This is a genomic window from Pseudomonas sp. RSB 5.4 (genome assembly GCF_037126175.1).
Taxonomy (GTDB): Bacteria; Pseudomonadota; Gammaproteobacteria; order Pseudomonadales; family Pseudomonadaceae; genus Aquipseudomonas; species Aquipseudomonas fluorescens_H.
This window is the reverse complement of the sequence record NZ_CP146986.1, coordinates 2,847,446-2,903,411: the sequence shown is the minus strand read 5'-3', so window position 1 is coordinate 2,903,411 and position 55,966 is coordinate 2,847,446. Positions and strand designations below refer to the sequence as shown.

Annotated in this window: 55 protein-coding genes, 6 tRNA genes and 1 pseudogene (1 of these 62 only partly in view); 47 read left to right on the top strand and 15 right to left on the bottom strand. The window is 60.5% G+C overall.

Annotated features, from left to right (window positions below):
- Positions 1-544 precede the first annotated feature (544 nt).
- The 4 genes and pseudogenes from V9L13_RS13035 to V9L13_RS13020 form a co-directional block, all read right to left on the bottom strand.
- On the bottom strand, positions 545-1,387 hold the full coding sequence (locus V9L13_RS13035; RefSeq protein WP_338802708.1) for an EF-hand domain-containing protein: 843 nt from the start codon (positions 1,385-1,387) through the stop codon (positions 545-547).
- 120 nt (positions 1,388-1,507) lie between these two features.
- Positions 1,508-1,603 (bottom strand): annotated as a pseudogene (locus V9L13_RS13030) (DUF4381 domain-containing protein); the annotation flags it as partial.
- A gap of 19 nt (positions 1,604-1,622) precedes the next feature.
- Positions 1,623-2,672 (bottom strand): ATP-binding protein, encoded by a 1,050-nt coding sequence (locus V9L13_RS13025; protein WP_338802707.1) that lies wholly within the window; start codon positions 2,670-2,672, stop codon positions 1,623-1,625.
- A complete protein-coding gene (locus V9L13_RS13020) occupies positions 2,672-3,421 on the bottom strand; it encodes a response regulator (protein WP_003227123.1) in 750 nt (249 codons plus the stop codon). The genes V9L13_RS13025 and V9L13_RS13020 overlap by 1 nt, the downstream gene beginning before the upstream one ends.
- A 294-nt stretch (positions 3,422-3,715) precedes the next feature.
- Here V9L13_RS13020 and pyrF point away from each other — a divergent pair, with 294 nt between their 5' ends.
- Positions 3,716-4,414: an orotidine-5'-phosphate decarboxylase gene (gene pyrF / locus V9L13_RS13015; protein ID WP_003227121.1), complete on the top strand. Its 699-nt coding sequence runs from the start codon at positions 3,716-3,718 to the stop codon at positions 4,412-4,414.
- A gap of 141 nt (positions 4,415-4,555) precedes the next feature.
- On the opposite strand, the gene V9L13_RS13010 is transcribed toward pyrF, so the two are convergent.
- Complete coding sequence (locus V9L13_RS13010) at positions 4,556-5,560, bottom strand: NADP-dependent oxidoreductase (protein ID WP_003227119.1); 1,005 nt, start codon at positions 5,558-5,560, stop codon at positions 4,556-4,558.
- A 239-nt stretch (positions 5,561-5,799) separates the two neighbouring features.
- On the opposite strand from V9L13_RS13010, the gene V9L13_RS13005 reads away from it, so the two are divergent.
- The 3 genes from V9L13_RS13005 to V9L13_RS12995 all read left to right on the top strand — a co-directional run bounded on the left by V9L13_RS13005 (position 5,800) and on the right by V9L13_RS12995 (position 10,183).
- On the top strand, positions 5,800-6,561 hold the full coding sequence (locus tag V9L13_RS13005; protein WP_027612323.1) for an SDR family oxidoreductase: 762 nt from the start codon (positions 5,800-5,802) through the stop codon (positions 6,559-6,561).
- 193 nt (positions 6,562-6,754) lie between these two features.
- Positions 6,755-8,107: a PLP-dependent aminotransferase family protein gene (locus tag V9L13_RS13000; RefSeq protein ID WP_045122589.1), complete on the top strand. Its 1,353-nt coding sequence runs from the start codon at positions 6,755-6,757 to the stop codon at positions 8,105-8,107.
- A 108-nt stretch (positions 8,108-8,215) separates the two neighbouring features.
- Positions 8,216-10,183, top strand: a complete 1,968-nt coding sequence (locus V9L13_RS12995) for a methyl-accepting chemotaxis protein (RefSeq protein ID WP_338802706.1) — start codon at positions 8,216-8,218, stop codon at positions 10,181-10,183.
- A 749-nt stretch (positions 10,184-10,932) separates the two neighbouring features.
- Here V9L13_RS12995 and V9L13_RS12990 read toward each other — a convergent pair.
- The gene (locus tag V9L13_RS12990; RefSeq protein WP_177434685.1) at positions 10,933-11,691 is read right to left on the bottom strand and encodes a hypothetical protein; all 759 of its coding nucleotides are present in this window, start codon (positions 11,689-11,691) and stop codon (positions 10,933-10,935) included.
- Positions 11,692-12,075: 384 nt separating this feature from the next.
- On the opposite strand from V9L13_RS12990, the gene V9L13_RS12985 reads away from it, so the two are divergent.
- The 6 genes from V9L13_RS12985 (at position 12,076) to V9L13_RS12960 (ending at position 12,697) form a co-directional block, all read left to right on the top strand.
- Positions 12,076-12,151, top strand: a tRNA-Glu gene (locus V9L13_RS12985).
- Positions 12,152-12,153: 2 nt separating this feature from the next.
- Positions 12,154-12,229, top strand: a tRNA-Gly gene (locus tag V9L13_RS12980).
- A gap of 104 nt (positions 12,230-12,333) precedes the next feature.
- A tRNA-Glu gene (locus V9L13_RS12975) sits at positions 12,334-12,409 on the top strand.
- Between the two features lie 3 nt (positions 12,410-12,412).
- Positions 12,413-12,488, top strand: a tRNA-Gly gene (locus tag V9L13_RS12970).
- A gap of 55 nt (positions 12,489-12,543) precedes the next feature.
- Positions 12,544-12,619: transfer RNA gene (locus tag V9L13_RS12965), tRNA-Glu, on the top strand.
- Positions 12,620-12,621: 2 nt separating this feature from the next.
- A tRNA-Gly gene (locus V9L13_RS12960) sits at positions 12,622-12,697 on the top strand.
- Positions 12,698-12,828: 131 nt separating this feature from the next.
- Here the strand turns inward: V9L13_RS12960 and V9L13_RS12955 are convergent.
- The 4 genes from V9L13_RS12955 to V9L13_RS12940 form a co-directional block, all read right to left on the bottom strand.
- Complete coding sequence (locus tag V9L13_RS12955; protein ID WP_338802705.1) at positions 12,829-14,568, bottom strand: dipeptidase; 1,740 nt, start codon at positions 14,566-14,568, stop codon at positions 12,829-12,831.
- 200 nt (positions 14,569-14,768) lie between these two features.
- Complete coding sequence (locus tag V9L13_RS12950) at positions 14,769-15,407, bottom strand: LysE family translocator (RefSeq protein ID WP_338802704.1); 639 nt, start codon at positions 15,405-15,407, stop codon at positions 14,769-14,771.
- Between the two features lies 1 nt (position 15,408).
- A complete protein-coding gene (locus V9L13_RS12945) occupies positions 15,409-16,179 on the bottom strand; it encodes a 2OG-Fe(II) oxygenase (protein ID WP_201136864.1) in 771 nt (256 codons plus the stop codon).
- A gap of 90 nt (positions 16,180-16,269) precedes the next feature.
- Positions 16,270-16,896 (bottom strand): alanyl-tRNA editing protein, encoded by a 627-nt coding sequence (locus V9L13_RS12940; RefSeq protein ID WP_338802703.1) that lies wholly within the window; start codon positions 16,894-16,896, stop codon positions 16,270-16,272.
- Positions 16,897-16,986: 90 nt separating this feature from the next.
- On the opposite strand from V9L13_RS12940, the gene V9L13_RS12935 reads away from it, so the two are divergent.
- On the top strand, positions 16,987-17,985 hold the full coding sequence (locus V9L13_RS12935; RefSeq protein WP_045122588.1) for a LysR family transcriptional regulator: 999 nt from the start codon (positions 16,987-16,989) through the stop codon (positions 17,983-17,985).
- Between the two features lie 84 nt (positions 17,986-18,069).
- On the opposite strand, the gene V9L13_RS12930 is transcribed toward V9L13_RS12935, so the two are convergent.
- Together V9L13_RS12930 and V9L13_RS12925 are read right to left on the bottom strand one after the other, a co-directional pair.
- Positions 18,070-18,477, bottom strand: coding sequence for a PA2817 family protein (locus tag V9L13_RS12930; RefSeq protein ID WP_003227100.1), 408 nt, complete (start codon positions 18,475-18,477; stop codon positions 18,070-18,072).
- Positions 18,478-18,566: 89 nt separating this feature from the next.
- Complete coding sequence (locus tag V9L13_RS12925; RefSeq protein ID WP_338802702.1) at positions 18,567-21,014, bottom strand: acyl-CoA dehydrogenase; 2,448 nt, start codon at positions 21,012-21,014, stop codon at positions 18,567-18,569.
- A 248-nt stretch (positions 21,015-21,262) separates the two neighbouring features.
- Here V9L13_RS12925 and V9L13_RS12920 point away from each other — a divergent pair, with 248 nt between their 5' ends.
- From V9L13_RS12920 to V9L13_RS12905, 4 genes are all read left to right on the top strand, one after another.
- Entirely contained in the window at positions 21,263-21,922 is a 660-nt protein-coding gene (locus tag V9L13_RS12920) for a transglutaminase family protein (protein WP_338802701.1), read from the top strand.
- Between the two features lie 43 nt (positions 21,923-21,965).
- Positions 21,966-22,589, top strand: a complete 624-nt coding sequence (locus V9L13_RS12915) for a glutathione S-transferase (RefSeq protein WP_338802700.1) — start codon at positions 21,966-21,968, stop codon at positions 22,587-22,589.
- Positions 22,590-22,722: 133 nt separating this feature from the next.
- A complete protein-coding gene (locus tag V9L13_RS12910; protein WP_007967569.1) occupies positions 22,723-23,655 on the top strand; it encodes an ABC transporter ATP-binding protein in 933 nt (310 codons plus the stop codon).
- A complete protein-coding gene (locus V9L13_RS12905; RefSeq protein WP_003227090.1) occupies positions 23,652-24,431 on the top strand; it encodes an ABC transporter permease in 780 nt (259 codons plus the stop codon). The genes V9L13_RS12910 and V9L13_RS12905 overlap by 4 nt, the downstream gene beginning before the upstream one ends.
- Before the next feature lie 140 nt (positions 24,432-24,571).
- Here the strand turns inward: V9L13_RS12905 and V9L13_RS12900 are convergent, their stop codons facing one another.
- Complete coding sequence (locus V9L13_RS12900; protein ID WP_003227088.1) at positions 24,572-25,090, bottom strand: DUF2062 domain-containing protein; 519 nt, start codon at positions 25,088-25,090, stop codon at positions 24,572-24,574.
- 136 nt (positions 25,091-25,226) lie between these two features.
- Between V9L13_RS12900 and V9L13_RS12895 the strand changes: the two genes are divergently transcribed.
- The 10 genes from V9L13_RS12895 to V9L13_RS12850 all read left to right on the top strand — a co-directional run bounded on the left by V9L13_RS12895 (position 25,227) and on the right by V9L13_RS12850 (position 33,810).
- Positions 25,227-27,440 (top strand): DNA internalization-related competence protein ComEC/Rec2, encoded by a 2,214-nt coding sequence (locus tag V9L13_RS12895; protein ID WP_338802699.1) that lies wholly within the window; start codon positions 25,227-25,229, stop codon positions 27,438-27,440.
- Positions 27,441-27,551: 111 nt separating this feature from the next.
- Complete coding sequence (locus tag V9L13_RS12890; RefSeq protein WP_003227083.1) at positions 27,552-28,187, top strand: MotA/TolQ/ExbB proton channel family protein; 636 nt, start codon at positions 27,552-27,554, stop codon at positions 28,185-28,187.
- A complete protein-coding gene (locus V9L13_RS12885) occupies positions 28,184-28,612 on the top strand; it encodes a biopolymer transporter ExbD (protein WP_025112998.1) in 429 nt (142 codons plus the stop codon). The genes V9L13_RS12890 and V9L13_RS12885 overlap by 4 nt, the downstream gene beginning before the upstream one ends.
- Positions 28,612-29,622 (top strand): tetraacyldisaccharide 4'-kinase, encoded by a 1,011-nt coding sequence (lpxK, locus tag V9L13_RS12880; protein WP_338802698.1) that lies wholly within the window; start codon positions 28,612-28,614, stop codon positions 29,620-29,622. The genes V9L13_RS12885 and lpxK overlap by 1 nt, the downstream gene beginning before the upstream one ends.
- 21 nt (positions 29,623-29,643) lie before the next feature.
- Positions 29,644-29,829, top strand: coding sequence for a Trm112 family protein (locus tag V9L13_RS12875; protein ID WP_003179363.1), 186 nt, complete (start codon positions 29,644-29,646; stop codon positions 29,827-29,829).
- Complete coding sequence (gene kdsB, locus V9L13_RS12870; RefSeq protein WP_103522244.1) at positions 29,826-30,590, top strand: 3-deoxy-manno-octulosonate cytidylyltransferase; 765 nt, start codon at positions 29,826-29,828, stop codon at positions 30,588-30,590. Before V9L13_RS12875 ends, kdsB begins: the two co-directional genes overlap by 4 nt.
- Positions 30,590-31,054 (top strand): low molecular weight protein-tyrosine-phosphatase, encoded by a 465-nt coding sequence (locus V9L13_RS12865; protein WP_338802696.1) that lies wholly within the window; start codon positions 30,590-30,592, stop codon positions 31,052-31,054. Before kdsB ends, V9L13_RS12865 begins: the two co-directional genes overlap by 1 nt.
- Positions 31,051-32,070 (top strand): UDP-N-acetylmuramate dehydrogenase, encoded by a 1,020-nt coding sequence (gene murB / locus V9L13_RS12860; RefSeq protein WP_338802695.1) that lies wholly within the window; start codon positions 31,051-31,053, stop codon positions 32,068-32,070. The genes V9L13_RS12865 and murB overlap by 4 nt, the downstream gene beginning before the upstream one ends.
- A 172-nt stretch (positions 32,071-32,242) precedes the next feature.
- The gene (locus tag V9L13_RS12855) at positions 32,243-33,223 is read left to right on the top strand and encodes an XdhC family protein (protein ID WP_338802694.1); all 981 of its coding nucleotides are present in this window, start codon (positions 32,243-32,245) and stop codon (positions 33,221-33,223) included.
- Positions 33,220-33,810 (top strand): nucleotidyltransferase family protein, encoded by a 591-nt coding sequence (locus tag V9L13_RS12850; protein ID WP_338802693.1) that lies wholly within the window; start codon positions 33,220-33,222, stop codon positions 33,808-33,810. Before V9L13_RS12855 ends, V9L13_RS12850 begins: the two co-directional genes overlap by 4 nt.
- Positions 33,811-33,965: 155 nt before the next feature.
- Here V9L13_RS12850 and rne read toward each other — a convergent pair whose 3' ends face one another.
- Entirely contained in the window at positions 33,966-37,187 is a 3,222-nt protein-coding gene (gene rne, locus V9L13_RS12845; RefSeq protein ID WP_338802692.1) for a ribonuclease E, read from the bottom strand.
- Between the two features lie 699 nt (positions 37,188-37,886).
- Here rne and rluC point away from each other — a divergent pair.
- Genes rluC through sppA form a run of 3 tightly spaced genes read left to right on the top strand, consistent with a single transcriptional unit; the run spans position 37,887 to position 40,512 of the window.
- A complete protein-coding gene (gene rluC / locus V9L13_RS12840; protein ID WP_007950779.1) occupies positions 37,887-38,849 on the top strand; it encodes a 23S rRNA pseudouridine(955/2504/2580) synthase RluC in 963 nt (320 codons plus the stop codon).
- Positions 38,836-39,501, top strand: coding sequence for an HAD-IA family hydrolase (locus V9L13_RS12835; RefSeq protein WP_103520748.1), 666 nt, complete (start codon positions 38,836-38,838; stop codon positions 39,499-39,501). The genes rluC and V9L13_RS12835 overlap by 14 nt, the downstream gene beginning before the upstream one ends.
- Before the next feature lie 21 nt (positions 39,502-39,522).
- Positions 39,523-40,512: a signal peptide peptidase SppA gene (sppA, locus tag V9L13_RS12830; RefSeq protein WP_338802691.1), complete on the top strand. Its 990-nt coding sequence runs from the start codon at positions 39,523-39,525 to the stop codon at positions 40,510-40,512.
- Between the two features lie 48 nt (positions 40,513-40,560).
- On the opposite strand, the gene V9L13_RS12825 is transcribed toward sppA, so the two are convergent.
- Positions 40,561-41,139, bottom strand: a complete 579-nt coding sequence (locus tag V9L13_RS12825) for a nucleoside triphosphate pyrophosphatase (protein ID WP_338802690.1) — start codon at positions 41,137-41,139, stop codon at positions 40,561-40,563.
- Positions 41,140-41,244: 105 nt separating this feature from the next.
- Here V9L13_RS12825 and V9L13_RS12820 point away from each other — a divergent pair, with 105 nt between their 5' ends.
- The 19 genes from V9L13_RS12820 to V9L13_RS12730 form a co-directional block, all read left to right on the top strand.
- Positions 41,245-41,772 (top strand): YceD family protein, encoded by a 528-nt coding sequence (locus V9L13_RS12820; protein ID WP_003227058.1) that lies wholly within the window; start codon positions 41,245-41,247, stop codon positions 41,770-41,772.
- A gap of 13 nt (positions 41,773-41,785) precedes the next feature.
- Positions 41,786-41,968: a 50S ribosomal protein L32 gene (gene rpmF, locus V9L13_RS12815; RefSeq protein ID WP_003179396.1), complete on the top strand. Its 183-nt coding sequence runs from the start codon at positions 41,786-41,788 to the stop codon at positions 41,966-41,968.
- A 4-nt stretch (positions 41,969-41,972) separates the two neighbouring features.
- A complete protein-coding gene (gene plsX / locus V9L13_RS12810) occupies positions 41,973-42,983 on the top strand; it encodes a phosphate acyltransferase PlsX (RefSeq protein WP_080593259.1) in 1,011 nt (336 codons plus the stop codon).
- 123 nt (positions 42,984-43,106) lie between these two features.
- Positions 43,107-44,045 (top strand): ACP S-malonyltransferase, encoded by a 939-nt coding sequence (gene fabD / locus V9L13_RS12805; RefSeq protein ID WP_003227054.1) that lies wholly within the window; start codon positions 43,107-43,109, stop codon positions 44,043-44,045.
- Positions 44,046-44,061: 16 nt separating this feature from the next.
- Positions 44,062-44,802 (top strand): 3-oxoacyl-ACP reductase FabG, encoded by a 741-nt coding sequence (gene fabG / locus V9L13_RS12800; RefSeq protein ID WP_003227053.1) that lies wholly within the window; start codon positions 44,062-44,064, stop codon positions 44,800-44,802.
- A gap of 196 nt (positions 44,803-44,998) precedes the next feature.
- Entirely contained in the window at positions 44,999-45,235 is a 237-nt protein-coding gene (gene acpP, locus V9L13_RS12795) for an acyl carrier protein (protein WP_003227051.1), read from the top strand.
- Positions 45,236-45,343: 108 nt separating this feature from the next.
- Positions 45,344-46,588: a beta-ketoacyl-ACP synthase II gene (gene fabF, locus V9L13_RS12790; RefSeq protein WP_003227039.1), complete on the top strand. Its 1,245-nt coding sequence runs from the start codon at positions 45,344-45,346 to the stop codon at positions 46,586-46,588.
- Positions 46,588-47,403: an aminodeoxychorismate lyase gene (gene pabC, locus V9L13_RS12785; protein ID WP_338802689.1), complete on the top strand. Its 816-nt coding sequence runs from the start codon at positions 46,588-46,590 to the stop codon at positions 47,401-47,403. The genes fabF and pabC overlap by 1 nt, the downstream gene beginning before the upstream one ends.
- Before the next feature lie 3 nt (positions 47,404-47,406).
- On the top strand, positions 47,407-48,579 hold the full coding sequence (mltG, locus tag V9L13_RS12780) for an endolytic transglycosylase MltG (protein WP_226499657.1): 1,173 nt from the start codon (positions 47,407-47,409) through the stop codon (positions 48,577-48,579).
- 19 nt (positions 48,580-48,598) lie between these two features.
- Positions 48,599-49,231, top strand: coding sequence for a dTMP kinase (tmk, locus tag V9L13_RS12775; RefSeq protein WP_338802688.1), 633 nt, complete (start codon positions 48,599-48,601; stop codon positions 49,229-49,231).
- Positions 49,224-50,207, top strand: coding sequence for a DNA polymerase III subunit delta' (locus tag V9L13_RS12770; protein WP_003227032.1), 984 nt, complete (start codon positions 49,224-49,226; stop codon positions 50,205-50,207). Before tmk ends, V9L13_RS12770 begins: the two co-directional genes overlap by 8 nt.
- A 42-nt stretch (positions 50,208-50,249) precedes the next feature.
- On the top strand, positions 50,250-50,606 hold the full coding sequence (locus V9L13_RS12765; protein ID WP_003227030.1) for a PilZ domain-containing protein: 357 nt from the start codon (positions 50,250-50,252) through the stop codon (positions 50,604-50,606).
- Between the two features lie 15 nt (positions 50,607-50,621).
- Entirely contained in the window at positions 50,622-51,407 is a 786-nt protein-coding gene (locus V9L13_RS12760; RefSeq protein WP_262141590.1) for a TatD family hydrolase, read from the top strand.
- A 341-nt stretch (positions 51,408-51,748) separates the two neighbouring features.
- Complete coding sequence (locus tag V9L13_RS12755) at positions 51,749-52,387, top strand: TetR/AcrR family transcriptional regulator (RefSeq protein WP_045122584.1); 639 nt, start codon at positions 51,749-51,751, stop codon at positions 52,385-52,387.
- A 137-nt stretch (positions 52,388-52,524) separates the two neighbouring features.
- On the top strand, positions 52,525-53,493 hold the full coding sequence (locus V9L13_RS12750; protein WP_103484729.1) for a radical SAM protein: 969 nt from the start codon (positions 52,525-52,527) through the stop codon (positions 53,491-53,493).
- Positions 53,494-53,663: 170 nt separating this feature from the next.
- The gene (locus V9L13_RS12745; RefSeq protein WP_103520737.1) at positions 53,664-54,269 is read left to right on the top strand and encodes a DUF4823 domain-containing protein; all 606 of its coding nucleotides are present in this window, start codon (positions 53,664-53,666) and stop codon (positions 54,267-54,269) included.
- Positions 54,270-54,284: 15 nt separating this feature from the next.
- Entirely contained in the window at positions 54,285-54,845 is a 561-nt protein-coding gene (locus V9L13_RS12740) for a DUF1285 domain-containing protein (RefSeq protein WP_003227023.1), read from the top strand.
- A 191-nt stretch (positions 54,846-55,036) separates the two neighbouring features.
- Positions 55,037-55,753 (top strand): FadR/GntR family transcriptional regulator, encoded by a 717-nt coding sequence (locus tag V9L13_RS12735; protein WP_338802687.1) that lies wholly within the window; start codon positions 55,037-55,039, stop codon positions 55,751-55,753.
- Positions 55,754-55,885: 132 nt separating this feature from the next.
- Positions 55,886-55,966, top strand: partial view of an SMP-30/gluconolactonase/LRE family protein gene (locus V9L13_RS12730; RefSeq protein ID WP_338802686.1) — the start only. 795 nt of this gene lie beyond the right edge of the window; only the first 81 of its 876 coding nucleotides appear in the window; it begins with the start codon at positions 55,886-55,888; its stop codon lies beyond the right edge, outside the window.

Below are 55,966 nucleotides of genomic sequence, written 5' to 3'. Positions count from 1 at the left end.
CAAACGCCTAAAAAGTAACCCAAAACGCTTGCCCCGACGTTCGGCCCTCGCTGTGGCTCGGGTTCCTTCGCTACGTGATTCATCCGGGGGCATCGCCTCCGGTTTGCTTCGCTGCACCTCCTCTCGATGTGTTCGACTTCGTCGAACGGTCGCTGCGCTCCCACCCCCGGATGAATCCGTCCACTCAGCCTGCCGACGGGGCCTGTGGATCAAGATCAAGAGCTGCAGCCGAGCTTGCGCTCATCCTGTTGAGTGGTGAAAAGCATGTGGTCGGCTTTTGCTTTTTTGTAGGAGCCAGCCTGCTGGCGATGGCGGCCTGACAGCCGACCAATCTGCAACTGAATGGCCTCAATCCTTGTGGGAGTTGGCTTGCCAGCGATGGCGGCCTTACAGCCAACCAACCTCTAACTGCCTGGACTCGATCCAATTGTAGGAGTGAGCCTGCTCGCGAAGAGGCATATCAGGTAACCAGCCTCTCACGGCCACACCCAAATGACCGTTCCCACACCGCTGCATGGAAACGATCACCCATCACGACATCATCTCAGGTCGCCACATTCAGGTATTTGCCCACCGGCGCGGCATTGTCGAGCGAGTATTGTTTGCTCAAGTTGGCAATCATCCGGTTCAGCGCTTCGCTGGTGGTCTGGGTGCTGGCGGTCTGCTCTTCGGGCGGGCGTTCCCGACCTGCTTGTAGCGCGGCTTTCAGTTCGTCGCTGCTCACGCCACCGCTGCTGTCGCTATCCAACACCTTGAGCAGCACGGCGCTGGTGTCGGTGCTGGTTGTCGAGGTGTTGTCGCTGGTCTGCAGGGCACTGCTCAGTTCGGTAGCGCTGATGTTGCCATCACCATCGGCATCCAGTTGGCTGAACAGTTCGTCGCTGGAGACTTGTTGCGGGGGCGGAGGTGGTGGGGTCAGGCTGGCGGAGAGTTCGTCCTGGCTGACGGTGCCGTCCTTGTTCTTGTCCAGGGCCGAGAATATTTGGTTGCTGTCGGCGCTGCTGCCTGCGCTGGTCAGGCCGGTGCTCAGTTCGTCGCTGCTGATGGCGCCGTCGCCATCGGTATCGAGGGCGCTGATCAGCGCGTCGGCGAGGTCGGTGTTGGGGGCTTGATCCTGCGGAGGCGGCGGGGGCGCCATCGCGGTCATTTCTTCGGCGCTGCCGCTGTCGTCGCTGTCCAGATCGCCGAATTGCTTGCTCAGGTTGACCAGCAGGCCATCGTCGGATTTCTGCGACAGGGCACTTTTCAGTTCGTCCTGATCCACCGCGCCGTCGCCGTTGCTGTCGAGTTTGGCGAACAGTTCCTTTTGCAATTGCTGGCTGCGGGCGTTCTGGGCGCTGCTGCTGGTGCTGGTATAGCTCGTGTAGTTGCTGACGCTACCGATCATGGGCTCACTCCTTGGACTGTCAAACCGGTCCGCATACCGGCTTGTGCAGACTCAAGGGGCAAGTTGTCCTGGGTATTTGGGATTTGTACCGATGGGTATACACGATGGAGTGAACACCACTGAAACCTGTGGGAGCGGGCTTGCTCGCGAAGGCGGCCGATCATTCAACACAGAAGTCGACTGACACACGGCTTTCGCGAGCAAGCCCGCTCCCACAGGGGGATAGGTGTGTTTCTTAAGTGCGCGGCAGGCGGATGATTGCGGTCAGGCCGCCACCCGGGGTCTCTTCCAGATTCAACTGGCCACCCAAACGCTGCGCTGCCTCGCGGGCGATGGTCATGCCCAGGCCGACGCCGCCGGAGTTGCGGTTGCGCGAGCCTTCCAGGCGATAGAACGGTTCGAACACCGCCTCGCGCTTGTCCTCGGCAATGCCCGGGCCGTGGTCGATCACGCGGATCAGCAGTTGCTCGCGTTGATCCTGCAGTTCGATGCGCGCCTGCCCCGCATAGCGCAGGGCGTTGTCCATCAGGTTGTTGATGCACGAGCGCAGCGCCATCGGCTGCACCTGCAACGGTGCGCAATGGCCGCTGACGTCAACGTCGGCGCCCTGATCCTGAGCGTTTTCGCACAGCGATTCGACCAGCGCCTGCACGTCCATCAACTGCAACGCTTCGCTGGTGCGCTGTTCGTGCAGGTAGGTGAGGGTGGCGTCGAGCATGCCGATCATGTCGTTGAGGTCTTGGCGCATCTGGCCTTGCAGTTTTTCGTCGTCGATCTGTTCCAGGCGCAGCTTCAACCGCGACAGCGGCGTGCGCAGGTCGTGGGAGACGGCGCCGAGCATGCGTGCTCGCTGCTGCACCTGTTCGCGAATGCGTTGTTGCATCAGGTTGAAGGTGTTCGCGGCTTGTCGGGCTTCACGCGGGCCGGACTCGTCCAGCGGCGGGCTGTCGAGGTTTTCGCTGAGGCGTTCGGCGGCGTCGCTCAGGCGCTGGATCGGCCGGCTGAGCAGTTTGGCGCCGTACCACGCGGCGATCATCAACGAGATGAACTGGAAGGTCAGCGGCACCAGCGGCCCGCCGAACCACGGACGCGGCGGGCGATGGGCGAAGCGTGGATCCGGCGGTGGCCGTTGGCCGTCGACGCCCTCGGCAAACTCCGGCGGGGGCGGCGGTGGGGGTGGGCCGTAGTGGTGAAACCAGGCAAAGGCCAGCAGGTGCGCCAGGACGATCGCCACGAACAGCATGCCAAACAGGCGGCCGAACAGCGTGTCGAAGCGCCCTCGCATCAGCCGATGTCTCGTGCGTCGAACAGGTAACCTTCACCGCGCACGGTTTTGATCAACTGTGGGGCTTTCGGGTCGTCGCCGAGTTTTTGCCGCAGGCGCGACACCAGCAAATCGATGCTGCGGTCGAACGCTTCGATCGAACGGCCACGGGCGGCGTCCAGCAGTTGTTCGCGGCTGAGTACGCGGCGCGGGCGTTCGATGAAGACCCAGAGCAGGCGGAATTCGGCGTTGGACAACGGCACCACCAGGCCATCGTCGGCGATCAACTGGCGCAGGACGCTGTTCAGGCGCCAGTTGTCGAAGCGGATGTTGGCCCGCTGTTCGGTGCGATCGTCACGTACCCGGCGCAGGATGGTCTGAATCCGCGCCACCAGTTCCCGTGGTTCGAACGGTTTGGCCATGTAGTCATCGGCGCCCAGTTCGAGGCCGATGATGCGGTCGGTGGGTTCGCAGCGGGCGGTGAGCATCAGGATCGGGATGTCCGATTCGGCGCGCAGCCAGCGGCACAGCGACAGGCCGTCTTCGCCGGGCAACATCAGGTCGAGGACCACCACGTCGAAATGCTCGGCCTGCATCGCCTGGCGCATGGCCGCGCCGTCGGTGACGCCGCTGGCGTGGATGTTGAAGCGGGCCAGGTAGTCGATCATCAGCTCGCGAATCGGCACATCGTCGTCGACGATCAGCGCGCGGATGCTCCAGCGCTTGTCGTCTTTCTGCTCATCAATCACGGTCGTTTGGGTGTTGTGCATGGGGCTGTTCATCTGCCTGTAGGCCCGCCAACCACAAGATGGGCGCGAGGTGGTGGTTTCAGCATAGGCGTCCGGCCGTAAAGCGGGAAGTGCTGATGTAAGGACGTGTTGCGGCTGGCGAGGCTAGCGCGCACGCTTGTTGGCCGCGTGTCGGTTGTGTATCGCATTCGACACAATAACGCCGCAGGCTAAGCTGATCACGCCAGCGGCGACGATTTACCGATCATCGGGTGCCGCGCCGCCGCCGCTTCCGCTACAATGCGCGCCGATTTCGACTTGCCTGAGAGCCCATCCATGTCCGCCTGCCAGACTCCTATCATCGTCGCCCTGGATTTCCCTACCCGTGACGCCGCACTGAAGCTGGCCGACCAGTTGGACCCGAAACTGTGCCGGGTCAAAGTGGGCAAGGAATTGTTCACCAGTTGCGCCGCGGAAATCGTCGGCACCTTGCGTGACAAAGGCTTCGAGGTGTTCCTCGACCTGAAATTCCATGACATCCCCAACACCACTGCGATGGCCGTGAAAGCTGCTGCCGAGATGGGCGTGTGGATGGTCAACGTGCATTGCTCCGGTGGCCTGCGCATGATGGCCGCCTGCCGTGAAGAGCTGGACAAGCGCAGCGGCCCGCAACCGTTGCTGATCGGCGTGACCGTGCTGACCAGCATGGAACGTGAAGACCTGGCCGGTATCGGTCTGGATATCGAACCGCAGGAGCAAGTGCTGCGTCTGGCGGCGCTGGCCGAGAAGGCCGGGATGGACGGTCTGGTGTGCTCGGCGCTGGAAGCCACCGCATTGAAGTCGGCGCACCCGTCGCTGCAATTGGTGACCCCGGGGATTCGTCCGGCGGGCAGTGCGCAAGATGACCAGCGCCGTATCCTGACGCCACGTCAGGCGCTGGATGCCGGTTCCGATTATCTGGTGATCGGCCGTCCGATCAGCCAGGCGGCGGATCCGGCCAAGGCACTGGCTTCGGTCGTGGCCGAAATCGCCTGATCAAACACGCAAGATCCAACAATGTGGGAGCGGGCTTGCTCGCGAATGCGGTGGTTCAGTCGAAATTGATATCGACTGACACGGCCTCTTCGCGAGCAAGCCCGCTCCCACAGTGGTTTTAGGGTGTTGTCGAGTTAAGTTTCAGACCTTCAGCACCAACTTGCCGAAATTCTCCCCACTGAACAACTTCATCAGCGTCTCCGGAAAGGTCTGCAGACCTTCGACGATGTCTTCCTTGCTCTTGAGCTGCCCCTTGGCCATCCAGCCGGCCATTTCCTGTGCGGCGCTGGCGTACTGTGCGGCGTAGTCCATCACCACAAAGCCTTCCATACGTGCGCGGTTGACCAGCAATGACAGGTAGTTGGCCGGGCCTTTGACCGCTTCCTTGTTGTTGTATTGGCTGATGGCGCCGCAGATCACCACCCGGGCTTTCGGGGCCAGGCGGCTGAGCACTGCGTCGAGGATGTCGCCACCGACGTTATCGAAGTACACGTCCACCCCTTTTGGGCACTCGCGCTTGAGTCCGGCCAGTACGTCCTCGTGTTTGTAGTCGATGGCGCCGTCGAAGCCCAGTTCATCGATCAGGTATTTGCACTTGTCGGCACCACCGGCGATACCGACGACCCGGCAACCTTTGATCTTCGCGATCTGCCCGGCAATGCTGCCCACCGCGCCGGCAGCCCCGGACAACACCACGGTGTCACCGGCTTTCGGTGCGCCCACGTCGAGCAAAGCGAAGTAGGCGGTCATGCCGGTCATGCCAAGGGCCGACAGATACACCGGCAGCGGCGCCAGTTTCGGATCGACTTTGTAGAAACCTCTGGGTTCGCCAAGGAAATAATCCTGCACGCCGAGGGCGCCGTTGACGTAGTCCCCGACGGCAAAGCCCGGGTTGTTCGAAGCGATGACCTGGCCTACGCCCAAGGCGCGCATGACCTCGCCAATCGCCACCGGCGGGATGTAGGACTTGCCCTCGTTCATCCAGCCGCGCATGGCCGGGTCGAGGGACAGGTATTGGTTTTTCACCAGTATCTGGCCTGCGCCCGGCTCGCCGACCGGGACTTCCTGATAAGTAAACGTCTCACGGGTCGCCGCGCCCACCGGGCGTTTGGCGAGGAGGAACTGGCGATTGGTCTGGCTGGTCATGGCAGGCACTCGAACTGGATGAAGCCTTGTTGATAGACCCTCGACGCCAATGCTGCAAGGTTGGCTGATGCGGCGAATGCGCAATGATCCAGTGCAGTGATAGTCCCCCGACAGGTTTTATCACTGCGACGGATGAAGGCATAAACAGCCTTCTGATAGTGCTGACGTGGGGCGCGCCCCGGTGGCTATGCTGCGACTCTGCAAATACCTCCTGCATCTCTCCCTTCGAGGACATAACAATGAGCATGACGTTTTCCGGCCAGGTGGTCGTAGTCACCGGAGCGGCCAACGGTATCGGCCGGGCGACCGCCCAGGCATTCGCCGCCGAAGGCTTGAAAGTGGTGGTGGCCGATCTGGACACGGCAGGGGGCGAGGGGACGGTGGCGCTGATTCGTACAGCCGGTGGCGAAGCGACCTTCGTGCGCTGCAACGTTACCGTCGAAAGCGAAGTGAAGAATCTGATGGACGAGGTGATCAATACTTACGGTCGCCTGGACTACGCCTTCAACAATGCCGGGATCGAAATCGAGCAAGGCAAACTGGCCGACGGCTCGATGGACGAGTTCGACGCGATCATGGGCGTCAACGTCAAAGGTGTGTGGTTGTGCATGAAGTACCAGTTGCCGTTGTTGCTCGCTCAAGGCGGCGGGGCGATCGTCAACACCGCGTCGGTGGCGGGGCTCGGTGCGGCGCCGAAGATGAGCATTTATGCGGCGTCGAAACACGCAGTGATCGGCCTGACCAAATCGGCGGCGATCGAATATGCGAAGAAGAAAATTCGCGTCAACGCCGTATGCCCGGCAGTGATCGACACCGATATGTTCCGCCGCGCCTACGAGGCCGATCCGAAGAAAGGCGAGTTCGCCAATGCGATGCACCCGGTGGGACGCATCGGCAAAGTCGAGGAAATCGCCAGCGCCGTGCTGTATCTGTGCAGTGATGGCGCGGCGTTCACCACCGGTCATTCCCTGGCCGTGGATGGCGGCGTCACGGCTTTCTGACGTCTTGTCGCAAGTCCCAGGAAAACCCGCCTTCGTGCGGGTTTTCTCGTTGTTGCCTGTCAGTTCCGTGAAACCATTAAACAATTTGTATCAAGCGGTTAGAACGGTCGCTTTTGACGGCGTTGTCGCACAGCCTGCAGGACGTGGCTGTGATTTACTGCCGCCAGCAAAACGGACAGGAGTTTGCGTGCTCATGGAATTGAGAATTGACCGACAGGCAATGGTGCCGGTCGTACAGCAGATTGTTGATGGCATGACCGAGTGGATCTCGCGAAGTGGTGTGGCGCCGAGCACGCGGCTGCCCTCCGTCAGGCAGATTGCGCGTGCCAATCTGCTCAGTCAGTCGTGTGTGGCGGAGGCCTGCGAGCGCTTGGTGGCGCAAGGCATTCTGGCCTCGCGCCAGGGCGCCGGATTCATGGTGGCCGCGCACGGCAGCGGGTTGCTCGGAATTGACTGCGGGCCGGCAGAAAACTGTTTGAAGCTCGGCGAAGGTGGCTTGCCGCAAAGCTGGCGGGAGTCCGATGACCTGAGTTACGCGATCCGTGAGGTGGCCCGTACCGACATGGCGAGCCTGTTCAATTACAGCAGCCCGCTGGGGCTGCCGGCGCTGCGCGAGCAGATCGTCAAGCGCCTCAGGCTGATCGGCGTCCAGGCCCGGGAAGAACAGGTCCTGACGACTTCCGGTGCCAGCCACGCGCTCGATCTGCTGGTACGCACGCTATTCAAGTCCGGGGATTGCGTCGTAGTCGAAAGCCCCGGGTACGCGCCGTTGTTCGAGCTGTTGCGCCTGCATGGCGTGCAATTGCTGGAAGTGCGTCGCACCCCGAGCGGGCCTGATCCCCAGGCACTGGAGACGCTGTTGAGGCAATTCCGGCCGGTGGCGATGTTCATCAACAGCCACCACCACAATCCCACCGGCTCGTGTCTGACACTGGGCGTGGCGCAACAGATCCTGCAGTTGTGCAACGCCCACGATGTGCGCGTGATCGAAGACGATGTCTACGCCGACCTGCACAATGGTAACGGCACACGCCTGGCGGCACTCGATGAGCGAGTGATCTATGTCGGCAGTTTTTCCAAGACGCTCAGCAGCTCGCTGCGCGTCGGGTTCGTGTACGCCGAACCCTCGCTGATTGCGCGTCTGGCGCGGGTCAAGATGATCAGCAGCATGGGCTCCTCGAGCTTCAACGAGGCGGTGCTGGCCAGTCTCCTGGCCAATGGGGCGTATCGCAAAATGGTCCAGCGTCAGCGTCAGCGCCTGAATACTGATCGGATTGCCGCATTACAGGCGTTGGAAGATGCCGACTGGGAGGTTTTCGGCAAGCCGTGCGGCGGGCTGTTCATCTGGGCTCGCGCACCGCTGAGCGATCTTGCCCGCTTGCACAGTCAGGCGCAGTGCAGTGGCGTGCGCCTGTGTGCGCCGGGGGCTTTCAGTCCGAGTGGCGAAGTCGGTGAGTGGCAGCGAATCAACGTCGCCTATGCCTGTGATCCGCGCGCCCGACAGTTTTTTCGCAGCACTCGTGTGAATCGACCTCAAGCGTTCTGAAAACGACGCGTGCGTAGCTTTTTGCCATTATTCCGACGCCAGAGACTTGTGCTGCTCCATGGCCGTTGCGAATCTTCGGCAACAGACTTTGGCAGGGGACTAAGCGCAATGATTTCCGCCGTGCAAGGACGTTTTGCCAACCTCGGTATGGCGAAGAAACTGGGTATCGGGTTCGTGCTGGTGCTGCTGTTGACTGCGCTGGTGGCTGCCATCGGTGTTTGGTCTCTGCAGACCATCAGTCATCGTTTCGATGGGCTGAAGCAGATGTCGTCACTCAACAGCGCGTTGCTCAAGGTGCGACTGCTGGAGCAGGACTATGCGCTGCACAGCAACCCGAAAACCGTCGATGCCTTGCATGAAGGTGTCGACGGTTTGCTGGCCCAGGCGGCGCAACTCAAGGCGCAATCCCCGGCCAACGTGGCGGTGATGGGCGATGTCGAGCAGGCATTGGGTGCCTATCGCAAGGCTTTCGATGAGTTCGTCTCGCTGACCCAGGCCAAGGATCTGGCGCTGGAAATGGCCAGTTGGTCGGTGTCCAGCGTGGCCAACAATCTCGATGTGCTGCAAGCCGGGCTGGCCGATGATGGCGCGTATACCTTGAAGGACACCGAAGGCAAGGACGGCGCGCAGTTCATCGAACAGGCCAGTCAGGTCAGCCAGGTGTCGCGGTTGATGCTGCAGGCGATGAACGAGGCGCGGATTCGTCTGGACCAGAGCCGCAAGGGCGATGCCGACAGTGCCGGCAAGGGCAATATCGAGCAGGCCGCTCAGGCCCAGGCTCAGGCCGAGCAGTTGAAGACCACGGTCAAGGATGAGGGCTACCTGACAGTCCTTAATGAAGTGTCCGGGCACATCGCCGGTTTCAACGACAAACTCGCCGAGTACACCGGCCTGCTGGCCCAGGAAAAAACCGTCTACGAACAACTGCACCAGCGCGCGGCTCAGGTGATGGAGCGCGTGGATCAGGCGTATGGCGCAGAGGATGGCGCGATGCAGGCGGAACTGAAGAAGAACTCGGTGTTGATCATCGGTTCTTCGGCGCTGGCGTTGCTGGTCGGGTTGATTGCCGCGTGGGTCATTACCCGGTTGATCGTCGCGCCGTTGCGCAGTGTGATGCGGGTCGCACAGCAGATTGCGGCCGGGGATTTGAGTGCGAGGGTAGAGGTCACCCGTCGTGATGAAATTGGCCAGCTGATGGTGGCGATGCAGCAGATGGGCGCCGGGCTGAGCACGATCGTCAGCGGTTTGCAGGCGGGAATTGAACAGTTGGCCAGTTCAGCGCAATCGCTGTCCGCAGTGACCGAGCAGACCAACCTTGAGGTCAACAGCCAGAAGGAAGAGACCGAGCAGGTGGCCACGGCCATGAATCAGATGACCGCCACCGTGCATGACGTGGCGCGTAATGCCGAGGAGGCGGCGCTGGCCGCGCAAACGGCGGATGGCAAGGTCGAGAGCGGGCAGCAAGTGGTGCGCCAGAGCATGGCGCGGATTGAGCAGTTGGCGGATTCGGCGACGTCGGCCAGTTCGAGCATCGAAAGCCTCAGTGCGCAAATTCAGAACATCGGCACGGTGCTGGATGTGATCAAGAGCGTGGCCGAGCAGACCAATCTGCTGGCGCTCAACGCTGCGATCGAGGCGGCGCGGGCCGGGGAGCAGGGCAGGGGGTTTGCAGTGGTCGCTGATGAGGTTCGTGCGTTGGCGCGGCGTACCCAGCAATCGACCGAGGAGATCGAGCGGCTGGTCAGTGCTTTGCGTTCGGCAGCGCATTCGTCGGTGCAGCAGATTCAGAGCAGTGGTGAATTGGTGAAGCTGGCGGTCAGTGATGCGCTGCAGACCGAGAGTGCGCTGGGCAGTATTGCGGCGGCGGTTTCGTTGATTCAGCAGATGAATCAGCAGATTGCGGCGGCGGCGGAGGAGCAGAGTTCGGTGGCTGAGGAGATCAATCGCAGTGTGACGAGTATTCGCGCGAGTGCGGATCAGTCTTCGATTGCGATGCGGGGGAATGCGGTTTCGAGTGTTGAGCTGGCGCGGTTGGGGGGGGAGCTCAAGGGGATGGTTGGGCATTTTCGGCTTTGACTTGGCGGCCTCTGGGCCGACCAGGTTCTTGGTTGGGGGGTGTGAATATCCGTTGCTGCGGTAACGGCTTCTTATGGTTCCGCTCTTACAGCGGCTCACTTTTCCAGACGCCGAAAAGTAAGCAAAAGGCTTGGCCCCGGCGTACGGCCCTCGCTTAGGCTCGGGTTCCTTCGTTGCGGGATTCATCCGAGGGCATCGCCTCCGGTTTGCTTCGCTGCACCTCCTCTCGATGTGTTTGGCTGCGCCAAACGTCGCTGCGCTCCCACCCCCGGATAAACCCCTCCACTCAGCCTGCCGATGGGGCCGGCACGGCAAGATCAAGAGCTGCAGCCGAGCTTGCGCTCATCCTGTGTAGGAGCTGCCGAAGGCTGCGATCTTTTGATCTTGATCTTGATCTTGATCTTGTGGGAGCTGGCTTGCCAGCGATGGCGGCCTGACAGCCGACCAATCTCCAACTGACTCCCCCCAATCCCACTGTGGGAGCGGGCTTGCTCGCGAAGACGGCCTGACAGCCAACCACTCTCCAACTGAATTCCCTCAATCCCACTGTGGGAGCCAGCCTGCTGGCGATAGCGGCCCTACAGCCGACCAATCTCCAACTGAATAAACTCATGCCCACTGTGGGAGCGGGCTTGCTCGCGAAGGTGGCCTGACTGCCAACCAATCTCTAACTGAATGTTCGCAATGGCAGTCAGCCCATCACTCACAAAAAAGCCACCTCTCGGTGGCTTTTCCTCAACTTTCGACAATCAGTCGTAGATCACTTTCTTTTTCCAGTCCGCATCGGCTTCGACTTCCTTGAGGCCTTCGGTCAACTGGTTCACTTCGCCTTCGACTGGAGCAATCTTGTCCATGACCTGGGCGTTGGCGCGGGCCAGCAGTTTTTCCAGGTATTGCAGTTGTTCCGAGTACATCTGCGGGTCTTGCTGTTTGCGCAGGTATTGCACGCCGCGTTCGAAGGCGAGGCGGGCCTGGCCGGGCTGGTTTTGTTGCAGGGATTGTTGGCCGAGGTTGTTGAAGAATTCGATGTGCAGCAGGACCAGGATGTGGCGGACTTCTTTGATCCAGTGTTTGGCTTCGTTTGGTGGCAGGAAGCCGTCGTGGGCGGCGCGGGTGATCTGGCCGTGCAGGGCTTCGAGCAGGAAGCGGACGTCCTTGGCTTTGGCTTCGGTCAGGATCGGTGCCGGTGGGTTGTTGACCGGGATCGACTCGCCCTGGGCCACCAGTGCGCTCAGTTCGGTGATTCGTGCTTTGGTCGTGGCGCTGGTTTTTTCCAGGTTCAGCAGGCGCTGGCAGACGTTCAGTTCCAGACGGGTCAGCAACAGCTTGAGCGCCGGGGTCATGAACTGGCCGGGGAAAGTTTCGGTCAGTTCGCCGCAGCGGCGCAGGCGATCGTTGAGTTCGATCTTGGTGCGGGCCTTCTCCAGTTTGTTGTTTTCCACCACATGGTTCATGTAGCCAATGGCGATCAGAATTGCGATCCCGGCTACGACTAGCAGGGTGATCATGAGTGGTGTCACCGGTAAGACCTCTTTATAGGGTTCGCGTGCGAGTTTAGTGGCTGGGCATTTAGGCGCCTAGCGCCGCTCGACGAGTTGGATCGGCAGCTTCAATCTGTATCGGCTGCGCACTGCTTATATGAATGCTGGCGCTGGAAGTGCAGATTGCCATCACTGAGCGGTGGACTATAACGCCTTGGCGAGTGGCGGAATATAGGCGTCAATCGTCGGGCGACGGAAAACCCCGAATGCTCCCGTAAAGCAGGTCGAAGTCATTGATTTAAATAAATTTATATTCGGGGGTTGACTACCTCTCAAACCATCCATAGAATGCGCGCCACTTGCAGCGTAAAGCACACAGCGAAACGCCGCAGGGAGTGAATGTTGTAGCGTGTCCCCTTCGTCTAGTGGCCTAGGACACCGCCCTTTCACGGCGGTAACAGGGGTTCGAGTCCCCTAGGGGACGCCAATGCGGGAATAGCTCAGTTGGTAGAGCACGACCTTGCCAAGGTCGGGGTCGCGAGTTCGAGTCTCGTTTCCCGCTCCAATTTTAAACGGCACTGCTTTCGGGCGGGGCTGAGTGAAACCAGAACCAAGTCTTCGGATGCGGATCTGGACACCGAAACACACACCATGTGTTCCGGGTAGCGTGTCCCCTTCGTCTAGTGGCCTAGGACACCGCCCTTTCACGGCGGTAACAGGGGTTCGAGTCCCCTAGGGGACGCCATTTGCGGGAATAGCTCAGTTGGTAGAGCACGACCTTGCCAAGGTCGGGGTCGCGAGTTCGAGTCTCGTTTCCCGCTCCAAATTCTAAAAGTGCCGCTCAGTGAGCGGCGTTTTTATTAGTGAAAGTTGTAGCCTGTCCCCTTCGTCTAGTGGCCTAGGACACCGCCCTTTCACGGCGGTAACAGGGGTTCGAGTCCCCTAGGGGACGCCATTGCGGGAATAGCTCAGTTGGTAGAGCACGACCTTGCCAAGGTCGGGGTCGCGAGTTCGAGTCTCGTTTCCCGCTCCAATTTCACAAAAACGCCGATCAGTGATGATCGGCGTTTTTGTTTGTGCAGTATTTGTCGCGCAACAAAAAAGGACCTTCGGGTCCTTTTTTGTTTTCACGTCAGGCCCGCTGAATCACGGGCCCGTGTCTTATCAGAGCTTCGGCAGTTGTCCGACACGCCCCATCATTTCCGTGACGATCTGCAGGTCCAGCAGGAACTGGTCAACCGTCTTGAACTCGCCATCGGTATGGCCGGTGTATTTGACTTCAGGTCGGGCCAGGCCGAATTGCACGCCGTTCGGCAATTCATGCACCGACGTTGCGCCGGCAGACGTACCGAACTCGTGCTTCATGCCCAGGTTTTCAGTGGCTACCGCCAGCAGTGCTTTCACCCATTCGCCTTCCGGATTGCGGTACATCGGTTCGGCGATCGAATAGGTGAAGTCCACGGCGACGTGAGTTTTCTTGCTCCAGGCCGTGAGTTTGTCAGCGATTTCCTTCTTCAGTACCTCCGGTGATTTACCCTTCGGCACGCGCAGGTTGACCGCCAGTTTGAAGGCTTTGTCGTCCACGCCCACATAGGTCAGGGAAGTGGTCAACGGGCCCATGAACGAATCGGAGAAACCCACGCCGAGTTTCTTGCCCAGGTAATCCAGGCCCCAGTTGTTGGACGCATAGCGTGCAGCGTCGGTGATCTGGTTGTGCTTGAGCGCCACCTTGCCGTCGAGGCTGTTGATGAAGTCGAGCATCCGCGCGACCGGATTGACGCCGGACTCGGGCTCGGAGGAGTGCGCGGACACGCCGGTGATCGTCAGTTTGACGTCTTTGCCGTCAACCTTGGCCGCGACTTCGAAGTTGCCGCCGTGTTTTTTCGCGTACTCGTTGCCGGCCTTTTGCAGGCTCGCCGCCAGTTGCTCAGGCTTGTCGGTGACGAGGGTAGCAACCGAAACCGATGGAATCTGGTTGGTTGCCAGGCCGCCGGTCATCGAGATGATTTCTGCGCCACTGCCTTCAGCCTTGCGCAGTGGGAAGTTGGCCATGACGATGCCGTAGCCTTTTTCGGCGATGACCACCGGATAGCCGCCGTCCAGCGCCATGTTGTAGTTCGGCGTCGGGTTGTGTTCGAAGTAATACGGGATCGCGTCGCCGGAGGTTTCTTCGGTGGTGTCCACCAGCAGTTTGAAGTTGCGTGCCAGCGGCAGCTTTTCTTCCTTGATCACTTTCATCGCGTACATCGCGACGACGATGCCGTTCTTGTCGTCCTCGGTGCCGCGGCCATACATGCGGTCGCCGATCAGTGTGACTTTGAACGGATCGAGTTTGGTGCCGTCTTTCAGTACCCAGTTTTCCGGGGTGACCGGCACCACGTCGGCATGGGCGTGAATGCCCACAACTTCGTCGCCGCTGCCGTCGAGGGAAATTTCATAGACGCGGTTGTCGACGTTGCGGAACTTCAGGTTGAACGATTCGGCCAGGTTCTTGATCTTTTCGGCGATCTTGATGAACTCCGGATTGTCGTGCTGGGCCACGCCTTCTTTCTGGAAGGTCGGGATTTCCACCAGCTCGCGCAGGGTTTCGAGGGCGGCTTTGCCGTACTTCACGCGGGTGTAGATGCCCAGCAGGCGATAGATCTCGTTCTGCTGTTCGGCGCTCAGGGTCTTGTTGTCGAGAAAACCATTGATCGCCGGGGCGAGGTTGTCGGTCTTGCTCAGATCGCTCTTGGCTACGGCACCGAGAAACTGACGAAAATCGCTGACCGTCGTATCGCTGAAGGTCTTGAGGATCGCAGCGCTTTGCTCAGGGGTGATGTTGGCCTGAGCAGGCAGGGTGAACGACGAGAGACTGGCCAGAACCAGGCTGGCAGCAGCCAGACGCTTGAGGGGAAAATGCATTGCGAGGGGCATTCCTTTGCAGGCAGTTGAGTGGGAAGTGTTTGAAAGATGAAACAAATCTTTTCCAAACTAACACCGCGAAGGTGTTGAAGGGGAGCCCCTGAAGTGGGATCCGTCGCACAGAAATGCAAAAGCGGCGCACAAACGAAAAAGGCCCGATCGGCGTTCAACCGATCGGGCCTTTGCTTTGAACGCGGCTTTTACATCGACAGCACCAGCCTGCCGGCGAACAGAATCAGGATCACGCCCATGCTGCGTTCGAACCAATGGCCCATGCGCATGAACAGGGTTCGCACCCGGCTGCTGGAAAAAAACAGCGCGACGATCACAAACCACAGCGCATTCACGAAGCACATCCACACCCCGTACAGCGCCTGGATTTCCAGCGGGGTGCTGGCGCTGATGATGGTGGTGAAGATCGCCAGGAAAAACAGCGTGGCCTTGGGATTGGTGGCATTGGTCAGAAAACCGGTGCTGAACGCCTTGAACAGCGATTGCGCAACCAGTGGTTCGTCCGTGCTTTTCTCGCCCTCAAGCGTGGTTTTCGGTTTACTGCGAATCAGGCTGATGCCGAGGTAAAAGATGTACGCCCCACCGATCACCTTGGCCACCGTCAGCAACCACGGTGTGGTGTGCATCAGAGCGCCAACGCCGAGCAACGTGTAGAGAACGTGCACGGAAATACCGGCGCCGATCCCCAGTGCGGTGCAGATCCCCACCAGTCGGCCGAAGCGTACGCTCTGGCGGATGGTGACAGCGAAGTCCGGGCCGGGAGCGACCACGGCCAGAAAGTGAATGGTGGCCAGCGCCAGAAACTCGCCCAGGTAGTTCGATAACATCTCAGCTCCAGAAGGTCAGGGGTGAAGCATTGCCGCGATAGCCGACAAAGAACGAAAGGCTCAGTCGCGGATCCGCCACGCCCGGGGTGACCGAGTGCATGCAGCGCGAATTGAACATGATGAAGTCTCCCGGTTGCGGCCGCACTTCAAGGGTCGGTGGGCCGAGCAGCGCCGGGTCGATGCCGTAACTGTCACCGCGCATCTCGTCGAACTGATCCGGGGTGATGTCGTCGTCCCACATCTGCAGCGCGCCGCCTTCGGTCGGCATGTTCAGGTAGACGTTGCAGGCGAACTGCGCCTCCAGGCTGCGGGCCTGAAAGCTGTCCGGGGCGTCTTTGGCGAAAATGTCGTGATGGGCAAGAAAGCACACGCCGGGTTTGACCACCCGTGACAGGCCGACGTACATCTTGCGGCCGTAGAGGTTTTCCAGATGGGCACCGGCCGGCCATGACTCATCGAGCATGCAGCGCAGGGTGTCGACCGGCGAGGAGTAGGGCGCACAACGCTCGCGCAGTTCGGCGATGTTACTGGCGGCGCGTTCGAAGTAGTCCTCGATCAGCAACGGCTGGTTTTCCGCCTCGTAAAATGCCATGCCGATCCGGCCGATGCTCGGCGCGTTGATGTAGCCCTCGAAGCCCGGAGCCAGAATCTTGTCGCCAATCTGGATCGCCAGCGGCTCAGGCAAAAAGCCTTTGACGCGGATGGCGAGGACTTCTTCGTTGGCCAGTTTTTTTATGCACGTCTCATCGAGACGCTCGACGTCTAGCATCATTGTTTTTAGGTCCATCTATCGATAGTCAACGGAACCGGCGATTGCGGTTCCCCCGGCGTCGGACGCTGCGTGGAGCAACGCCCGAGATGCTTAATCCACGCTGTAGTGGACGGATAACGTGCCTTTCTTCTGCGAAAGGGAGGCGATCGTGACTGTGCCCAAATCCTTCAGGCTGCGTACATGGGTGCCACCGCAGCCGTAGGCTGGCAGTTCGCCAAAACCGATTTCCCGCGCGCCCTCGCGCAGCGAGGTCAGGCGTGGCAGATCGTGTTCGATCCACTGACTTATTCCGTATTGAACGGTTGGCGCGTCGACTTCCTGAGCTGCGTCGCCCGGCTTGAACTGCACCCGGCCTTCGTCTGGCCAGTGGTGTGCCTTGACCGGTGTCCAGCCCATGGCCTGGACGAAATGCCCGATCAAATGCCCGGCAGAATGCATGCGGGTGTTGTAGCGGCGACGTTGTTCATCGACGTGAATACAGGTCATGCCCAGTTTCACCGGACGATCGACGTAATGCACGATCCGGTCGGGCTCCTGCACCACGCGCAGCACCTGGCTTTCGCCGATCATGCCGGTATCACAAGGCTGACCACCGCCTTGCGGGTGAAACAGGGTGGCGCGCAGCACCACGGCAAATTCGTTCTCGTGGGGCGTGCAGTCGAGGACTTCCACATTAGCCTTGAGGTCATCACTATGGAAAAAGAGGCGAAGCGTCATATTCCATGCCCTTATTAAAGTTTCTATTTTTATTATATGAATCGTGCAATAACGTGATAATCCGTTCAAACATCAAAGGACTTGTGCGCTGTGAGCATCAATCTACCGCTGCCACTGCTCGGTGAAATGGCGATTTTCGTCAAGGTCGTGGAGACCGGCAGCTTCTCCGAGGCTGCCCGCCAACTCGGTTCGTCGCCGTCCGCGATCAGCCGCAGCATTTCTCGGCTGGAGAAGGCCTTGGCCACGCGTTTGTTGCAGCGCACCACCCGCAAATTGCGCTTGAGTGACGGTGGCGAGGAAGTGTTCAAGCGCTGTCAGGAGATGGTCAGCGCCGCGAAATCGGTGATGGAGATCAGCGGGCAGTTCACCCACGAGGCGGAAGGGCTGGTGCGGGTCAGTGTGCCGAAAGCGGTCGGGCGTTTCGTGATTCATCCGCACATGCCCGAGTTTCTGCGGCGTTATCCCAAGGTCGATGTCGAGTTGCTGTTGGAAGACCGGCAGGTTGATTTGATTGACGATCATGTCGATCTGGCGATTCGCATCACTGATCGACCACCGGCCGGGCTGGTCGGGCGGCAGTTGCTGACCATCGACCATTTGCTCTGCGCCACCCCGCAATACCTGGCCGAACACGGCACCCCGACCCACCCGCATGACCTGCTTGATCACAGTTGCATCTATCTGGGGGAAACCCCGAGCGATGCACGCTGGAAATTCAAGAAGGGCAGTAAAGCGGTAACCGTCGGCGTGCGTGGCCGCTATGCCGCCAACCACACCGGCGTGCGGCTGGGAGCAGTGTTGCAGCACATCGGTATCGGCAGCCTGCCGTACTTCACCGCGCGCTATGCCTTGGAGCAGAAGTTGATTGTGCAGGTGCTGCCGGAATGGACGTTCCTGGCTTCGTATCACGGTGGGCTGTGGTTGCTGCATTCGCCGACGCGTTACCTGCCGCCGAAGCTGCGGGTATTCATCGATTATCTGGTGGAGTGCCTGGAGAAGGAGCCGACGTTGAGCAAGCCGGGGAAGGCGGGGGCGCCGAATAATCTGGCGATGGCGTATGAATTACCGGAGAGCGAGGGGCTGCTTTAAAAGCAAAAGATCGCAGCCTGCGGCAGCTCCTACATGGATTGTGTAGGAGCTGCCGCAGGCTGCGATCTTTTGCTCTTTGGAAGCTTAGTGCTTGCTGTCTTGTGCAGACATCGCCATCAGCTGCTTTTCCTGATTCCAGTCGAACGGTTCGTCGTTCTGTTCGGCTTCGTAGCGACGTTCTTCCAGTGCCTGATACAGATCGATTTCTTCATCTGACAGGTAGTGCAGGCAGTCGCCGGCGAAGAACCACAGCAGATCCCGTGGAATCAGGTGGGCAATTTGCGGATAACGGGTAATCACTTGGGTCAGGATGTCCTGGCCCAGGTACTGGCTTTCGATCGGGTCGATCGGCAGGGACGCCAGCAGTTCGTCGAAGCGCTCCAGGAACAAGGCATGGCTTTCTTCGGGAACCTGTTCGGCCTCACCTACGGCGACCAGGATACTGCGCAGATGGTCGAGCAAAACCAGATGATCGGCAACGACGTTGGACACGAGATAAGTCCTCAAGAGCAAAACGGGCGCGGGAGTATAAAGCTCTCGCGCCCGTTTTTCATAAATAAACAGCTACACGGTCGTCAGCATCAGCGGACTTTACCCTCAGCCAGCTTCAGCTCTTCCTTGTCGAAATCATCGACGTCGATCACCTTGCGCCGTGCCGCTTCGGCATCGCGCAGGGTCTGCGCTTCCGCCGCTTGCAACACCCCGGCCTCCAGTGCAGCGTCGATGGCGTGTTCGCCAGCCACCGGTTTGACCTGACCGCTTTTCAGCGCCGTGTGCAGTTTCTTGTGCAGCGGTTGCGCGGCAGTCAGCAGATCGCTGGCGTGTTGCAGAGCACCGACGGCATCGTCGGCAGACTGTGGGCGATAGCAGCCGGCGAGCAGTTCTTCGAGGGTCGGATCGCCTTTGGCGCGACCGATCACAGCTGCCACTTCGGCACCCAGTTTGTCCGAAGGGCCTTTGTGGCGACGACCGAACGGGAACACGATTACTCGCAACAGATAGCCGAACACTTTGTTCGGGAAGTTGCTCAGCAGTTCATCCAGCGCTCGTTCCGACTGACCGAGGCTTTCTTCCATGGCCCAACGGAACAACGGCTCCATATGCGCCGGGGAGTCCAGGTCGTGATAACGCTTGAGCGCGGCGGAGGCCAGATACAGGTTGCTCAATACATCGCCCAGACGCGCGGACAGGCGTTCGCGACGTTTCAGTTCGCCGCCCAGCAACATCATGCTGAAGTCGGCGAGCATGGCAAATGCTGCGGCCTGACGGTTGAGTGCGCGGAAATAACCTTGGCTGATCCTGTCCCCAGGCGCATGTTCGAAGTGGCCGAAGCCCAGGTTCAGCACCAGGGTGCTGGCCGCGTTACCCACCGCAAATCCGATGTGCTTGAGCAGCAGGCCATCGAACTCTTTCAGTGCCTGGTCTTTGTCTTCACGGCCGGCGAGGGCCATTTCCTTGAGGACGAACGGATGGCAGCGGATCGCGCCCTGACCGAAGATCATCAAGTTGCGCGAGAGGATGTTCGCGCCTTCCACGGTGATGAAGATCGGCGCGCCGTTCCAGCTACGGCCGAGGTAATTTTTCGGCCCCATGATGATCGCCTTGCCGCCGTGCACATCCATGGCGTGGGTGATGCACTCGCGGCCGCGTTCGGTCAGGTGGTACTTGAGGATCGCCGACAGCACCGATGGTTTCTCCCCCAGATCCACCGCGTTGGCAGTCAGCATGCGCGCCGCGTCCATCATCCAGGCGTTGCCGCCGATGCGCGCCATCGCTTCCTGAATGCCTTCGAAGGCTGACAGCGGGACGTTGAACTGTTCACGAATCTGCGCGTACTGACCGGTTACCAGGCTGGTGAACTTGGCCGCGCCAGTGCCGACTGCCGGGAGCGAAATCGAACGCCCGACGGACAGGCAGTTCATCAGCATCATCCAGCCCTTGCCGAGCATTTCCTGGCCTCCGATGAGGAAGTCCAGTGGAATGAACACGTCTTTGCCCGAGTTCGGGCCGTTCATGAAAGCGGCACCCAGTGGCAGGTGACGACGACCGATTTGCACGCCGGCGGTATCGGTAGGGATCAGCGCCAGGCTGATACCGAGGTCTTCCTTGTCGCCCAGCAGATGCTCCGGGTCGTAGGCCTTGAAGGCCAGACCGAGCAGGGTCGCGACCGGGCCGAGGGTGATGTAGCGTTTTTCCCAGTTCAGGCGCAGACCGATGACTTCCTGGCCTTCCCATTCACCTTTGCAGATGATCCCGGTGTCCGGCATGGCGCCAGCATCGGAACCGGCCAGCGGGCCGGTGAGGGCGAAGCACGGAATGTCGTCGCCACGCGCCAGCCGCGGCAGGTAGTGATTGCGTTGCTCATCGGTGCCGTAGTGCAGCAGCAGTTCGGCCGGGCCGAGGGAGTTGGGCACCATTACGGTGGAGGCGAGGTCGCCGCTGCGGGTCGCGAGTTTCATCGCCACTTGCGAGTGGGCGTAGGCGGAAAAACCCTTGCCGCCGAACTCCTTGGGAATGATCAGGGCGAAGAAACCGTGCTCCTTGATGTGGCTCCAGGCTTCGGGTGGCAGATCCATCGACTGGCCGATCTGCCAGTCAGTGACCATTGCGCAGAGTTCTTCGGTCGGGCCGTCGATGAAGGCTTGTTCCTCTTCGCTCAGTTGCGCTTTCGGATAGGACAGCAGTTTGTCCCAGTCCGGACGTCCGCTGAACAGTTCACCGTCCCACCAGACGGTACCGGCATCGATCGCGTCGCGCTCGGTCTGCGACATCGGCGGCAGGGTTTTCTGGAACCAGTTGAACAGCGGCGCGGTGAAGTGTTTGCGGCGCAGGTCAGGCAGTAGCAACGGCACGGCCACCACAGCAAGCACGATCCACAACACCAGCAGCAACCAGCCCGGGGCATGGCTGAAAATGCCCATCGCCAGCAGGTAAATGGCGACGATACCCAACGCGGGCAGGGGGGCGATGCGACGGTGGGCGAGGTACGCCACACCGACGATCAGAACCAGTATCCACAACAACAGCATATGTAATCCTCCGTGAACCAGGGCAAACCGACCCTCCAGAGCTTAGACGGCATCTGTAAAACGGGTTGGTCAGAACATGGTGATTGAACTTGTGGGAAACCCCGGATGGTTTTCGTAGGTTCGGTGGGCAACATCCGTGGGAAATCGTTCGCCGTTCCCGCGTCTTTGCGTCCATGTTTGGCCGAAACGTCGTTATCTCTGTGCTTGAGCTGTCGCTAGACTCGGGGCTCACCCAGGAGAACATCGTCATGCGCGAGTATCTGAGTCCCGGCCGCTTCATCGATAGTGACCACCCGGCGGTGGTGGAGTTCGCCGAACAGCACCGGGGTGCCAGCCGCGACCCGCTCGCGCAGGCGATCAGTCTCTATTACGCCGTGCGTGAAGCGGTGCGCTACAACCCGTACACCTTCAGCCTCGACCCGCAGACCTTGTGCGGCAGTTACGCGCTGGGGGCCGGGGAAAGTTATTGCGTGCCCAAGGCCACATTGCTCGCCGGGTGTGCGCGGCATTGCGGCATTCCCGCGCGCATTGGTCTGGCCGACGTCAGGAGTCACCTGTCGACCCCGCGTTTGCTGGAGCTGTTGCGCAGTGATGTGTTCGCCATGCACGGCTACACCGAACTGTTTCTCAACGAGCGCTGGGTCAAAGCCACACCGGCCTTCAACCAGAAGCTCTGCGAATTGTTCAACGTTGCGCCGCTGGAATTCGACGGGATCAACGACAGCGTTTTCCACCCGTACAACCGTGACGGCGCGCTGCTGATGGAATATCTGGTCGATCACGGCCAGTTCGCCGATGTGCCGGAGCGATTCTTTTTCGAACACCTGGAAAAGTGCTACCCGCATCTGTTCGGCGAACACCGGGCGACGGTGCTGGGCGATCTGCAGAGTGATTTGAGCCGTGCCTGATCCGGCGTATGCTGCTCGCCCACGCATTGGAAAAGAGGCGGTCATGCTGAAGATCTGGGGACGGAAAAACTCATCGAATGTCAGGAAACCACTGTGGGCGGCCGAGGAGCTGGGCCTGGCCTACGAGGCGATTGATGCCGGTGGCGCCTTCGGAGTGGTTGATACGCCCGAATATCGGGCGATGAACCCGAACGGTCGGGTACCGGTGATCGAGGACGACGGCTTCGTGCTGTGGGAATCCAACGCCATCGTGCGTTATCTGCTGGCCAAACATGCGCCAGACAGTGCGTGGTACTCGGCTGACCCGCAGGCCCGGGCCATCGCGGACAAGTGGATGGACTGGACCACCTCCAGTTTTGCCGGACCGTTTCGCACGGTGTTCTGGGGCGTATTGCGCACACCGGCAGACAAGCAGGACTGGCCGGCGATCAACGCGGCGATCAAGGAGTGCACAGCGCTGCTGTCCATGGCCGATCAGGCCCTCGCCCACCAGCCGTATCTGTCCGGCAGCGACATCGGCATGGGCGATATTCCGCTGGGCAGTTTCATTTATGCCTGGTTCGAGATGCCCATCGAGCGTGCCTCGCAGCCGCATCTGGAAGCCTGGTATGCACGGTTGAAGCAGCGTCCGGCGTATCAGAAAGCGGTCATGACCGCGTTGACTTGATAATAACTATCGACACACTTGACTGTACTTGTGTGGCGGCGGCAAGCACCATTGCGTTCACGCGCCGTGGTTGTTTTGTCCGCCGCCCGGCCCAATCTTTCCTCTTCTTCCCTTCTTGGTGCGTAAATCCGATATGAGTTCCGCTCTGTCCATCCGGCAGCTAACCAAAACCTACGGCAACGGGTTCCAGGCCTTGAGTGGTATCGATCTGGACGTCGCCGAAGGTGATTTTTTCGCCTTGCTCGGCCCTAACGGCGCTGGCAAATCCACGACCATCGGCATTCTCTCGACCCTGGTCAACAAGACCAGCGGCACGGTGAATATCTTCGGTCACGACCTGGACAAGAACCCCGCCGCGCTCAAGCGCTCGATCGGCGTGGTGCCCCAGGAGTTCAACTTCAACCAGTTCGAAAAGACTTTCGACATCGTCGTGACCCAGGCCGGTTACTACGGCATTCCGGCGAAAATCGCCAAGGAACGCGCCGAGCAGTACCTGACTCAGCTCGGCCTGTGGGACAAGCGCGATGTGCCCTCGCGCTCGCTGTCCGGCGGCATGAAGCGCCGACTGATGATCGCCCGCGCCCTGGTGCATGAGCCGCGCCTGCTGATCCTCGATGAGCCGACCGCTGGCGTCGACATCGAACTGCGTCGCTCGATGTGGACGTTCCTCACCGAGCTGAACCAGAAAGGCATCACCATCATCCTCACCACGCACTATCTGGAAGAGGCTGAGCAGCTGTGCCGCAACATCGGCATCATCGACCACGGCACCATTGTCGAGAACACCAGCATGAAACAGCTGCTGGGCCAGTTGCACGTCGAAACCTTCCTGCTGGATCTGAAAAACGACTTGCACGCCGCGCCGCAATTGCTCGGCTATCCCGCCCGGTTGCTCGATGGCCATACCCTGGAAGTCCAGGTCGACAAATCCATGGGTATCACCGCGCTGTTCACCCAGTTGGCGCAGCAGAACATCGAAGTGCTGAGCCTGCGTAACAAAACCAATCGCCTCGAGGAGCTGTTCGTGTCTCTGGTAGAGAAGAATCTGTCGAAGGTGGCGGTATGAGTTCCGAGTTCCGTCCCAACCTCGTCGCCCTCAATACCATCGTGTATCGGGAAGTCCGCCGCTTTACCCGGATCTGGCCGCAGACGCTGCTGCCGCCGGCGATTACCATGGTTTTGTATTTCGTGATCTTCGGTAACCTGATTGGTCGGCAGATCGGCGACATGGGTGGCTTCACCTACATGGAGTACATCGTGCCGGGGCTGATCATGATGTCGGTGATCACCAACTCCTACGGCAACGTGGTGTCGAGCTTCTTCGGCAGCAAGTTCCAGCGATCCATCGAGGAACTGATGGTCTCGCCGGTGTCGCCGCACACCATCCTGATCGGCTACACCGTTGGCGGCGTGCTGCGTGGCTTGATGGTCGGGGTCATCGTGACGATCCTGTCGCTGTTTTTCACCCATCTGCAGGTGCATCACCTCGGCGTGACCTTGCTGGTGGTGATCCTGACCGCGACGATCTTCTCGCTGCTGGGCTTCATCAACGCGGTGTTTGCGCGCAACTTCGATGACATTTCGATCATCCCGACGTTTGTGCTGACCCCGCTGACCTACCTCGGTGGCGTGTTCTACTCGATCACCTTGCTGCCGCCGTTCTGGCAGACCGTGTCGCTGGCCAACCCGGTGCTGCACATGGTCAACGCGTTCCGTTACGGCATTCTTGGCGTGTCGGATATCCGGATCGGCATCGCGATCACCTTCATGCTGGTGGCGACGGTGGTGTTGTATCTCGGTTGTGCGCGGTTGCTGGTGAGTGGTCGCGGGATGCGGACCTGATCCGAAACCGCGTCGCTGCCATCGCGAGCAGGCTCACTCCTACAGAAGGGCGCGTTCCAATGTAGGAGTGAGCCTGCTCGCGATGGGGCCTATTCAGGCGCTACAAAAAAACGGCCTCCACTGCGGAGGCCGTTTTGCATTCAGCGCATGCGGTTTTTCTTGCGCCGCGCCCATTGCCGCGCCACCCACCAGCGCCAATAGAGCATCACCGTGAAGTAGGCGAGGATGCCGAGTAGCAGTCCGCATACCACCGACCCCAGCAAAAACGGCTGCCACATGGTCGAGAGCTCTCCGCTGACCCATTCCCAGGTCAACGAATCGGGCAGGGTACGGGCAGGCACATTCATCAACCAGGCCCCGGCCTGATAAGTGCAGAAAAATACCGCCGGCATGGTGATCGGGTTGGTCAGCCACACGAGGCTGACGGCAATCGGCATATTGCCGCGCACGGTGATTGCCAGTGCGGCGGCTACCAGCATCTGCGCCGGAATTGGCAGGAACGCGGCGAACAGGCCGACGGCCATCGCTCGGGCTACCGAGTGACGATTGAGGTGCCAGAGGTTCGGGTCATGCAGCAACTTGCCGAGAAAGCGTAAGGATTTGTGTTCCCTGATGCTCGTCGGGTCGGGCATGTAACGTTTGAATAAGCGCCGGGGCATAAGGCTTCTCGGTCGGTTAAGGCGGCAAGTATGTCTGGATTCTACGAAGCGCCCATTCAGACTTTGTGACAATTGTTGACGACGCTTGTGCTCCACGCCAGCTAAGCATAGTGAGGGGACTCTCAAGGACAGGCTTATGCGCACAGGGATGATGGCGCTGGCAGCCGGTTTGCTGGTTGCAGGTTTTTTGCCGGTTTTACCGCCGGTCGGGTTGATGATGTTGTTGCCCATGGTGGGGCTGATGTTGCTGCCGTTTCGCAGCTATCCCTTGGCATTTCTGCTGTTCGGTTTCACTTGGGCTTGTGTCAGTGCGCAGTGGGCGCTGGATGAGCGATTACCGGCGCAACTTGACGGTGAAACCCGCTGGGTCGAGGGGCGTGTGGTCGGCTTGCCGCAAACCAGCGAGGGCGTGGTGCGTTTCGAGTTGGCCGATGCCCGCTCGCGCCACGACAGGCTGCCGTCGTTGATGCGTCTGGCGTGGTACGCCGGGCCAGCGGTCAAAAGTGGCGAGCGCTGGCGTCTGGCAGTGAAACTCAAGCGCCCCGGTGGTTTGCTCAATCCCGATGCCTTCGATTACGAAGCCTGGCTGCTGGCGCAACGCATCGGCGCGACGGGTACGATCAAGGATGGTCAGCGCCTTGCCGAGGCAAACTGGGCGTGGCGCGACGGCATTCGCCAGCGCTTGCTGGCAGTCGATGCACAAGGGCGGGCTGGTGCATTGGCGGCGCTGGTGCTGGGTGATGGCTCCGGGCTCAGTCGCGAGGACTGGCAGATCCTGCAGGACACCGGCACCGTGCATCTGCTGGTGATTTCCGGCCAACACATCGGGATGTTGGCGGCGGTGATGTATCTGCTGGTCGCCGGGCTGGCGCGCTACGGATGTTGGCCGCTGCGCAGGCCTTGGCTGCCTTGGGCCTGCGGACTGGCGTTTGCCGCTGCGCTCGGCTACGGCTTGCTTGCCGGGTTTGATGTGCCGGTGCAACGGGCCTGTGTGATGGTCGGGCTGGTACTGCTGTGGCGTCTGCGATTTCGCCATCTCGGCGCGTGGTGGCCGCTGTTACTGGCGTTGAATGCGGTGCTGTTGCTCGACCCGTTGGCCAGTTTGCGTCCCGGCTTATGGTTGTCGTTCGCCGCTGTGGGGATTTTGATTATCACCTTCGGTGGTCGACTCGGTGCGTGGAAATGGTGGCAGACCTGGACGCGGGCGCAATGGCTGATCGCGTTGGGTCTGTGCCCGGTGCTGCTGGCGCTGAATCTGCCGATCAGCCTCAGCGGACCACTGGCGAATGTGCTGGCGGTGCCGTGGGTCAGCCTGTTGGTGCTGCCACCGGCGCTGCTCGGCACGCTGTTGTTGCCGGTGCCTTATGTCGGTGCAGGGTTGTTGTGGCTGGCGGGTGGCTTGATCGACTGGCTGTTTCGCGGCTTGTCGATGATTGCCGGGGCCTGGCCGGCGTGGATCTCGCCGTCGCTGCCGTGGTGGGCGTTGTTGCTCGGCAGTCTCGGCGCCTTTTTGCTGCTGTTGCCGCGCGGAGTGCCATTACGACCGCTGGGCTGGCCGTTGCTGCTGATTCTGGTGGCGCCGCCTCGCGAGCGGGTGGCCGAGGGGCTGGCCGATATCTGGCAGCTCGATGTCGGTCAGGGCCTGGCGATCCTGATCCGTACGCGTCATCACACGTTGCTCTATGACGCCGGTCCACGCTTCGGCGATTTCGATCTGGGTGAGCGAGTAGTGCTGCCGACGCTGCACAAACTCGGGGTCGAGCGCATCGATCTGATGCTGCTCAGTCATGCCGACGCCGACCATGCCGGTGGTGCGCTGGCGGTATCGCGGGGCTTGAAAGTGACTCGGGTGATCAGCGGCGATCCGCCGGGCCTGCCCGCCATACTGCGGGCCGAGGCCTGCGAAACCGGGCGGCAGTGGCAGTGGGACGGGGTCCGTTTTCAGCTGTGGCAATGGTCGGCCGCCAATGACAGCAATCAGCGCTCCTGCGTGTTGCAGATCGAGGCCAATGGCGAGCGTCTGCTGCTGACCGGCGATATCGACATCGCCGCCGAACGGGTTCTGCTCGACAGTCCGCTGGCCGTGCCGACGCACTGGCTGCAGGCGCCGCACCATGGCAGTCGCAGTTCCTCCTCGATGGCGCTGCTTCGGGCATTGAAGCCGCATTCGGTGCTGATCTCCCGGGGGCAGGGCAATTCGTTCGGTCATCCGCACCCGCTGGTGCTCGCGCGTTATCGTCAGCAAGGGCTGCGCATCTACGACAGCGCGCAGCACGGCGCCATTCAGCTGCGCCTGGGCAGCTTTCAGGCGCCGTGGCTGATGCGTCAACAACGGCGTTTCTGGCGTTGAAACACCATTGATCGCGGGATCGCCGAATGTGGCATCAGGTCGTCGGGGCAGCGGGTCTTAATCGCGAACCGGTATGGTAAAGTGGCGCACTTTTTCGAGGGGACTGTCACTGTGTGGGAATTGGTCAAATCCGGCGGCTGGATGATGTTGCCGATCATTCTGAGTTCCATCGCGGCCATGGCGATTGTCGCCGAGCGTCTGTGGACCCTGCGCGCCAGCCGCGTCACCCCCGAGCATCTGCTGGGTCAGGTCTGGGTCTGGATCAAGGACAAGCAGCTCAATAAAGAAAAACTCAAGGAACTGCGAGCCAATTCGCCGTTGGGTGAAATCCTCGCCGCGGGCCTGGCCAACTCCAAGCATGGTCGCGAGATCATGAAGGAATGCATCGAAGAAGCCGCCGCGCGGGTGATTCACGAGCTCGAACGCTACGTCAACGCGCTGGGCACGATTGCCGCCATGTCGCCGTTGCTGGGCCTGTTGGGCACGGTACTGGGCATGATCGACATTTTCAGCGCCTTCACCGGTTCCGGCATGACCACCAACGCCTCGGTATTGGCCGGCGGTATCTCCAAGGCGCTGATCACAACGGCGGCGGGCCTGATGGTCGGTATTCCGTCGGTGTTCTTCCACCGTTTCCTGCAGCGCCGCATCGATGAGCTGGTGGTGGGCATGGAGCAGGAAGCGATCAAACTGGTCGAAGTGGTGCAGGGCGACCGTGACGTCGATCTGGCCGGGGACAAAGCGTGAAATTCCGTCGCAAACCCCGGGAAACGATCGACATCAACCTCGCGTCGCTGATCGACGTGGTGTTCATCCTGTTGCTGTTTTTCGTCGTGACCACCACCTTCACCCGCGAGACACAGTTGCGCGTCGATCTGCCGGAATCGGTCAGTGGTTCGCCCGCCGAAGACCAGCAGCTCAAGCAGTTGGACGTCGCGATCAGCGCCGAAGGCGTGTTCTCGGTGAACAACAGGATTCTGCCGAAGAACGACCTGGCGACGCTGATGGAAGCCATGCAGAAAGAAGCCAACGGTGACACCAACATGCCGTTGTCGATCAGTGCCGACGGCAAGACCCAACACCAATCGGTGATCACCGCCATGGACGCGGCCGGCAAGCTCGGTTTCAGCCATTTGCGCATGACCACGGTCGAGGCGGCGCCCAAATCCTGATGAGCCTGTCCGATCGTTTGCTCGCCGCGTGGTATCAGGGGCATCCGGCCCTGACACTGCTGCGGCCGCTGGAAATGCTCTACCGCCGCGTGGTGGTCAACAAGCGTCAGCGTTTTCTCGACGGTGAAGGCCAGATCTATCAGCCACCGGTGCCGTTGATCGTGGTCGGCAACATCACGGTGGGCGGCACCGGCAAGACACCGATGATCCTGTGGCTGATCGACCATTGCCGACGCGCCGGTCTGCGGGTTGGTGTGGTCAGCCGAGGTTATGGCGCCAAACCCCCGCAACTGCCGTGGCGGGTCACCGCTGAGCAGAGCGCCGACATTGCGGGCGACGAGCCGCTGTTGATCGTGCAGCGCACCGGCGTACCGCTGATGATCGACCCTGATCGCAGCGCGGCGGTCAAAGCCTTGCTCGCCAGTGAACCGCTGGACCTGATCCTGTCTGACGACGGCATGCAGCATTACCGTATGGCGCGGGATCTGGAGCTGGTGCTGATCGACGCCGCCCGTGGTTTGGGCAACCAGCGCTGCCTGCCGGCCGGTCCGTTGCGCGAGCCGATCGAACGCCTGCAAAGCGTCGATGGCGTGCTGTTCAACGGTGCCACTGCGGATCGCGAAGATGGCTTCGCGTTTCGCCTGCAAGCGACGGCGCTGGTCAATCTGCGCAGTGGCGAGCGCAAGCCGCTCGATCATTTTTCGCCTGGTCAAGCGGTGCACGCAGTGGCCGGGATCGGCAATCCGCAACGTTTCTTCAATACCCTCGAAGCGCTAGACTGGCGAGCAGTCCCCCATGCGTTTGCCGACCACGCCGAATACAGCGTGCAGGCCTTGAATTTCACACCGTCATTGCCGTTGGTGATGACCGAAAAGGACGCGGTGAAGTGCCGTGCCTTCGCAGCAGACGATTGGTGGTATCTGGCCGTCGATGCCGTGCCGTCACCGGCCTTCGTGGCCTGGTTCGACACCCAGTTGATGCGCCTGTTGCCCGATCGTCTTTTGCCTTAACTCTTTATCCAGGGAATGTTCATGGACACCAAATTGCTCGACATCCTCGCGTGCCCGGTCTGCAAAGGCCCGCTCAAGCTCAGCGCCGACAAGACCGAATTGATCAGCAAGGGCGCCGGCCTGGCCTATCCGATCCGCGACGGCATCCCGGTGATGCTCGAAAGCGAAGCGCGTACCCTGACCACTGACGAGCGTCTGGATAAATGACCACTGCTTTCACCGTTGTCATCCCGTCGCGTTACGCCTCGACCCGCCTGCCGGGCAAACCGCTGCTGGATATCGCCGGCAAGCCGATGATCCAGCATGTCTGGGAGCAGGCGAGCAAAAGCAGCGCCAGCCGTGTGGTGGTCGCGACTGACGATGCGCGCATCGTCGAAGCCTGCAAGGCGTTCGGCGCTGAAGTGGTGCTGACCCGTGAAGATCACAATTCCGGCACCGATCGTCTGGCTGAAGTCGCCGCCAAACTGGGCCTCGAGCCTGACGCGATCGTGGTCAACGTGCAGGGTGACGAGCCGCTGATCCCGCCAAGCGTGATCGATCAGGTTGCCGCCAACCTCGCCGCCCACACCGAAGCGCGCATGGCCACCCTGGCCGAGCCGATCGAAGACGTCGAAACCCTGTTCAACCCGAACGTGGTCAAGGTCGTCAGCGACCTCAATGGTCTGGCGCTGACCTTCAGTCGCGCGACCTTGCCGTGGGCCCGCGATGCGTTCGCCAAAAATCGCCAGCAGTTGCCGGAAGGTGTGCCGTACCGTCGTCACATCGGCATTTATGCCTACCGCGCCGGGTTCCTTCAGGACTTCGTGAGCTGGGGCCCGTGCTGGCTGGAAAACACTGAATCCCTCGAACAACTGCGTGCTCTGTGGCACGGCGTGCGGATTCATGTGGCCGATGCATTGATCGCGCCGCCGACCGGTGTCGACACCGCTGAAGATCTTGAGCGCGTTCGTCGCCTGCTGGAGGCCTGATGCGCGTTCTGTTCGTGTGCCTGGGCAACATTTGCCGCTCGCCCACCGCTGAAGGCGTGTTACGCCACAAACTGCGCGAAGCGGGGCTGGCGGATCAGGTCGAAGTGGCCTCCGCCGGCACCGGTGACTGGCATGTCGGCAATCCGCCGGACAAGCGCAGCCAGGCTGCGGCCAAACTGCGTGGTTACGACCTGTCGGCGCAACGTGCGCAGCAGGTCAGCCGTGCCGATTTCGCCAGTTATGACCTGATTCTGGCCATGGACAGCAGCAACCTGCGCAACCTCAAGGCGCTGCAACCGTCCACCGGCAAGGCCGAGCTTGACCTGTTCCTGCGCCGTTATGCCGGTGTGGTCGATGAAGTGCCGGATCCGTACTACGACGGCGATCAGGGTTTCGAGCAGGTGCTGGATCTGATCGAAGCAGCCTGTGACCAACTGTTGATCGAAGTGAAGGGCCGGTTATGAGTTTGCAGGTGCAGCCCCAGATTTCGCTGAAACCGTTCAACAGTTTTGGCGTGGACGTGCGCGCGCAGTTGTTCGCCGAGGCCCACAGCGATGCCGACGTGCGCGAAGCCTTGGCCTATGCGACTGCCCATGACGTGCCATTGCTGGTGATCGGCGGCGGCAGCAACCTGCTGCTGACGGCTGATATCCCGGCGCTGGTGCTGCGCATGGCCAGCCGTGGCATTCGGCTGATCAGCGATGACGGCAGCCGCGTGGTGATCGAGGCTGAAGCTGGCGAACCGTGGCATCCGTTCGTGCAACACACCTTGGCGCTGGGATTTTCCGGTCTGGAAAACCTCAGTCTGATTCCCGGCACCGTTGGCGCGGCGCCGATGCAGAACATCGGTGCCTACGGCGTCGAGATCAAGGATGTGTTCGCCGGGCTGACCGCGCTGGATCGTCAGACCGGCGAGCTGCGCGACTTCAGCCTGGAAGAATGCAACTTTGCCTACCGCGACAGCCTGTTCAAGCAGCAGCCGGGGCGTTGGCTGATCCTGCGGGTGCGCTTCAAACTTGATCGAGCTGCCCACCTGCATCTGGAGTACGGCCCGGTGCGTCAGCGCCTGACCGAGCAGGGCATCGAGCAACCGACGCCCACCGACGTCAGCCGCGCGATCTGCAGTATCCGCAGCGAAAAATTGCCGGATCCGGCCGTGCTCGGCAATGCCGGCAGTTTCTTCAAGAATCCGCTGGTGTCGGCGGCGCTGGTCGAGCAGATCAAGGCGCAGCACCCGGATCTGGTGGCCTATGCGCAACCGAACGGGCAAATGAAGCTGGCCGCCGGCTGGTTGATCGAGCGCGCTGGCTGGAAGGGTTTCCGTGAGGCCGATGCTGGCGTGCATAAATTGCAGGCGCTGGTGCTGGTCAACTACGGCTCCGCGACCGGCCTGCAATTGCTCGATCTGGCGCAACGCATCCAGAAAGATATTGCCGAACGTTTCAATGTCGAGCTGGAAATGGAGCCGAACCGTTATTGAGGCTACGCTTTCAAGCAGCACCCAGAGCCCTGCACGAATGGAAAATGCAGGGCTTTTTTGTTGGTCGCAGGGTTGACGTAAACTGCCGGCCATAGCCGAAACCCTCTGCGGATGAACCCATGATTACCCTGAAACTTCAGGTCTGGCACTCTCGACAGCAGGTACCGGCCTGATGGACAGCGTCGACCTCAACGTCCTGCGCAGCGTGCTCGAGTGGCGCCGCGCCGGGCAGCGAGTGGTGCTGTTCAGCGTGGTGCAGACCTGGGGCACCGCGCCCCGGGCACCCGGCGCGATGCTCGCGTTGCGCGAGGACGGCGTGGTGATCGGCTCGGTGTCGGGCGGTTGTGTCGAGGATGACTTGATTGCCCGCCTGCACGACGGGCGCATCGCCAGCGACGGCCCGCCGGTACAACTGATTACCTATGGCGTCACTCGCGAGGAGGCGGCGCGTTTCGGCTTGCCCTGTGGCGGCACGCTGCGTCTGACCGAGGAGCGGGTCGGTGATCCGGCGTGGGTCGCGGAGTTGCTGGCGCGTTGTGAAAACCATGAGATTGTCGCCCGTCAGCTGAACATCGAAACCGGTGAGGTTGTGCTGTCGGCGGCGAGCAAATCCGATGTGCTCGAATTCGAAGGCAAGACCCTACGCGCCATTTATGGTCCGCGCTGGCGTCTGTTGTTGATCGGCGCCGGACAGCTGTCGCGTTACGTGGCGGACATGGCGCGGCTGCTGGATTTCGAAGTGCTGATCTGCGATCCGCGTACCGAGTTCGTCTACGGCTGGGAAGAGCACCACGGTCGCTTTGTCCCGGGCATGCCGGATGACGCGGTGTTGAGCATTCAGACGGACGAGCGCACGGCGATTGTGGCGCTGACCCACGATCCACGCCTGGACGATATGGCGCTGCTCACCGCACTCGATTCGCCGGCCTTTTATGTCGGTGCACTCGGATCGCGGGTCAACAGTCAGAAGCGCCGGGACAATCTGGCTCAGTTGGGCTTGTCACCCGAGGCGATCAACCGTTTGCACGGGCCGATCGGTTTGCACATCGGCAGCCATTCACCGGCGGAGATTGCCCTGTCGTTGTTGGCGGAGATCGTCGCGATCAAGAACGGCGTTGAGTTGAAACAGAAGAAAGTTGTGGAGGCGTCATGAGTCGATCCATCGCAGTGATTGTGTTGGCGGCGGGCGAGGGCAGTCGCTTTCGTCAGGTTGCGGGTGACGACAAGGACAAGCTGCTGGCCGATTGCACCGGGCGTGATGGTGCGGTGCGTTCGGTGATCGAGCAGGTATTGCTGAATCTGCCGGCCGGTCTCGACAAGCGGGTGCTGGTCACCACCGAAGCGCGGCCGCAGGCGATGCGCATGGCTCAGGCCTATGGCTGTGAGGTGGTCTCGATTGATTCGACCGGGATGGGTGACAGCATTGCGGCGGGCGTTGCGGCTTGTCCGGAGGCGGATGGCTGGTTGATTGTGCTGGGGGATATGCCGTTTATTTTGCCGTCGAGTATTGAGCGGGTGGTGGCGGCAATGACCGATGACGCGGTTAGTGTGCCGGTGCAGGAGGGCGAATTTGGGCATCCGGTGGGGTTCGGGCGTTCGTTCGGGCCGGGCTTGCAGGCATTGAGTGGTGATCGCGGCGCCAGGCCTTTGTTCAAGCAGGGCAGGGTGATTGAGATAGCGGTGGATGATCCCGGGGTGTTGTGGGATATCGATGTGCCTGAGGCGTTGGTGTTCAAATAAAAGCCAGATCAAAAGATCGCAGCCTTCGGCAGCTCCTACATTTGGGATGTGATCACCTGTAGGAGCTGCCGAAGGCTGCGATCTTTTGATCTTCTAAATGGAATAAAAAAGCCCCGCCTGATTGCTCAGGCGGGGCTTTTTATTGGCTTTCGGAATCAGACGAGCGGTTTAGGCTCGTGTTCTTTTTCCTGGGCCTCTTGGTGATGCTCGACCGCGTCCTGAACGGAGCGTGGTGCTTCGGCGATCACCGACTCAACCACTGCTTCTTCAGTCACGGAAGCAGCAACCTCTACGACTTCAGCAGCTGGAGCTGCAGCGGCAGCCAGTTCGGCTTCCTTCTGCAGACGCTCGGCTTCACGCTTGCGGCGACGCACTTCACGTGGGTCGTTTGGCGCACGGCCGTTTGGCGTCAGGGCGCTGACCGGAGCGGCTTCAACCACTGGAGCAGGGGCTTCAGCAACCACAGGCGCTTCGACGACCGGTGCTTCAACCACTGGCGCTGGAGCAGGTTCGGCCACTTCAACCACTGGCGCGGCGGCCTTGGCTTCTTCTGCTACTGGCGCTGGCGTTTCAGCGACGGCAGGCTCGGCAACCCAGTTGAAGGCGGTCTGTTCTTCGCGAACTTCACGCACGGTTTCGGTCACAGTTTCAGCGACGGCTTCAGCAACCGGCTCTGCGGTCACGACTGGCGCTTCGACAACCGGAGCAGGCTCGGCAGCGACTTCAGCCTGAGGCTGAGCTTCGCGAACCGGTGCCACTTCGACTTCCGGAGCAGCAACCACTTCCACTGGGGTGGTGGCTTCAACGACCGGCGCTTCCACTGGAGCAGTTTCCAGGGTGGCGGCGGTGGCGCGTTCAGCTTGCTCGTGTGCCTGTGCTTCGGCTGGAGCGCTGATCACGCTGCTGGCAACAGCGGCTGTCACGGCCAGGCCGGCAGCCAGATCGGCAGCGCTTGGTGCTGTTTCAGCGTTTTCGCCGGACTCGGACTCTTCCGAACCTTCGATCACGTTGCCGTTGGCATCACGCTGACGCTCGCGACGGTTGCTGCGACGACGCTGACCACGGGAGCGACGACGTGGACGATCGCCTTCGGCGTTGTCCTGACCGTCTTCCGACAGTTGCTCTTCGCCGGTGATGACTTCTTCTTCGGCTACCGCAGCAGCCTGTTCGGCACGTGGTTGACGCTCTTCACGCGGTGGGCGTGGTGCGCGTTCTTCGCGTGGCTGACGGGCCGGACGCTCTTCTGCGACAACAGCGGCAGCGGCAGCAGCTACGGGTGCGGCCGGAGCGGCGTCCAGTGGCTCGCGCAGTTCACGGACACGCTCTTCACGCTCGCCACGTGGCTTGCGGTCTTCACGTGGCGCACGTGGTGCACGTTCTTCACGCGGAGCGCGTGGTGCGCGTTCTTCGCGAGCGGCTGGCGCTTCGGTGCGGGTTTCACGCGGCTCACGGGCTTCACGAGGCTGACGCTCTTCACGCGGCTCACGTGGTGCGCGCTCTTCACGCGGTGCACGTTCTTCGCGCGGCTTGCGCTCTTCATCGCGGCGACCGTTACGGTTGCGGCTCTGCTGACGACCGTTGCGACGCTCTTCGTTGCGGGCTGGACGCTCGGTGGCCGGCTTTTCAACGACGACCGGAGCGGCTGGCTCTTCTTTGGTCGCGAACAGGCTGACCAGCGATTTCACCAGGCCTTTGAACAGGCTTGGCTCTGGCGCGGCAACCGGAGCGGGTGCAGCGGCGGCAGGCGCGGCGACTTCGGTCGGCACCGGAGCGTTGGCGCGGGCCGGAGCAGTCTTGACCGCGGCTTCCTGGCGAACCAGGGTGCGGGTCGCAGCGGCTGGCTGGACTTCTTCGACTTCGGCAGCGGCAGCAGCGATTTCGTAGCTGGACTGGTTGGTCGCAGCTTCCGGGCTGTCGTCACGCAGACGCTGAACTTCGAAGTGCGGGGTTTCGAGGTGATCGTTCGGCAGAATGACGATACGGGCACGGGTGCGCAGTTCGATCTTGGTGATCGAGTTGCGTTTTTCATTGAGTAGGAACGCGGCGACCGGGATCGGCACCTGCGCGCGCACTTCGGCAGTGCGGTCTTTCAGGGCTTCTTCTTCGATCAGGCGCAGGATTGCCAGCGACAGCGATTCGACGTCACGGATGATGCCGGTGCCGTTGCAGCGCGGGCAGACGATGCCGCTGCTTTCGCCCAGCGATGGACGCAGGCGCTGACGGGACATTTCCAGCAGGCCGAAGCGCGAGATGCGGCCGATCTGCACGCGAGCGCGGTCGGCTTCCAGGCATTCGCGGACTTTCTCTTCCACGGCGCGCTGGTTCTTGGCAGGGGTCATGTCGATGAAGTCGATGACGATCAGGCCGCCGATGTCGCGCAGGCGCAACTGACGGGCGATTTCTTCGGCGGCTTCAAGGTTGGTCTGCAGCGCGGTTTCTTCGATGTCGCTGCCTTTGGTGGCGCGCGCCGAGTTGATGTCGATGGACACCAGGGCTTCGGTCGGATCGATGACGATGGAGCCGCCGGAAGGCAGTTCGACGACGCGCTGGAAAGCGGTCTCGATCTGGCTTTCGATCTGGAAACGGTTGAACAGCGGCACGCTGTCTTCGTACAGCTTGATCTTGCTGGCGTACTGCGGCATCACCTGGCGGATGAAAGTCAGGGCTTCGTCCTGGGCTTCAACGCTGTCGATCAGCACTTCGCCGATGTCCTGGCGCAGGTAATCGCGGATGGCGCGGATGATCACGTTGCTTTCCTGGTAGATCAGGAACGGCGCGGAGCGATCCAGCGAGGCTTCTTTGATGGCGGTCCACAGTTGCAGCAGGTAGTCGAGATCCCACTGCATTTCTTCGCTGCTGCGGCCCAGGCCGGCAGTGCGCACGATCAGACCCATGTCGGCTGGAGCAACCAGACCGTTCAGCGCTTCACGCAGTTCGTTGCGCTCTTCGCCTTCGATGCGACGGGAGATACCGCCGGCACGCGGGTTGTTCGGCATCAGCACGAGGTAACGACCGGCCAGGCTGATGAAAGTGGTCAGGGCGGCGCCCTTGTTGCCACGTTCTTCTTTTTCGACCTGAACGATGACTTCCTGGCCTTCGCTCAGGACGTCCTTGATGTTGACGCGGCCTTCAGGGGCTTTCTTGAAGTATTCGCGGGAGATTTCTTTGAGGGGCAGGAAGCCGTGGCGCTCGGAGCCGAAATCGACAAAGGCAGCCTCAAGGCTTGGTTCGATGCGAGTGATACGGCCTTTGTAGATGTTGGCCTTTTTCTGCTCGCGTGCACCGGATTCGATGTCCAGGTCGTAGAGGCGTTGGCCATCTACCAGTGCAACACGCAACTCTTCGGGTTGAGTTGCGTTAATCAGCATTCTTTTCATGTAGTACCGTCGGTTTCCGGGCTGCCGGAAACGGCGTTCGGCACACACGACTTCTCACGGTCGGTGTCAGGTGCGTCGGGAGTGGTTGGCCATTCCCGTGTCCAGCGATGTCAGGCCAATTGGGCCGATATCGCGACGTACGCGTCCTGCTTGCTGTGGCTACTTAAGCACTCAGTCAGGAGGAGGAATCAACCAGCGGCTGTGGACGAGATGAAGCGTCTTGATAAAGCCTATTGCTACACAGTCCGGCGGTTGTGCATCTCCACCCTACACGTATCCCTGATAATTCGGGTGCTGCCGCGCGCAGAATCCGCAGCGGGTTGGCATTTACCGTGAGCTCCGAAAGGGGAGGTCACGCATCATGGCTAATTCAGGCGATGTTTCCGAAGCCTTCGCTCGGGGTCATCTGCAGCTGACTGCACTTTGTGAACTGGCCTCGAATATTTGCCTGTCAGGCGAGTGAAAACTCTGCTCGACGGTGTAATTCAGGCCTCATGTCACCTGCGCTTGTTACAACTGCAAACTCCACCGTTACGTAGCGAAAGCCCCGTAGGACGGCCTCGCGTCCTGGTGAATTGCGTTGGTCAGGGCCGGTTTTTGACCGTGGTTCCGCTGTCCAGGCCGCTTTTGGCGGCGTTCGCGACTATAGCAGCAATGATTAAGTGCTTCAATTCCATAAAAATTGTTATCATCCGCGACATGACAACTACTGCCCCTTCGACTCCAGGCGTTCAACTGCTTGAAGTCTCGCCGGAGTATGCCGGCCAACGAATCGACAATTTCCTCCTTGCCCGGCTCAAAGGCGTGCCCAAGACCTTGATTTACCGCATTTTGCGTAAAGGCGAAGTGCGTGTGAACAAGGGGCGGATCAAGCCCGAATACAAGCTGCAGGCCGGCGATATCGTGCGTGTGCCGCCGGTTCGCGTGCCTGAGCGCGACGAGCCGGTGCCTTTGGCCCAAGGTCTGTTGCAGCGCCTGGAAGCCTCGATTGTCTACGAAGACAAAGCCCTGATCGTGATCAACAAGCCCGCCGGCATTGCGGTTCACGGCGGCAGCGGCTTGAATTACGGCGTGATCGAAGCCTTTCGTCAGTTGCGCCCCGATGCCAAGGAGCTGGAACTGGTTCACCGTCTCGACCGTGATACCTCCGGTCTGTTGATGATCGCCAAGAAGCGCAGCATGTTGCGCCACTTGCACGCCGCCTTGCGCGGTGACGGCGTCGATAAGCGCTACATGGCTCTGGTTCGCGGCAACTGGGCGACCTCGATCAAGCAAGTCCGTGCGGCGCTCGGCAAGAGCAATCTGCGCTCCGGCGAGCGCATGGTCGAGGTCGACGAGGAGGAAGGCAAGGAGTCGGTGACCGTGTTCAAGGTCTTGCGCCGCTTTGGCGACTTTGCCACGCTGATCGAAGCCAAGCCGATCACCGGCCGTACGCACCAGATCCGCGTCCACACGTTGCACGCCGGGCATTGCATTGCCGGTGACACCAAGTACGGCGATGACGGTTTCAGCAAGGAAATCCGTGATCTGGGCGGCAAGCGCCTGTTCCTGCACGCCTACATGCTGACCGTGCCGCTGCCTGATGGCGGTGAGCTCAAGTTGCAGGCACCGGTCGATGAAATGTGGGCCAAGACCGTGGAGCGATTGAGTGCGCCCATCTGATTACAAGCTGCTGATTTTCGATTGGGACGGCACCCTCGCCGATTCCATTGGTCGGATTGTCGAGGCGATGCATTCTGCGTCCGGGCGTTCCGGTTTCGAGTTGCGCGATGATTTTGCCGTCAAGGGCATCATCGGTCTGGGCTTGCCCGAGGCGATCCGCACCTTGTACCCGGACATCAGCGATGCCGAGATGACCTTGTTTCGCGAGTACTACGCTGATCACTACATCGCGGCAGAAGCCGTGCCTTCGCCGCTGTTCGAAGGTGTAGTCGAGTCGATGGCGTCCTTTCGTGAGCAGGGTTTTCACCTGGCGGTCGCGACCGGCAAGAATCGTCGCGGACTGGATCGGGTGCTGAAGGCCAATGGCTGGGAAGATTTTTTCGATATCACCCGCGCCGCCGACGAGACCGCGAGCAAGCCGCATCCGTTGATGCTGGAACAGATTCTCGACCACTGCGGCGTGCATCCCGAGCAGGCGCTGATGGTCGGGGACTCGTCCTTCGATCTGCTGATGGCGCGCAATGCAGGCATGGCCTCTGTGGCGGTCAGCTACGGCGCGCAGTCGATTGACTCGCTGCAGCAGTTCGAGCCGCGCCTGTCGATCGACCATTTTAGTGAGTTGCATGCCTGGCTGGGGCAGCAGGCCAAATAAGTTTTTTCTGGGGTGGACTGGATGACCGACGAATGGAAAGCACCGGCCAAGGCAAGTGCCGACGACGGTGACGCGAAAAGCTGGAAGCTGTTGGAAAAGGCCTTGCTCGCCGGTGTGCAGGAGCAGCGTCGCTCGCGGCGCTGGGGGATTTTCTTCAAGCTGCTGACTTTTGTTTATCTGTTTATCGCTCTGGTTGCGTTCACGCCGCTGATGGACATGGAAAAGAGCGCCACTCGCGGCCCGAACTACACCGCACTAATCGACGTCACTGGTGTGATCGCTGACAAAGAGCCTGCCAGCGCCGACAACATTGTCGGCAGTCTGCGTGCAGCCTTTGAGGACAAGAAGGTCAAGGGTGTAATCCTGCGGATCAACAGTCCCGGCGGCAGCCCGGTGCAGTCGGGTTACGTGTACGACGAAATCAAGCGTCTGCGCGGTCTGCATCCGGACATCAAGGTTTATGCGGTGATTTCCGATCTCGGAGCGTCCGGTGCCTATTACATCGCCAGTGCGGCAGATCAGATCTATGCCGACAAGGCGAGTCTGGTCGGTTCGATTGGTGTGACGGCGGCCGGTTACGGTTTCGTCGGTACCATGGACAAGCTCGGCGTTGAACGTCGCACTTACACGTCTGGCGAGCACAAGTCGTTCCTCGACCCGTTCCAGCCGCAGAAGCCGGATGAAACGGCGTTCTGGCAGACAGTGCTGGATACCACGCACAACCAGTTCATCAATAGCGTCAAGCAGGGGCGTGGCGATCGTCTGAAGGACAAGGAGCATCCGGAATTGTTTTCCGGTCTTGTCTGGTCAGGTGAGCAGGCTCTGCCGCTGGGTTTGATCGATGGTCTGGGCAATACCAGTTCGGTGGCGCGGGATGTGATTGGCGAGAAGGAGTTGGTGGATTTCACCGTGCAGGAATCGCCGTTCGATCGCTTCTCGAAGAAGCTCGGTGCCAGCGTGGCTGAGCAGTTGGCGATGTGGATGGGTTTCCGCGGGCCTTCGTTGCGCTGACAGTTCGTCTGATAAATAAACCGGCCTTGATGGCCGGTTTTTTGTGCGTCACGGAATTTGCACGCCCTCGGCCAGTAGCATGTCAATCAGGCGGATGAGCGGCAGGCCGATCAGGCTGGTGGCGTCAGGCCCTTCGGTGGACTGAAACAGGCTCACACCCAGGCCTTCGGCCTTGAAGCTGCCGGCGCAGTCGTAGGGCTGCTCGAGGCGCAGGTAGCGTTCGATGCGCGCTTCGTCGAGCTGGCGCATGTGTACGGTAAATGGCACACAGTCGACCTGGCATAGGCCGGTCTGGCTGTTGAGCAGGGCCAGGCCGGTGAGGAATGTCACACTGGCGCCGCTGGCCGCCAGCAGTTGCTCGCGAGCCTTGTCGAAGGAGTGAGGCTTGCCGATGATCCGCTCGCCGAGCACGGCAACCTGGTCCGAGCCGATAATCAGGTGGGCAGGGTGGCTGGCAGCCAGTGCCCGGGCTTTCTGTTCGGCGAGGCGCTTGACCAGATCGATGGCGGATTCGCCGTTCTGGTGGCTTTCGTCGATATCTGGCGAGCTGCAGACGAACGGCAGGTGCAGGCGGGCGAGCAATTCCCGGCGATAAGTCGAGCTTGAGGCGAGTAATAAAGGCAGCATTGGCGTCTCCTGAGGCAGGTGCGAATTCTAGCGGAGGCACGCAAGTGACGGACAGGGCACAATTTCCTTTGACATGGGTGGGTGCATCCCTATAATGCTGCGCCTATGTTGAATGACCCGATTCCACCTCACGTTGACCCGCGCAAATTGGCTGACCGTGGCACCACCCTTCAAGGTGAACTGCTGCTGGCCGATTTGAAGAGACTCTGCGACCCGCTTTCCGACGATGTCGGTAAGGTGCAGGCCAAATTCGTTTTTGAACGAGATGAACGTAAATCTGTGGTGATCCACAGTTTTATCGACACCGAAGTCAAAATGGTCTGCCAGCGTTGTCTTGAGCTGGTCACCCTGCCGATCCACAGCGAATGCAGTTACGCTGTAGTGAAGGAGGGTGCGAATACCCAGTCGTTACCGAAAGGTTATGACGTGCTGGAACTGGGCGAAGATCCATTGGATCTGCAGTCACTGATCGAGGAGGAGCTTCTGCTCGCCTTGCCCATTGTGCCTGCTCATCATCCGGAAGAATGCCAGCAGCCGGCGGGAGCAGATGAACCCGAACCGAGCGAGGACGAGGTAACGCGGTCCAACCCGTTCAGTGTATTGGCGCAGTTAAAGCGTGACCCAAACGTTTAGGAGTTAATCAATTATGGCTGTTCAGCAGAACAAAAAATCCCGCTCCGCCCGTGACATGCGCCGTTCGCACGACGCTCTCGAGGCTAGCACCCTGTCTGTAGAAAAAACCACTGGTGAAGTTCACCTGCGTCACCACGTATCGCCAGAAGGCGTATACCGTGGCCGTAAAGTGATCGACAAGGGCGCTGACGAGTAATCACTTGTCCGCTCAAGTCATCGCGATTGACGCAATGGGCGGGGACTTCGGTCCCCGCAGCATTGTTCAGGCTAGCCTTGCTTGCCTTTCTGCTACGCCCTCGCTGCACCTGACCCTCGTCGGTCAATCCTCCCTTCTTGAAGAACTGATCCACGGCCAATCGGCTGCCGATCGCGCGCGCCTGACGATTGTTCCGGCGTCTGAAGTCATCACCATGGACGAAAAGCCGACTCAGGCCTTGCGTGGCAAGCCGGATTCGTCGATGCGTGTCGCCCTGGAGCTGGTGCGTGACGGCAAGGCTCAGGCCTGTGTCAGCGCCGGTAATACCGGTGCGTTGATGGCGCTGTCGCGTTTCGTGCTCAAGACCTTGCCGGGGATTGATCGGCCGGCGATGGTGGCGGCGATTCCGACGCAAAAGGGCTATTGCCAGTTGCTCGATCTGGGCGCCAACGTCGATTGCAGCGCCGAGCATCTGTTGCAGTTCGCGGTGATGGGCTCGGTGGCGGCGCAGACGCTGGGCATCGCCCGGCCGCGTGTCGCGTTACTGAATATCGGCACCGAAGACATCAAGGGCAATCAGCAGGTCAAGCTGGCCGCGACTTTGCTGCAGGCTGCGCGCGGCATCAACTACATCGGTTTTGTCGAGGGCGATGGTCTTTATCGCGGCGAGGCGGATGTGGTGGTCTGTGACGGGTTTGTCGGCAATATCCTGCTCAAGTCCAGCGAGGGCCTGGCGACGATGATCGCTGCGCGCATCGAGGCCTTGTTCAAGAAAAACTTCGCTTCCCGCGTGGTAGGTGCTTTGGCCCTGCCATTGATGAAGCGCTTGCAGGCGGATCTGGCGCCGGCGCGACATAACGGCGCAAGCTTTCTCGGCTTGCAGGGCATTGTGGTGAAAAGTCATGGTTCGGCCGGGGTTCAGGGGTTTCAGAGTGCGATTCAGCGTGCACTGATCGAGATTCAGGAGAATCTGCCCGAACGTCTCCATGGCCGTCTGGAGGATTTGTTGTCTTAGGCGATTTCGTCGGACAATGCTTAAATGTGACCGCCCGGTTCAAAGGGCCATCCAACTGTCAGTTTCTTGCGTCCCTCGGTGGGGCGTCATTTTCCGACGACAAGATCATTAGGGGCTTGTTACATGTCTGCTTCCCTCGCATTCGTCTTTCCAGGACAGGGTTCGCAGTCCCTCGGCATGCTGGCCGAGCTGGGCGCGGAACATCCGCTGATCCTCGAAACCTTCAAAGAAGCATCCGATGCTCTGGGCTATGACCTGTGGGCGCTGACCCAGCAGGGTCCGGAAGAGCTGCTCAATCAAACCGACAAAACCCAACCGGCCATTCTGACTGCTTCGATCGCCCTGTGGCGCCTGTGGCTGGCTCAAGGCGGTGCGCGTCCGGCATTTGTTGCCGGTCACAGCCTGGGTGAATACAGCGCGCTGGTTGCCGCCGGCAGCCTGAGCCTGGCTGATGCGGTGAAGCTCGTTGAGCGTCGCGGTCAGTTGATGCAGGAAGCCGTTCCAGCCGGGCAGGGCGGCATGGCTGCCATCCTCGGTCTGGAAGATGCCGACGTGCTGGCAGCCTGTGCCGAAGCGGCGCAAGGCGAAGTAGTCAGCGCGGTCAACTTCAACTCGCCGGGCCAGGTAGTGATTGCCGGTGCCAAGGCGGCCGTTGAGCGCGCCATCGAGGGCTGCAAGGCCCGTGGCGCCAAGCGCGCCATGCCGTTGCCGGTGAGCGTGCCTTCGCACTGCGAGCTGATGCGTCCGGCGGCCGAGCGCTTTGCCGAATCCATTGCCGCCATCGACTGGCAGGCTCCGCAGATCCCGGTGGTCCAGAACGTCAGCGCGCAAGTGCCGGCCGATCTGGAAACCCTCAAGCGTGATCTGCTCGAACAACTGTACAAGCCAGTACGCTGGGTTGAATCGGTCCAGACCCTGGCTGCCAAAGGCGCCACCAGTCTGGTCGAGTGCGGCCCGGGCAAGGTGCTCGCCGGTCTGAACAAACGTTGCGCCGAAGGCGTTTCGACTTCCAACCTCAATACCCCAGACGCTTTCGCTGCCGCCCGTGCAGCGCTGGCCTGAATCAGGAGAAACTTGCATGAGTCTGCAAGGTAAAGTTGCACTGGTCACCGGTGCAAGCCGCGGTATCGGCCAGGCTATCGCACTGGAACTGGGTCGTCAGGGCGCCGTCGTCATCGGCACTGCGACTTCCGCCAAAGGCGCCGAGGCGATTGCTGCCACCCTGAAAGAACACGGCATCCAGGGCACTGGCCTGGAACTCAACGTCACCAGCGATGAATCCGTCAGCAAGGTTCTGGCGAGCATTCAGGAACAGTTCGGTGCGCCGGCGATTCTGGTCAATAATGCCGGCATCACCCGCGATAACCTGATGATGCGCATGAAAGACGATGAGTGGTACGACGTGATCGATACCAATCTGAACAGTCTGTATCGCTTGTCCAAGGGCGTTTTGCGCGGTATGACCAAGGCGCGCTGGGGCCGAATTATCAGTATTGGCTCGGTGGTGGGTGCCATGGGCAACGCAGGCCAAGTAAACTATGCAGCCGCCAAGGCCGGTCTGGAAGGTTTCAGCCGTGCGATGGCGCGTGAAGTCGGTTCGCGTTCGATTACGGTCAACTCGGTAACCCCAGGGTTCATCGACACCGATATGACTCGCGAACTGCCGGAAGCACAGCGTGAAGCCTTGCAGACGCAGATTCCGCTGGGTCGTCTGGGGCAAGCTCAAGAGATCGCCTCGGTGGTCGCTTTTCTTGCATCCGACGGTGCGGCATACGTCACTGGGGCTACAATCCCGGTGAACGGTGGGATGTACATGTAAGTAAAATGTGACGGATTGCTTCAAAAAAATGTCATACGAGCTGTCTAAAATCCGTTATAAAGCTGCAATCTATTTATAGGCAGAGGGCCGCAGGGTTTGAGGAGTGAAGCTTTCAGTTGAAAAGCTGAAAAGCCTTTCTATACACTTACCCACTGGCCAGCTGCCTGAATTTGTCCATTAGGAGTGAAAACAAGGTATGAGCACCATCGAAGAGCGCGTCAAGAAAATCGTTGCCGAGCAACTGGGTGTTAAACAGGAAGAAGTGGTCAACACTGCTTCCTTCGTTGAAGACCTGGGTGCCGACTCCCTTGACACCGTTGAGCTGGTGATGGCTCTGGAAGAGGAATTCGAGACCGAAATCCCTGATGAAGAAGCTGAGAAGATCACTACTGTACAAGCTGCAATCGACTACGTTACTAGCCACCAGGCGTAATAGTTTGTAATCGTTGTCTGCTGTCATGGAAAAACCGCACTGCCATCATGGCGTGCGGTTTTTTCTTTAGGCCTGATGCAAAGTCGTCATTTGAAAAAGGAGAGTGCTGTGTCGCGTAGACGCGTCGTAGTCACCGGTATGGGTATGTTGTCGCCACTGGGCACGGATGTGCCGAGCAGTTGGCAGGGCATTCTGGCTGGCCGCAGTGGCATTGGTCTGATCGAACACACCGACCTTTCTGCCTATTCCACCCGTTTTGGCGGCTCGGTAAAGGGCTTCAATGTCGAGGAATACCTGTCGGTCAAGGAAGCACGCAAGCTCGACCTGTTCATTCAGTACGGTCTGGCCGCGGGTTTTCAGGCTGTTCGCAACGCCGGTCTGGAAGTCACCGACGCCAACCGTGAGCGCATTGGCGTAGCCATGGGTTCGGGCATCGGCGGTCTGACCAACATCGAAGAAACCAGCCGTACCCTGCATGAGACGGGCCCGCGTCGAATCTCGCCATTCTTCGTGCCAGGCTCGATCATCAATATGATTTCCGGTTTTCTGTCCATCCACCTGGGTGCACAGGGGCCGAACTACGCCATTTCCACTGCCTGTACCACCGGTACGCACTGCATTGGCATGGCCGCGCGCAACATCATGTACGACGAGGCCGACGTGATGATCGCTGGCGGTGCCGAGATGGCCGCATGCGGTCTGGGCATGGGCGGCTTCGGCGCGTCCCGTGCGCTCTCGACCCGCAACGACGAGCCGACCCGCGCCAGTCGTCCCTGGGACAAGGGCCGTGATGGCTTCGTGCTGTCTGACGGTGCCGGTGCTCTGGTGCTCGAAGAACTCGAGCACGCCAAGGCCCGCGGTGCCACGATCTACGCCGAGCTGATCGGCTTCGGTACCAGCGGCGATGCGTTCCACATGACCTCGCCACCTGCGGACGGTGCCGGTGCGGCTCGCTGCATCACCAATGCCCTGCGCGATGCGAAGATCAACATCGACCAGGTGCAGTACATCAACGCCCACGGTACCTCGACCCCGGCCGGCGACCTTGCCGAAGCCAACGCGATCAAGACCGTGTTCGGTGATCACGCCTACAACCTGGCGGTCAGCTCCACCAAGTCCATGACCGGTCACCTGTTGGGTGCGGCGGGCGCGGTCGAGGCGATCTTCAGCGTGCTGGCGATCAACAGCCAGGTGGCACCGCCGACCATCAACCTCGACGAGCCGGATGAAGGCTGCGATCTCGATTTCGTGCCGCACACTGCGCGCAACATGGACATCGACGTCGTACTCTCCAACTCCTTCGGGTTTGGCGGCACCAACGGCACGTTGGCGTTCCGCCGGTTCGCAGGCTGATGGACAGCTGGGTCGACGGTCAGCCGGCTGACGCTCTGTCGCTGAAAGATCGCGGCCTGGCTTACGGCGATGGTCTGTTCGAGACCATCGCTGTGCACGGCGGCCAGCCAGTATTGCTGGATCGTCACCTGACGCGTTTGGCCGAGGGTTGCTCGCGTCTGGCCATCGCGGTGGATATCGAGCTGGTTCGCACCGAGCTGCTGGCCTATGCCGTGGCGATGGGCGAGGGCGTCCTCAAGCTGATCCTCACCCGAGGTGACGGCTTGCGCGGCTATGCGCCCGATCCAGCGGCGCAGGGCCGACGCATTCTGCAAGGCAACCCGCCCGCTGCTTATCCTGCTGTGCATGGCGAGCAAGGCGTACGCCTGTTTCCCTGCGTCACGCGGTTGTCTAACCAGCCCTTGCTGGCAGGTCTCAAACATCTGAATCGTCTGGAGCAAGTGCTCGCCCGAGCCGAATGGCGCGACAGCGAACACGCCGAAGGCTTGATGCTCGATCAGGCCGGGCGCGTCATCGAAGGCGTGTACAGCAACCTGTTTCTGGTGCGCGATGGCGTACTGATCACCCCGGATCTGAAGCGCTGTGGCGTGGCCGGCGTAATGCGTGCCGAAATTTTGTTTCAGGCCGAGTCCCTGGGAATTCACACGCAAATCACCGACATCAGCCTCGAACAGCTGCAATGGGCTGATGAAGTCTTTGTCTGCAACAGTGTGTATGGCGTCTGGCCGGTACGCGCCTACGCTGCACTGAGCTGGCCGGTTGGCAAACTCACCCGTAAACTGCAAACCATTTCCCGCGCCCTACTGGATGCCTGATTCGTGAGACGTAAACTCTTGCTGCTGCTGGAAACCGGACTGGTTCTCGCAGGGCTTTTGCTGGGCGCCAGCGCCTGGAAAATTCATTCCGCGCTGGAACAGCCGCTGAACATCACGCAGGAAGAACTGCTGGATGTGCCAAAAGGCTCGACGCCGACCCGTACCTTTCTTGAACTCGAAACCGATGGCGTCATCAAGGACGCCTTCTGGTTACGCATCTATTGGCGCTTCAACCTGACCGGTACACCGATCCATAGCGGCGAATACCGCATGCAGCCGGGCATGACCGTCAACGGTCTGATCGACTTGTGGAAGCGTGGTGAAGTGGTGCAATACAGCCTGACGCTGGTCGAGGGCTGGAACTTCCATCAGGTACGCGCCGCGCTGGCAAAAGATGAAAAGATCGAGCAGACCCTCAAGGGCTTGAGCGACAGCGAAGTGATGGAGAAAATCGGCCATCGCGGTCTGTTCCCCGAGGGTCGTTTCTTCCCGGACACCTACCGCTTCGTGCGCGGTGTCTCCGACGTCGAACTGCTGAAGAAGGCCTTTGATCGACTCGACGAGGTATTGGCCAAGGAGTGGGAAAATCGCTCGGCCGACGCTCCGTACAGCGAGCCCTACCAGGCGCTGATCATGGCCTCGCTGGTCGAGAAGGAGACCGGTGTGCCGCAGGAGCGTGGGCAGATTGCCGGCGTGTTCGTGCGCCGCATGGCGCTGGGAATGCAGTTGCAGACCGATCCGACCGTGATCTATGGTCTGGGCGACCGCTACACCGGCAAGCTGACGCGCGCGCATCTCAAAGAGCCGACGCCATACAACACCTATGTGATTCCGGGGCTGCCGCCGACGCCGATCGCGATGGTCGGACGCGAAGCGATTCATGCTGCGCTGAACCCGGTGCAAGGCAACAGCCTGTACTTTGTCGCCCGTGGCGATGGCAGCCATGTGTTCTCCGATGACCTGGACGCGCACAACAGCGCGGTGCGCGAATTCCAGCTCAAGCGCCGCGCCGATTACCGCTCCAGCCCGGCACCGGCGGGGACACCGGCTGCCGCGCCAGCCACCGAAGCGACTCCTGCGGCTTCGCCCGATACTGCACCGCAGGCGCTGCCGGAGGTTCCTCCCCAGGAACCCACACCGACACCGGATGCCGCCGTTCCGCAAAACGCGCAATGACTTTGATTAAGGACTGCCTGTGACTGGCTTGTTTATTACCCTGGAAGGCCCGGAAGGCGCCGGCAAGAGCACCAACCGCGAATACCTCGCCGAGCGCCTGCGCGCCGAAGGTATCGAAGTGCTGCTGACCCGCGAACCCGGCGGTACGCCACTCGCCGAGCGGATCCGCGATGTGCTGCTGGCCCCGGCCGACGAGGTCATGAACCCCGACACCGAGCTGTTGCTGGTGTTCGCCGCGCGCGCCCAGCATCTGGCCGAAGTGATCCGCCCGGCGCTGGCTCGCGGCGCGGTGGTGCTGTGCGATCGTTTCACTGATTCGACATACGCCTATCAGGGTGGCGGTCGCGGTTTGTCGCTGGAACGCATCGCCGCGCTGGAGACTTTCGTCCAGGGCGACCTGCGTCCGGATCTGACGCTGATTTTTGATCTGCCGGTGGAAATCGGCCTGGCCCGCGCCAGTGCCCGTGGCCGTCTGGATCGCTTTGAACTGGAAGGCCGGGCGTTTTTCGAAGCGGTACGCAATGCGTTCCTGCAGCGCGCCGAGGCGGATCCGGCGCGCTATGTGCGCATCGATGCCGGTCAGCCATTGGTCAAGGTTCAGCAATCGCTGGATACTCTGATTCCGAACTTGCTGGAGCTGATTCGTGGCTGAGGCCTATCCATGGCAGGACAGCCTCTGGCAGCAACTGGCCGGACGTAGCCAGCACGCCCACGCGTACCTGCTGCACGGCCCGGCGGGGATCGGCAAGCGCGCGCTAGCCGAGCGCCTGATGGCCAGCCTGCTCTGTCAGCGTCCGACGCCCGAGGCGTGCGGCGAATGCAAGTCCTGCCTGTTGCTCAAGGCTGGCAGCCATCCGGACAATTACATCCTCGAGCCGGAGGAGGCCGACAAGGCGATCAAGGTCGATCAGGTGCGCGATCTGGTCAGTTTCGTGGTGCAGACTGCGCAACTGGGCGGGCGCAAAGTGGTGCTGATCGAACCGGTGGAGTCGATGAACATCAACGCCGCCAACGCACTGCTCAAGAGCCTTGAGGAGCCGTCCGGCGATACTGTGCTGTTGCTGGTCAGCCACCAGCCGAGCCGTTTGCTGCCGACGATCAAGAGCCGCTGCGTGCAGCAGGCGTGTCCGCTGCCCGGTGAGGCCATGAGCCTGCAATGGCTGGCGCAGGCGTTGCCGGAGTGCTCTGAAGAGGAGCGCGTCGAATTGCTGACGCTGGCGGCCGGGTCGCCGTTGATGGCGGTCAGCCTGCAGTCCCAGGGCGTGCGCGAACAGCGGGCGCAGGTGGTCGAAGGGGTGAAGAAGCTGCTCAAGCAACAGCAGTCGCCGACGCAACTGGCCGAAGAGTGGAAAAACATTCCGATGTTGCGCCTGTTTGACTGGTTCTGCGACTGGTCGAGCCTGATCCTGCGCTATCAACTGACCCAGGATGAAGCCGGCCTCGGTCTGACCGACATGCGCAAGGTCGTGCAGTACCTGGCGCAGAAGAGCGCACAGGGCAAAGTCCTCGATATTCAGGACTGGATTCTCGCCCAACGGCAGAAAGTCCTGAGCAAGGCCAACCTCAACCCGGCACTGCTGCTGGAAGCGTTGTTGGTGCAATGGGCGGGATTGCCTGGTCAAAGATAAGAATGTGTACCTAGACTCTGAACATCAGCAGTGGAGGTCAACATGAATGAAGCCATCAGCCCGGGGCCGCGCAACGGCATCCTGTCCCTGACCATCAAGGACAAATCGGTGCTTTACGCCGCTTACATGCCGTTTATCAGGAACGGTGGCCTGTTCATCCCGACCAACAAGAGCTACAAGTTGGGCGATGAGGTGTTCATGCTGCTGAATCTGATGGACGAGGCGGAGAAGATTCCGGTGGCCGGCAAGGTCGCCTGGATTACCCCCAAAGGCGCCCAGGGCAACCGCGCCGCCGGCGTCGGCGTGCAATTCAACGAGGGCGACAACACCGCCCGCAGTCGCATCGAAACCCATCTGGCCGGAGCACTGAAGTCCGACCGTCCCACTCATACGATGTAAGTTGCAGTCTCTTTTATGCTCGTAGATTCCCATTGTCACCTTGATCGCCTCGACCTCGCCGCCCATGACGGTTCGCTGGATGCTGCACTCGATGCTGCGCGCCAGCGCGGGGTAGGGCACTTTCTGTGCATCGGCGTGAGTGCCGACAACGCTGCCGACGTCAAAGCCCTCGCCGATCGTTATGACGACGTCGATTGCTCGGTCGGTGTGCATCCATTGGATGTGCAACCGGGCGCCGCGCCGGCGCTCGACTGGCTGTTGCACGAACTCAATCACCCGAAAGTGGTGGCGATCGGCGAAACCGGTCTGGATTATCACTACGAACCGGAAGCCGCCGAGCTGCAGCAGGAATCCTTCCGCCTGCACCTGCAAGCCGCGCAGCAGACCGGTAAGCCGGTGATCATCCACACCCGAGGCGCACGCGCCGATACCCTCGAGCTGCTGCGTGAAGCGGCGTTGCCCCAGGCCGGTGTGCTGCATTGTTTCACCGAAGACTGGGACATGGCCAAGGCTGCGCTGGACATGGGTTATTACATTTCCCTGTCGGGCATCGTCACTTTCCGCAATGCCGACGCCCTGCGTGATGTGGCCAGCAAGGTGCCGGCCGATCGCTTGCTGGTGGAGACCGATTCGCCGTATCTGGCGCCGATCCCTTATCGCGGCAAGCCGAACCTGCCGCAGTATGTGCGCGAAGTGGCAGAGTTTCTGGCGATGCTGCGCGGAGAAAACTATGAGCGATTTGCCGAGCAGACCACCGAGAACTTCAAGCGGCTGTTCCCGTTGGCTCATGTAAAAGCCTGAATCGCAGGCAAAAAAAACCCGGGTTCTGGGGGGTGAATCCGGGTTAAGACCATTAGGAGTAAAACAAAGGCACGCGGTCCCTTGGTACCTTTATCGGCACGGCACTTGGGGGAGATGCCGTCCGACAGTTCAAGTATTGATCAGTCTGGCGTGCAGTCCAGTTGGCCGGTCGGGGTTTTTAAACAAATTTGGAATACGTGCGCTTCAGATGAGTTCTCATTGCGCCACAAACGTTCCCGAAATGAACAACAAACACAGATATGGTCGGATGATCCGTGCATTTTTGCGCAAGTTAGGCATAATACGCGGCTTCGAATTTTGACCCCTACAGACCTTTTCTTATGCACAAAGAACCTCGTAAGGTCCGTGAGTTTCGTCGCCGCGAGCAAGAAATTCTCGATACCGCGCTCAAGCTGTTCCTCGATCAAGGTGAAGACAGTGTCACCGTCGAGATGATTGCTGATGCCGTGGGTATCGGCAAAGGCACGATCTACAAGCACTTCAAGTCCAAGGCCGAGATCTACCTGCGCCTGATGCTCGATTACGAGCGCGATTTGAACGAGCTGCTGCATTCGGCCGATGTCGACAAGGACAAGGAAGCGCTGTCCCGTGCCTACTTCGAATTCCGCATGCGTGACCCGCAACGCTATCGCCTGTTCGACCGCCTCGAAGAGAAGGTCGTAAAAGGCAATCAGGTGCCGGAAATGGTCGAGGAGCTGCACAAGATCCGTGCCTCGAACTTCGAACGCCTGACCCTGCTGATCAAGGGCCGGATCAGCGAAGGCAAGCTCGAAGACGTGCCGCCGTACTTCCACTACTGCGCATCCTGGGCGCTGGTGCACGGCGCGGTGGCGCTGTATCACTCGCCGTTCTGGAGCAATGTGCTGGAAGATCAGGAAGGTTTCTTCCAGTTCCTGATGGACATCGGCGTGCGCATGGGCAACAAGCGCAAGCGCGATCCGGAAATCCCAAGCAGCTGAGCCATTCAGCTGCCTTATTGCGCCATGATTTCGCTACATGGCGCAGTAGCGCAGGAATATACTCAGGCATAGGGCTTGCTAAAACTTGATTTGTGAGTCAAGTTTTAGCCGCTCGATTTTCTATCGCCGGAGTGATCATGATCGTTGACCGTCAAGGCAGGCGTTTTCGCAATTTGCGTATCAGCCTGACCTCAGCCTGCAATTACGCCTGTACCTACTGCGTGCCCAACGGCAAGCGGTTGGTGGCTGCGCAGGATGAACTGTCGGCCGAGGCCATGGCCCGTGGCGTGGCTTATCTGATCGAAGCCGCCGGCATCGAACGCTTGCGCATCACCGGTGGCGAGCCGCTGGTCAGCCCCAAACTCGAATCTTTCATGAGCGCCGTCGGCAAGATGGGCCTGGAAGACATCAGCCTGACCACCAACGGTCAACTCCTCGCGAAAAAACTGCCGCTGCTGGTGGATGCCGGTCTGCGCCGGATTAACGTGTCCCTCGATACCCTGGATGCTGGCGCGTTCCGCAGCATCGCCCGTGGCGGCGATCTGGCGACCGTGCTCGATGGCATGGACCAGGCGAAAGCCGCCGGACTGAAGATCAAGGTCAACATGGTGCCGTTGCGCGGGCAGAACCTGGATCAGGTGATGCCGCTGCTCGATTACTGCCTGGAGCGCGGCTATGAGTTGCGTTTCATCGAGTTGATGCGCATGGGTCACCTCGCCACCGACTCCAACGCATTCCTGCAACAGTTCGTCAGCCTGCAGCAACTGCTGAGCCTGATTGGCGAGCGCTACGAATACGCCCAGGCCGATGCGCCGGTGGATGCTACGGCCGTGCGCTATGCGATCCCGGGGCTCGGCCATTTCGGTGTGATTGCCAACGAAAGCGTGCCGTTCTGCCGAACCTGTTCGCGTCTGCGTCTGTCCTCGACCGGTTGGCTGCATGGCTGCCTGTCATCGAGCAACCGCCACTATGTCGGCGATCTGCTCGACAAGCCGCGCCATCAGGCACTGCCGGCATTGCAGCGTCTGCTGGTCAAGGCGTTGGGCGACAAGCAGGAAGTGGCGTTCTCCGGTGGTGCGACCGTCATGAAGATTATCGGCGGCTGAACAACCGCTTTCGCGAGCAAGCTCGCTCCCACATTTCGAGTGCATTCTCCTGTGGGAGCGAGCTTGCTCGCGAATACGATCTTACAATCAACGAATTTCCTGAGCTGGCGCAAAAGCTGCATTCAACGGCCATTCGCCGGTTTTCCGTCACCGGCTTCTGGAGGATGAGGATGCGTAGCCTGGTTTTGCTGCTGGCCGTTTTGGCGCTTGGCGGCTGTATGACTGTCAGCGATATGGCCGAAGGCACTCGCTATCAGATGAGCGACGCGGGGCTGCTGGATCACAGCGACAGCCGGCGGGTGAACAATTTCCGCATTCAGCCGGACTCATTCATCTACATCGCCCAGGGTGCATTCGCGCCGCCGGGTGGTTCCTACCCGCGGCCGAACGTAGTGGCCGAAGAGGCCTTCAAGGGTTTTGTCGAATACTTCCCGATGGTTCGCCGTGCCCGTGCACCGGAAGGCCTCGATCAGGCGTTGGGCGAAGCTCGCGATGCGGGCGCGCACTACCTGCTGTACACGCGTTTCGCCAAGGCTGATGACCGGATCGGCAACTCCGATGAGTGGCTCGATCAGGAAGCCGTGGATCGCTTGGGCATCGACGGCGGGGTGATTCAGATCATGTTGATCGAGACCAGCACCCAGTATTTGATTGATACTGCACGGATCAAGAGTCGTGGCGGTTTACTGACGTTCCACGACAACAAACCGGAAGACCTGATCGGCCCGCCGCTGGCGCAATACGCGCGCAGCCTGCTGGGGATCAGCGACCAATAAACCAAGGAGTACGCCATGAGTGGCCCGCAAAAAGCCAATGACCTGTTGGGACAGATCCCCAAAACCAAAGGCTTGCCGCCGGTGCACTTGTGGAACCCGGACTTCTGCGGCGACATCGACATGCGCATCGCCCGCGACGGCACCTGGTATTACCTGGGTACGCCGATCGGGCGCAAGCCGATGGTCAAGCTGTTCTCCACCATCATCCGCCGCGACGGCGATGATTACTTCCTGATTACCCCGGTCGAAAAGGTCGGGATCAAGGTCGACGATGCGCCGTTCGTGGCGATAGCTGTGGAAGTCGAAGGCGAGGGTGAGGCGCAGGTACTGCGCTTCACCACCAACGTCGAGGAGACCGCCGAGGCCGGGCCGGAACATCCGATCCGCGTCGAGATCGATCCGGCGACTCAAGAGCCCGCGCCTTATGTGCATGTGCGCAGCAACCTCGAAGCGCTGATTCACCGCAATGTGTTTTACCAATTGGTGGAGCTGGCGGTCAGTCGTGAGATCGACGGGCAACGCTGGTTGGGCGTGTGGAGCGGCGGCGAGTTCTTCCGCATCGGCCTCGAGCCCTGACAATGAATCGAATGTGGGAGGGGGCTTGCTCCCGAAGGCGGTGTGACAGTCACCTATGCAGTGACTGATGTATTGCCTTCGGGAGCAAGCCCCCTCCCACATTGATCTATGTACATCCGCAAAATCTGATTTGACTCCCAATCATATGATCATTAGCGTGGACACCCATCGCCACCCGCTTTGAGGTCTCCATGTCCAGCAGCTTTCATGCATCAACGGTCGATTGGCTGGGCAGCTGGATTGCCGCCGGCCAGGTCAAGCCGGGGCAGGCGATCAAGGTCGAGGCAGATCTGGGCGAGCAGCTCGGTGTCAGCCGCACGGTGATCCGCGAAGCGATCAAGACCCTCGTCGCCAAAGGCATGCTCGAAGTCGGGCCGAAAGTCGGTACCCGCGTGTTGCCGGTGCGGCGCTGGAATCTGTTCGATCCGCAAGTCGTCGGCTGGCTGTCGCGCAACGGTCTGCCGGAAAACTTCGTCGATGACCTGCTCGATCTGCGCCGCACCATCGAACCGATGGCCGTGCGCTGGGCCTGCGAGCGCGCCACGCTTGAGCAGATTCAGGCCGTGCAACTGGCCTACAACGCGCTGGAGCGGGCTGTCGACAGCGGCATCGATTACAACCGCGCCGACCAGTCCTTCCACGAATGCATTCTGGCCGCCAGCCACAACCAGTTCATCGAGCAAATGGTCCCGGCCCTGGGCGCCTTGCTCGCCGTGTCGTTTGAAGTCTCCGCTGCCGACCCCGATGAACTGCGTCGCACATTGCCGATTCACAAGGACATGGCTGACGCCATCGCCGCCCGTGACTCCGCGCGCGGCGTGTGGGCCTGCATGACCCTGATTGACAATGCCGACCTGGCAATCAAACGCTTTTACCCGCAGGTGATGGCCGACAAAAAAGCCAGCTGAGAACACAGATCCCCCTGTAGGAGTGAGCCTGCTCGCGATAGCGGTGGGTCAGTCACAATCGTCGTCACTGACCCACCGCTATCGCGAGCAGGCTCACTCCTACAGTTAAAACAACAACATGAAGGATTCAATATGCCGTTGACCGCCGCAACCCAACACCGCGCCAAGCTCGGCGAAGGGCCATTCTGGGACGCCCCGACCCAGGCACTGTAC

Coding starts and splice junctions, on each gene's coding strand:
- rne (WP_338802692.1), bottom strand. CDS start 37,187: ATGAAAAGAATGCTGATTAACGCAACTCAACCCGAAGAGTTGCGTGTT.
- acpP (WP_003227051.1), top strand. CDS start 44,999: ATGAGCACCATCGAAGAGCGCGTCAAGAAAATCGTTGCCGAGCAACTG.
- V9L13_RS12865 (WP_338802696.1), top strand. CDS start 30,590: ATGCGCGTTCTGTTCGTGTGCCTGGGCAACATTTGCCGCTCGCCCACC.
- fabD (WP_003227054.1), top strand. CDS start 43,107: ATGTCTGCTTCCCTCGCATTCGTCTTTCCAGGACAGGGTTCGCAGTCC.
- V9L13_RS13000 (WP_045122589.1), top strand. CDS start 6,755: ATGGAATTGAGAATTGACCGACAGGCAATGGTGCCGGTCGTACAGCAG.
- V9L13_RS12915 (WP_338802700.1), top strand. CDS start 21,966: ATGCTGAAGATCTGGGGACGGAAAAACTCATCGAATGTCAGGAAACCA.
- V9L13_RS12735 (WP_338802687.1), top strand. CDS start 55,037: ATGTCCAGCAGCTTTCATGCATCAACGGTCGATTGGCTGGGCAGCTGG.
- V9L13_RS12910 (WP_007967569.1), top strand. CDS start 22,723: ATGAGTTCCGCTCTGTCCATCCGGCAGCTAACCAAAACCTACGGCAAC.
- V9L13_RS12855 (WP_338802694.1), top strand. CDS start 32,243: ATGGACAGCGTCGACCTCAACGTCCTGCGCAGCGTGCTCGAGTGGCGC.
- fabG (WP_003227053.1), top strand. CDS start 44,062: ATGAGTCTGCAAGGTAAAGTTGCACTGGTCACCGGTGCAAGCCGCGGT.
- rluC (WP_007950779.1), top strand. CDS start 37,887: ATGACAACTACTGCCCCTTCGACTCCAGGCGTTCAACTGCTTGAAGTC.
- V9L13_RS12920 (WP_338802701.1), top strand. CDS start 21,263: ATGCGCGAGTATCTGAGTCCCGGCCGCTTCATCGATAGTGACCACCCG.
- V9L13_RS12850 (WP_338802693.1), top strand. CDS start 33,220: ATGAGTCGATCCATCGCAGTGATTGTGTTGGCGGCGGGCGAGGGCAGT.
- rpmF (WP_003179396.1), top strand. CDS start 41,786: ATGGCTGTTCAGCAGAACAAAAAATCCCGCTCCGCCCGTGACATGCGC.
- V9L13_RS12765 (WP_003227030.1), top strand. CDS start 50,250: ATGAATGAAGCCATCAGCCCGGGGCCGCGCAACGGCATCCTGTCCCTG.
- V9L13_RS12825 (WP_338802690.1), bottom strand. CDS start 41,139: ATGCTGCCTTTATTACTCGCCTCAAGCTCGACTTATCGCCGGGAATTG.
- V9L13_RS12900 (WP_003227088.1), bottom strand. CDS start 25,090: ATGCCCCGGCGCTTATTCAAACGTTACATGCCCGACCCGACGAGCATC.
- V9L13_RS12875 (WP_003179363.1), top strand. CDS start 29,644: ATGGACACCAAATTGCTCGACATCCTCGCGTGCCCGGTCTGCAAAGGC.
- V9L13_RS13025 (WP_338802707.1), bottom strand. CDS start 2,672: ATGCGAGGGCGCTTCGACACGCTGTTCGGCCGCCTGTTTGGCATGCTG.
- V9L13_RS12745 (WP_103520737.1), top strand. CDS start 53,664: ATGCGTAGCCTGGTTTTGCTGCTGGCCGTTTTGGCGCTTGGCGGCTGT.
- V9L13_RS12990 (WP_177434685.1), bottom strand. CDS start 11,691: ATGATCACCCTGCTAGTCGTAGCCGGGATCGCAATTCTGATCGCCATT.
- V9L13_RS13010 (WP_003227119.1), bottom strand. CDS start 5,560: ATGACCAGCCAGACCAATCGCCAGTTCCTCCTCGCCAAACGCCCGGTG.
- sppA (WP_338802691.1), top strand. CDS start 39,523: ATGACCGACGAATGGAAAGCACCGGCCAAGGCAAGTGCCGACGACGGT.
- V9L13_RS12820 (WP_003227058.1), top strand. CDS start 41,245: ATGTTGAATGACCCGATTCCACCTCACGTTGACCCGCGCAAATTGGCT.
- pyrF (WP_003227121.1), top strand. CDS start 3,716: ATGTCCGCCTGCCAGACTCCTATCATCGTCGCCCTGGATTTCCCTACC.
- lpxK (WP_338802698.1), top strand. CDS start 28,612: ATGAGCCTGTCCGATCGTTTGCTCGCCGCGTGGTATCAGGGGCATCCG.
- V9L13_RS12950 (WP_338802704.1), bottom strand. CDS start 15,407: ATGTTATCGAACTACCTGGGCGAGTTTCTGGCGCTGGCCACCATTCAC.
- pabC (WP_338802689.1), top strand. CDS start 46,588: ATGGACAGCTGGGTCGACGGTCAGCCGGCTGACGCTCTGTCGCTGAAA.
- V9L13_RS13020 (WP_003227123.1), bottom strand. CDS start 3,421: ATGCACAACACCCAAACGACCGTGATTGATGAGCAGAAAGACGACAAG.
- V9L13_RS12995 (WP_338802706.1), top strand. CDS start 8,216: ATGATTTCCGCCGTGCAAGGACGTTTTGCCAACCTCGGTATGGCGAAG.
- murB (WP_338802695.1), top strand. CDS start 31,051: ATGAGTTTGCAGGTGCAGCCCCAGATTTCGCTGAAACCGTTCAACAGT.
- V9L13_RS12955 (WP_338802705.1), bottom strand. CDS start 14,568: ATGCATTTTCCCCTCAAGCGTCTGGCTGCTGCCAGCCTGGTTCTGGCC.
- V9L13_RS13005 (WP_027612323.1), top strand. CDS start 5,800: ATGAGCATGACGTTTTCCGGCCAGGTGGTCGTAGTCACCGGAGCGGCC.
- V9L13_RS12905 (WP_003227090.1), top strand. CDS start 23,652: ATGAGTTCCGAGTTCCGTCCCAACCTCGTCGCCCTCAATACCATCGTG.
- V9L13_RS13035 (WP_338802708.1), bottom strand. CDS start 1,387: ATGATCGGTAGCGTCAGCAACTACACGAGCTATACCAGCACCAGCAGC.
- V9L13_RS12925 (WP_338802702.1), bottom strand. CDS start 21,014: ATGCTGTTGTTGTGGATACTGGTTCTGATCGTCGGTGTGGCGTACCTC.
- V9L13_RS12740 (WP_003227023.1), top strand. CDS start 54,285: ATGAGTGGCCCGCAAAAAGCCAATGACCTGTTGGGACAGATCCCCAAA.
- V9L13_RS12895 (WP_338802699.1), top strand. CDS start 25,227: ATGCGCACAGGGATGATGGCGCTGGCAGCCGGTTTGCTGGTTGCAGGT.
- V9L13_RS12940 (WP_338802703.1), bottom strand. CDS start 16,896: ATGACGCTTCGCCTCTTTTTCCATAGTGATGACCTCAAGGCTAATGTG.
- V9L13_RS12750 (WP_103484729.1), top strand. CDS start 52,525: ATGATCGTTGACCGTCAAGGCAGGCGTTTTCGCAATTTGCGTATCAGC.
- V9L13_RS12945 (WP_201136864.1), bottom strand. CDS start 16,179: ATGATGCTAGACGTCGAGCGTCTCGATGAGACGTGCATAAAAAAACTG.
- kdsB (WP_103522244.1), top strand. CDS start 29,826: ATGACCACTGCTTTCACCGTTGTCATCCCGTCGCGTTACGCCTCGACC.
- V9L13_RS12755 (WP_045122584.1), top strand. CDS start 51,749: ATGCACAAAGAACCTCGTAAGGTCCGTGAGTTTCGTCGCCGCGAGCAA.
- V9L13_RS12760 (WP_262141590.1), top strand. CDS start 50,622: ATGCTCGTAGATTCCCATTGTCACCTTGATCGCCTCGACCTCGCCGCC.